The sequence below is a fragment of the Nocardioides pakistanensis genome, from assembly GCF_054781215.1.
The window spans coordinates 177,816-234,224 of sequence record NZ_BAAGUV010000004.1; the positions used below are offsets into that span (position 1 = coordinate 177,816).

Genomic DNA, 56,409 nt, shown 5'->3' on the forward strand with positions numbered 1-56,409 from the left:
CCTCGAGCTCGCCGGCGTTGTCGCTGTGGTCGAGGTCGAACACGCTCACCCGCAGCGGACCGTTCTTGGCCGCGGTGAACCGGGTCGTGTAGCTCGCCGAGCCAGAGCAGCCGCCCTTGCCGCCGCGCGGACGCCAGCGGACCGGCTGTCCGTCGACCCACACGTTGAGGGTGTCGGCGACCAACAGGTCGGGGATCGTGGGCAGCCAGCCGGACGCGGTCTTCACACAGGAAGCGTCGGCGCTCTGGCCACCGGAGGTGAACCGTCCGTTGACGATGATCTGGGCGCTCTGCCCCTTGCGGAGCCGGATCTTCGACACCTTGCCGCGGGCCACGTGGGAGTCCACCGAGAACACGTCGCGCTTGATCCGCCACTCGTCCTGGCGCGGCCGCGGGCGCTCCCGGTCGGCCGGCGTCGGGAAGGTCTCGACAGGGGTCACCCGCTGCACCAGCACCCGCAGCTCACCCGAGTTGTCGGAGACGCTGAGCGGGTCCCACAGGTCCAGCCGCATCCGGCTGCGCCGGTCGGCGACCACGTCGGCCACGTGCACGTTGCCCTCACAGCCGGCCGTGGCCGTCCCGTCGAACGGCCGTCCGTCGACGTACAGGTTGCCGTGGTCCTGGCCGGGCACCCGCGGGTCGATCGAGGCCGACTCGTACCAGGTGCCGCGCACCGACACGCACTGGCCGTTGGACCGCACGCCGCCGCCGAGCGTGACGACGCCGGAGACGGTCACCCGGTAGGTGGCGCCGGGCTCGAGGCTGCTGCGGGTGTACGTCGCGCCCGACCGGTTCGCCGGCAGGGTCACGGTCTCGGCGATCAGGCCGGGGCCCACCGCCGGGTTGGTGGAGTACGTCGGGGCCGGGGTCAGCGAGGGGTACTCCGGCAGCGCCGGGGCGACCCTCGCCTTGCGCCGGCCCACGACGAGGGTCAGCCGGCCGCGGGTCGAGGGGTGCTTGCCGAGGACCCGCACCTTGAGGGTCATGTCCCGCGGGGCGGTGTAGGCGGTGCGGTAGGTGTGGGAGGCGTTGCAGCTGTCGCCGAAGACGCGCTTGCCGTTCACCACGAGCGCCAGCGGCCCGAAGGTGCGGCGTACGGCCCGGCGCGGCGTCGCCGTCCACAGCTGCTCGCGCGCGGACCAGGTGCACACGGCGTCGGCGACCTGGTCCGGCCGGCCGAAGCTGTAGAGGCCGGCCGCGGTCAACGAGTAGGTGACCCCCTTGGCGAGCTTGAACTCGGTCTCGACGAGCTCGCCCGCCGCGGGGACGACCAGCCGGGTCATCGGCACCCGGCGCAGGTCGATCACGCCGTCACTCGTGCGCGGGGCGCGGTGGGCGGGGACCACCTTCGGCGCCGGCTTGGGCTTGGGCTTGGGTTGGGGCTTGGTCGCCGGACGCGGCTTGGGCTTCGGGGCCGGCTCGGGCGCGGGCCGCGGGGCAGGCTCCGGTCGCGGTGCCGGCGTCGGCGCGGGCTTGGCGACGGCGGGTCGCGGCGTGCGGTCGTACCAGCTGGTGCGGGCCCGGGCGCCGGCCCAGCTCAGCGAGATGTGCATGTGGTCGCGGTGCCGCAGCGTCACCGAGCAGCCGCGCAGCTTGTTGCAGGCGGAGTGCAGGTAGCGGCGCTTGCGGTAGCCCGAGGACGCCGACCAGATGTGGTCGTTCCAGATCACGTACATGATCCCCATCCGCCGGGCCAGGGCGTTGGCGTTGCCCGACCGGTCGGTGGCGCGCAGCCGCTCGATGAAGTCCTGGGCGTAGGCGCGGTCCCGGCTCGACGCGGCGCTCAGCTGCCAGTCGAACGCACGGCCCTCCTTGTGCTCCGAGGTGCCGGACGCGCCGCAGGAGCGGGAGATGCCCGACGAGCCGGAGCCCGGGTACTTCTTCATCAGGTGATCGGCCAGGATCACCGTGCCCGCCTTCGGCGACGGGGTGCACCGGCTCTGCGGCTGGTAGGTCGGGTAGCCCTCGATCGGGATCGCCTGGGCCGGGGTGGAGGCCGGGATGCCGCTCAGGCTGACCGCGATGGCCAGGAGGGCGACCACCGTGCGGAGGGCATGCGGGACCGAGATGGGCATGACTCATTTCCAGAAGGTGAGGCTCGTCGCTGCGTCGTGCGACCGCTGTGGGACCGACAGACGGCGGCACCCTCTGGGTGGGATGTCCGATCCGTCCCGAGGAGCATAGGTCGGCGCTCGGCGTGTTGTTCACGGTTTTCACAACTTCATCTGGTAGCGCAGCAACCCCTCTGCACCCGCCCGTCACAGCCGGCTGCCGTCGGTGACGCTCAGGCGGCGCTGGTGCCGAAGCCGAACACGGCCAGCGTCCGGGTCTCCTCGTCCTCGGTCCACCACAGCTCCGCGGCCCGCGCCATCGAGGTCACCGGCAGCCACGGCGCGAGGTCCCGCCGGAGCACCTCGACGTCCTCGCCGCGGCCGAGCGGCACCTCCAGGTGCGGCGCCGCCTCGCCGATCTCCCGTGGGCGCGGCAGCTCGGGGAAGAGCCGCAGCAGCCGCTGGCTGAGCCGACGGAACGGCGCGGCGGGCTCGGGCACCAGGTACGTCGAGCCGCCGGGGAACTGGGTCAGCGCGTCGAGCGTGACCTCGAACGGCACCACGTCGGCGAAGAAGGTCCGCAGCTCGCCGAGCACGCCCGCGTCCGGCTCGGCGGTGGCGGTGAACGGGGAGACCAGCGTGACGTGCGGGGTGACCGGCCCCCGGGCGAGGGCGGGTACGACGGACAGCAGACCCGGCAGGGGGACCACCAGAAGGGAGTGTCCGCTCACCGGGCCAACGTAGCGTGCGAGAGCGGCGTCTACGCTGGGCCGTCATGGGTGCGGGACACGGACACGGCGCGCTCGGCCACGGCCATGCCGAGGGGCGTGCCGCCGACCGGGCCCGGCTGCGCCTGGTGCTCCTGGTCACCGTCTCGGTGATCGTGATCCAGGTGGTCGGTGCGGTGCTGAGCGGTTCGCTGGCGCTGCTCGCCGATGCCGGGCACATGGTCACCGACGCGGCCGCGGTCGGCCTGGCGCTGTCGGCGTCCTACGTGGCGACCCTCCCGGCGAGCCCGAGGCGGACCTTCGGCTTCCATCGGGCCGAGATCCTGGCGGCGTTGGTCAACGCCGTGCTGCTGCTCGTGGTGTGCACCTATCTCGTGTGGACCGGGGTGAACCGGCTCCTCGACCCCGAGACCGTCGACGGCGGGCTGATGCTCTGGTTCGCCCTGGTCGGACTCCTGGCCAATGCGGTCTCGCTGGGCATCCTGACCCGGCGCCGGGACTCCTCGCTCAACATGCGTGGCGCCTACCTCGAGGTGCTCGGCGACCTGCTCGGCTCCGTCGCCGTCGTGGCGGCCGCGGTCGTGGTCGTGGCCACCGGGTTCATGGCCGCCGACGCGATCGCCTCGCTGCTGATCGCTGCGCTGATCCTGCCCCGGTCGTTCTCGCTGCTGCGGGAGGCGCTCGACGTGCTGCTCGAGGCGGTGCCCCGCCACGTCGACCTCGACGAGGTGCGCGACCACCTGACCGCCGTACCGGGGGTGGTCGACGTGCACGACCTGCACGCCTGGACGATCACCAGCGGCATGCCGGTGCTGTCCGTGCACGTGACGGTGACCGACCAGGTGGTGGAGGAGCGAGGCGTGTGCCAGCTGCTCGACGACCTCAGCGGCTGCGTGGCGGACCACTTCGACGTGGACCATGCGACGTTCCAGATCGAGCCCGAGTCGCACCGCGGCCACGAGCACCTCGGCGCGGTCGCGCACGACTGAGGGCGGCGGCCTCAGGAGCCGGCCGCGGCGTCGCGGGCCCGCTGGGTGTCGCGGCGGATCCGGCTGACCTTGCGGCCGACCGCGTCGATCCGGGCCGCCAGGGGAGCGTGCTCGTCGACGAGGTCACGGTGGATCTCGGACAGCGGCGCGAGCAGGGCGGTGGGGTCGTCCTCGGTCAGGGACGACGCGAGCGCCTTCGCCCGACGGCGGGCGGCCGTGCCGAGCCCGGTGACCGCGCTGGCCTGGCCGGCCATCTGTCGCAGCTCGGAGGCGTTGGCCCGTGCCCATGCGGCAACGGCACGGTCGCCGGCCCGTTCGTCGCGCGCGGCCTGCACCCGCTCCTCACGAGTCATGCCGGTGTCGCCGGCAGCCGGACGCAGGCGCAGGTAGCGGCGTTCGGCAGCCTGCCGGCTGGTCACGCCGAGGGCAGGTGCGAGGCGTGCCCAGGAGACGCCGTCGTCCCGGGCGGCCTCGATGAGCACGGGCTCCCACGCCAGCAGCTGGTCGCGCAGCTCGTGAAGTGCGGTGAGGGCGGCGAGTGCATCCTCGCCACTGCAGCGCGAGCCGGTGGCCGTCGTACCGCTGACCGCGGTCAGCACCTGGTCGAGGCAGTCACGGGGCTCGCTCACAGACGTCATCGTCACATTGACGGGGATACTTGTCAACGGAATGACGACGTGCTACATCTTGTTACGTGCATTGACATGGATGGAACCGACCAGGAGGTGAAACAACGATGTTGATGCGCACCGACCCGTTCCGTGAGTTCGACCGGCTCGCCTCGCAGCTCCTCGGCGGCGGCACCGCGGGCACGTGGTCCCGGCCCAGTGCCATGGCGATGGACGCCTACCGCGCGGGCGACGAGTTCGTCGTGATGTTCGACCTGCCGGGTGTCACCCCCGACGCGATCGAGGTCGACGTCGAGCGCAACGTCCTCACGGTGAAGGCGGAGCGGCGTCCGACCGTGCACGACGGCGAGGTCGAGATGCAGATCGCCGAGCGTCCGCTGGGCGTGTTCTCACGCCAGCTGTTCCTCGGCGACAACCTTGACACCGACAACATCCACGCGGAGTACGAGTCCGGCGTGCTCAGCCTGCGCATCCCCGTCGCGGAGCAGGCCAAGCCGCGCAAGATCCAGGTCAAGGCCGGCGCCGCCGGCAAGGAGGCCAAGGAGATCAGCGCCTGATCCGGGGGAGGTGACTCCCATGCGATCCCGGGCTCCGACGGGCGCCGCCCCGACGCAGGTGGCGCCCGCCCGCGACCCGGCCCGGGTCGACGACGAGCTGCTCGACCTGCTCTGCGCCGACCCGGCCTGGGTCGACGAGACGTTCTGGGAGATCGTCGCGGCGGACCGGGCCGACCCACCCGGCGGCGACCCGCCGGCGCTGTCGGCCCGGCCGCGGCGCTCCTCCCGGAGGCAGCGGGCCACCACCCGTCGTCCGGGCGTCGGGCGGAGCCAGTGGGCTGCGCACCCGCGCGGCCGCCAGCGGTCTCCGCCCGGGGCTCCGGCGCGAACCCGGGTGCCGACGGGCTCGACCATCCGGTCTCGACAGGCTCGACCACCGGGTGCCGGCGGGCTCGACCACCGGTGGCGCGTCAGCGCGGGTCGGCGACCCGCCCGATGAACAGCGGGGTCGCCGTCGCCACGTCGTGGACCACGAACAGGAACGGCCGGTCCGCGGTCACCTCGCGGGGTGGCTCGACCGGGGCGGACGTGACGCCCATGACCACGGCGGTGGCGGCGGCGGCCTCCGTGCCCTTCTCGTCCACGGTGATCGTCGCCTCGTGCAGCACGTGGCTGATGTGCAGCCGCTCGTCCGAGGTCATCGCGGTGAAGTCGGCGGCCTCGGGGTCGAACGCAGTCGGCATCCCCAGCTCGCTCAGCGCCTCACGGACGCTCAACCTGCTGCGGAAGTCCCAGCGCGGCATGGTCACCCGCACCCCGCCCTCGGCCCTGGCGAACCCGCCGAGCAGCTCGCCGAGCCAGGCGGCGTCCAGGCCCTCCTCCACCGCACCGAGGTCCTCGGGTACGACGAGCGCCATCGCGAGCTCGCCGCCGACATACGGCATCCGGGCTGCGACCCAGCCGGAGCCCTCGGCGTACTCCGCCTGCATGAGGAGCTGGGTGACCAGGTCCACCTTGACCTGCTCGCCGTCGCCGAGGGTGAACCGAGCCCCGTTCCGTTCGTCCTCGAACGGCTCCAGCCAGGGCGCCTTGAAGTGGATGGCGTTGACCAGCGCCAACCGGGTCAGCGCGTCGAAGACCCCCTCGGGGACCAGCTCGGTGATCTTGTCGCGCGTGTGCTCGGCGGTCCACTCGTTGACCAGCTCGCGCGCCCGCTCGGCGTCTGCGACGTAGTCGACCAGCTGCATCCCAGCGCCGTACTCGCGCGCCAGCGTGTCCAGGAACTCCTGCTCCCAGGCCAGGTCGTGCTGGCCCCACAGCGAGCTGGCCACCGAGAGCGCCACCTCCGCCTTGCCGCCCTCGGGGAGCTCGTGGCTGCGCGAGCGCGACTCCAGCCGCGCCGACAGCTCGTTCATCCCGCCGTGCAGCCGGTCGCCCGGCGGCGCGTGAAGCACGCTGTCCATCTCCGACGCGGTCCTGCCCGCAGCGCCGGCGCGGGTCATCGCGAGCGCGACGGCGACCGAGTACGGCGAGAGCACCAGGTTGCCGCGGGTGCCGGCGGCGGCCAGCCGGTACAGGTCCCCGGTGAACGCCTGCACCTCCGCCACGACGTCGGGGAGCGCGTCGCTGTTGCCGGGTGACCGCCGTACGCCGGACGCCGCGAGGCCGATCCCGGCGCCACCTCCTCCGGACTCGGCAGACTCGCCGCACCCGGTGAGCGCGGACAACCCGGAGCCGGCCACGGCCATCAGCAGGGCCGCTCGGAGCGCGTCACGTCTGGTCAGCATGTCGATCGGACGCACCGGCGCGCGGGCGGGTTCCGTCCCCGTCGGACACCGGAGTCAGAGCACCAGGAACGCGCCGAAGACGGGAGGCAGCGCGCCGAGCAGCAGCCACGGCGACAGCGGTGAGCGCTGGTGGATCATCAGCCCGACGGCGACCGCGATCGCGCCGAACGCCCCGGAGATCACCAGCAGGCCGACCTGCCGGTCCAGCCCGTCGACGTACATCGCCGCGAGCACCAGCCCCGCGGCGAGGTGCAGGATCGTGCTGACCGCCAGCGTGGACATCACCCAGCGCTGGACCTGGGTCAGGCTCATCGACTCCGGCCGCTGCGGTCGCGGCTGGCCCGGGACCATGAGGTGCTTGCGGGGGCGCGGCTGCCGGGTGGGTACTGCCGGCGTGAGCTCGGGCATGGTGCCTCTTCAATCGGGTCGCGCGGGCGGCGACCCCCTCGATTCTAGGCCGCGGCCCTGGCACAAGCGGCTGCGGTCGTGACCTTTGCCCCTGACCGGCTGCCGGTGACGTGGCTAGCGTGGTTCACGGGTCTCGCGAAGGGAGTCCCGGATGACACTCCCAGCAACCCGCAAGCCTCGCCCGTCGGTGGCCGCACGGCGCACCGGGTACGTGATCGCGGCGCTGGTCAACGCAGTCCTGCTGTACCTGGTCAACGTGTGGCCCGGGTGGGAGGAGCTGCCGTTCCTCACGTCGGAGACCACCGAGGTGCTCGGCTGGGTGAACGCCTCGATGATCGCCGGGATCATCACCAACCTGGTCTACGTCGGCCGCGACACCAACCGGGTGCGCGCCGCCGGTGACCTGGTCACGACCGGGATCGGACTGGTGGCGATGGTCCGGATGTGGCAGGTGTTCCCGTTCGACTTCGACCTGTCCGGCCTGGACTGGGCGATCGTGGCCCGCGTGTTCTTGGTGATCGGCATCGTCGGCAGCGCAATCGCGATGGTGGTGCGGCTGGTGTCCCTCCTGTCGGACACGGGCTCGCGACGCTGACAGTTCCACTGTGAGAATGCGCGGCATGACTGACGCGTACGCACTCGGACAGGGAACCGGCCCGCTCAAGGGCATCAGGGTCGTCGAGCTCGCCGGCATCGGCCCCGGCCCGCACGCCGCGATGCTGCTCGCCGACCTCGGCGCCGACGTGGTCCGAGTCGAGAAGCCCGGGGGTGCTGCCAGCGCCGGTTCGCGCGACACCGACCTGCTCACCCGGGGCCGACCGAGCGTCGCGATGAACCTCAAGGACCCGGCCGCGGTGGCCGCCGTGCTCGACCTCGTCGAGACCGCCGACGTCCTGATCGAGGGAATGCGTCCCGGTGCGGCCGAGCGGCTCGGGCTCGGGCCCGAGGAGTGCCATGCCCGCAACCCGCGGCTGGTCTACGGCCGGATGACCGGCTGGGGGCAGGACGGGCCGCTGGCGCACACCGCCGGGCACGACATGAACTACATCGGCATCTCCGGCTCGTTGCACGGCCTCGGCCAGAGCGCGGAGCGGCCGATGTTCCCGTCGAACCTGCTCGGCGACTTCGGAGGCGGATCGACGTACCTGGTCATCGGGGTGCTCGCCGCGCTCCTCGAGGCCCGCACCAGTGGGCAGGGCCAGGTCGTCGACGCGGCGATCGTCGACGGCTCGGCGCACCTCAACGCGATGCTCGCCAGCATGATCGCCGGCGGCGGCTGGCGTGAGGAGCGTGCGAAGAACCTGCTCGACGGCGGCATGCCGTTCTACGACATCTACGAGACCGCCGACGGCCGCCACATGGCGGTGGGGTCGCTGGAGCCGCAGTTCTACGACGAGCTGGTGGCCGGCCTGGGCCTGGCCGACGCGCTTCCCGACCGGTACGACTTCGCCCGGCACGACGAGCTGCGCAGTGCGATCGCCGCGCGGTTCAAGGAGCGCACGCAGGCGGAGTGGGCCGAGGTGTTCGACGGCACCGACGCCTGCTGCACGCCGATCCTGCCGCTGACCGAGGCCGCCGAGCACCCGCACCTGAAGGCGCGGGAGACGTACGTGACCCGCAACGGGATCCTCCAGCCCGCCCCCGCGCCGCGGTTCTCGCGCACCCAGGCGTCGCTGAGCACCGGCCCGAGCGTCCCGGGTGGCGGCACCCGTGCCGCGCTGGAGGCGTGGGGGGTCAAGGACGTCGACGCGCTGCTCGAGTCGGGCGCGGCCGTCCAAGCCTGACCCTGGGGGATTTGGAGAGCTCACTCGCAACGTTCTGCACCGTTTTCGGCGCAAGAACGGTGCATTTCGTTGCAAGTGCGAGGCCCGGGCCGGGGGTCTCGAGACGCTCGCTGCGCTCCCTCCTCGACCACCGGCAGCGCTTCCTCGTCAAGCGACACAGATCACACGTCCGGGCCTGTTGGACGTTGACAGTGATGGTGTCACAATCAGGTATCTCCGTCGGCCCCGTCGCGGGCCGGCCTTTCCGGTCATCGAGACGTTGGGACGAACCATGAGCCAGGCCGACGTGCCACAAGCATTCGTGTACGACGCCCTCCGCACGCCGCGGGGCAAGGGCAAGAAGAACGGGTCGCTTCACGAGGTGAAGCCGATCGACCTGGTCGTGGGCCTGCTCGACGCCGTGCAGGAGCGCAACCCGGGCCTGGACCCCGAGCGCGTCGACGACGTGGTGCTCGGTGTGGTCAGCCCGATCGGTGACCAGGGTGCCGACATCGCCAAGACCGCGGCGCTGAAGGCCGGCTACCCCGACACCGTCGCCGGTGTGCAGCTCAACCGGTTCTGCGCGTCGGGCCTGGAGGCGGTCAACCAGGCCGCAGCCCGCGTCCGCTCCGGCTTCGAGGACCTGATCCTCGCCGGCGGCGTCGAGTCGATGTCGCGGGTGCCGATGGGCTCCGACGGCGGTGCGTGGGCGTCGGACCCGGCGACCGCGTTCGACACGGCGTTCGTCCCGCAGGGCATCGGCGCCGACCTGATCGCGACCATCGAGGGCTTCAAGCGCGAGGACGTCGACGCGTTCGCCGCGGAGTCGCAGGCCCGGGCCGCCAAGGCGCAGGCCAACGGGTACTTCGACAAGTCGCTCGTGCCGGTCAAGGACATCAACGGGATCACCGTCCTCGACCACGACGAGTTCATCCGCCCCGGCACGACCGTCGAGTCGCTGGCCGGCCTCAAGCCGTCGTTCGCCGACATCGGTGAGCAGGGCGGCTTCGACGCCGTGGCGCTGGAGAAGTACCACTGGGTCGAGAAGATCGACCACGTCCACCACGCCGGCAACTCCTCGGGCATCGTCGACGGCGCGGCCCTGATGTTGCTGGGCACCGAGCAGGTCGGCAAGGACCTCGGCCTGACCCCGCGGGCGCGGATCGTGTCCGCCGCGGTCTCCGGCGCGGACCCGACGATCATGCTCACCGGCCCCGCGCCGGCCTCGCGCAAGGCGCTGGCCAAGGCCGGGATGACACCTGCGGACATCGACCTCTTCGAGATCAACGAGGCCTTCGCTGCGGTGGCGCTGCGCTTCATGCGCGACCTGGACCTGCCGGCGGAGAAGGTCAACGTCAACGGTGGCGCGATCGCGATGGGCCACCCGCTCGGCGCGACCGGGGCGATGATCCTCGGCACGCTCATCGACGAGCTCGAGCGCCGCGACCAGCGCTTCGGTCTGGCCACGCTCTGCGTCGGCGGTGGCATGGGTATCGCCACCATCGTCGAGCGCCTCTGACCCTCCGCACCGACACCGTCGACCAAGACCTCCTCCTCAAGGACACAGACACACATGACTGAGACCGCCCAGCAGAGCGCCGTCCGGTACGACAAGGACAGCGACGGGATCGTCGTACTCACCCTCGACGACCCCACTCAGAGTGCCAACACGATGAACGACCTCTACAAGGACTCGATGGCCGCCGCCGTCGAACGCCTGGAGGCCGAGAAGGACGACATCACCGGCGTGGTGATCACCAGCGCGAAGAAGACCTTCTTCGCCGGCGGTGACCTGAAGAACATGATCAAGGCCGGCCCCGAGGACGCCCCGCAGATCTTCGCGATGGCCGAGTCGATCAAGGCCCAGCTGCGCCGGCTGGAGACGCTCGGCAAGCCCGTCGTCGCCGCGATCAACGGTGCCGCGCTCGGTGGCGGCCTGGAGATCACCCTCGCCTGCCACCACCGGATCGCCGTGGACGGCCGCTACGAGCTCGGCCTGCCCGAGGTCTCCCTGGGCCTGCTGCCCGGTGGCGGCGGGGTGACCCGGATGGTGCGGATGTTCGGCCTGTACGACGCGCTGATGGGCTACCTGCTCACCGGCACCAAGCTCAAGCCCGCCGCCGCGAAGGAGAAGGGACTCGTCGACGAGGTCGTCGCGACCCAGGACGAGCTCGTCCCCGCGGCCAAGAAGTGGATCCTGGCCCACAAGGACGACGCCGAGGCCGCCAGCCAGCCGTGGGACCGTCCCGGCTACAAGATGCCCGGCGGCATCCCGTCGAACCCGAAGCTGGCCTCGGTGCTGCCGGCGTTCCCGGCCAACCTGCGCAAGCAGGCCAAGGGCGCTGACTACCCGGCACCGAAGGCGATCATGTCCGCGGCCGTCGAGGGCGCGCAGGTCGACTTCGACACCGCCTCGCGGATCGAGTCGAGGTACCTGACCAAGCTGATCACCGGCCCGGTGTCGAAGAACATGATCCAGGCGTTCTTCTTCGATCTGTCCGCGATCAACTCCGGCTCCCTGCGGCCCGAGGGCGTCGAGAAGTTCAAGGCCACCAAGGTCGGTGTCCTCGGCGCCGGGATGATGGGCGCGGGCATCGCCTACTCGTGTGCCCGCTCCGGCATGGAGGTCGTGCTCAAGGACGTCAGCGCCGAGAACGCCGAGAAGGGCAAGGGCTACTCGGTCAAGCTCCTCGACAAGGCCGTCGACCGCGGCAAGATGACCCGTGAAGCCGCCGACGAGGTGCTCGCCCGGATCACCCCGACCGCCGACCCCGGTGACCTCAAGGGCTGCGACCTGGTGATCGAGGCTGTCTTCGAGGACCCGAGCCTGAAGAACAAGGTGTTCGCCGAGATCCTCGACGTGGTGAACCCCGACGCGCTGCTGTGCTCCAACACCTCGACGCTGCCGATCACCGGCCTCGCCGAGGGTGTCGACCGGCCTGAGGACTTCATCGGCCTGCACTTCTTCTCACCCGTGGACAAGATGCCGCTCGTCGAGATCATCCGCGGCGCGAAGACCTCCGACAAGGCCGTGGCCCAGGCCATCGACGTCGTGCAGCAGATCAAGAAGACCCCGATCGTGGTCAACGACAGCCGCGGCTTCTACACCTCGCGGGTGATCGGCGTACAGATCAACGAGGGCCTGGCCATGCTCGGCGAGGGCGTGCACCCGATGACCGTCGAGCGCGCAGCCACCCAGGCCGGCTACCCGGTCGGCCCGCTGCAGATCACCGACGAGCTCAACATGGAGCTGATGGTCAAGATCCGCAACGCCACCAGGGCCGGCGTCGAGGCCGAGGGCGGCACCTACACGCCGCACCCGGCGGAGGCCGTGATCGACAAGATGATCGAGCTCGGTCGCTCCAGCAAGCTGAAGGGTGCCGGCTTCTACGAGTACGACGAGTCCGGCCGGCGTGCCGGGTTGTGGGCGGGACTGGCCGAGACCTTCCCGGTCGCCGAGCAGCAGCCCGACTTCGACGAGCTCAAGGACCGGATGCTGTTCATCGAGTCGATCGAGACCGCCCGCTGCTTCGAGGAGGGCGTCATCGAGTCGGCCGCCGCGGCCAACATCGGCTCGATCTTCGGGATCGGCTTCCCGGCCAACACCGGCGGTGCGGTGCAGTTCATGCACGGCTACCCGGGTGGTCTGCCGGCGTTCGTCGCCCGGGCGCGCGAGCTCGCCGCGAAGCACGGTGCCCGGTTCGAGCCGCCGGCGTACCTGGTGAACCTCGCCGAGAAGGGCGAGCGCTTCCCGGCCTGACGGGGCCCCGGCCCTTGGGCGGATTACCAAGTGAACATGGGAAAGCGCCACTTAACACGGTGAACGTGCCGTGCCAAGTGGCGCTTTTCCGTGCCAAGTGCGTCGGGGACTCAGCCTGCCGCGCGGCATCCGGGTGCGCGCCGGCCCGGGATGCTGGTGAGCACCCTGGTCCGTCCCTATCGTTCAGCTGAACGGTTGTGACGGCTTCTCCGGCGACTCCGACGTCACATCAGCTCAGCTGAACGATTGTGACGTTGCGGTAGGCCGACGACCGGCGATGCTCGCGATCACACCGGCCGGCCCGCCGCGGAAGATCCGAGTAACCCCCACGCGTGGGCGCGAACTCTTGAGAACCTTGTCCGTGTGACCAACCTCGTCGACGTCTCCGCCCTGTGGGTGCGGTTCGGCCTGGTCGACGCCGTCCGCGGGGTCGACCTCCGGGTCGCCGCAGGGGGGTCGGTCGCGTTGCTCGGCCGCAACGGCGCGGGCAAGTCGACGACGATGCGCGTCCTGGCCGGCGTCGTGCCGCCCACCGCCGGCACCGTCGAGGTCGGTGGGTACGACGTGCACGCCGACCCGCTGGCGGTACGACGGCTCACCGGCTACTGCCCCGACGTCGGCGGTCTCGTGCCACGCGCGACACCGTGGGAGCACCTCCAGCTCGCCGCCCGGCTGCGCCGGATGCCCGCGGGATGGGAGAGCCGGGCGCAGGACCTGCTCGAGCGGTTCGAGCTCGGCGCCGCCGCACACCGGGTCACCGCTGGGTTCAGCCACGGCATGGGCCGCCGGATGTCGGTGCTGCTCGCGGTATTCCACGAACCCGACGTGCTGCTGCTCGACGAGCCGTTCGACGGGGTCGACCCGCTCGGCGTCGAGGCGACGATGGAGGTGGTCGCCGACGCCCGGGCAAGGGGCGCCGCGGTGCTCGTCTCGACGCACCTGCGGGAGCTCGCCGTGCAGGCCTGCGAGCAGGCGGTCGTCCTCCGGGGTGGGACGGCGGTCGCCGCGGTGCCCGCGCACGAGATGAGTGGTGAGGACGGGGCCGGTGCCTACCGGGCGCTTCTCGACTGACCGGCCCGGACGCCAGCCCGGACGCCGGCCCGGACGCCGGCTCGGACGCCGGTCGGGTCCGCGGTCCGGCGCGCTGCTACGCGAGGCGGCGCGGGCGGTCGCCGACGTGCCGGCCCTGGTGCGCTTCCGCGCCGCGGCCGTGCGAGGACGGTCGCGGCGGCTGGTCGTCATGGCGTTCGCCCTGCTCGTCGTACTCACCGTCGCCGCCGGCTGGGCCCCGGCGCACCTGCCCGGCGCCGGGGGATCTCCGCTTCCCGGCGGCGCGCCGAGCCGGCTGAGCTCGTTCGAGATCGCGCTGCTGCTGCCCAGCCTCTACCTCGGCGCCCTGGCGATCGCGGTCATCGCCGCCGCGTCCGCGGGAGGGGGCCGTGAGCTGCTGCCGCGCGAGCTCGGGGTCGCCTACCCGGTCAGCCCGACCACCGACCACCTCGGGGCGCTGTTGATGGCGCCGCTGAACATCGCCTGGCTGCTGCAGGCCTGGCTCGCGCTGGCCGCGACCGCCTTCGCGCTCGGGCCGGACAACCTGCTCGCGGTCCAGCTGCCGGTGCTGTTGTGGCTGGCGGTGGCGACCGCCGCTGCGCAGCTGATCGGCTGGGCGATCGAGTGGCTGCGCCGCGGACCGCACGGCCTGTGGCTGGTGCGTGGCCTCGGCGCCTTGCTCGCCGTCGGCGGCGGGTGGCTGATCGCGACCGACAGGTTCGTCCCGGCGCTCGACCGCTCACCGACGCTCGAGGTGCTGCTCGTCGCGCTCGACGGCGCCCAGGGGCACTGGGCGGACTGGGCCAAGGGCCTGGGGACGCTGGCCTTCGGCGGTCTCGTGGTGATCGTCGCCGGCGCGTTCGTTGCCCACGCCCTGGCCCGTCGGCCGGTCCTGGAGGAGACCCGGATGGAGTCCTGGGTCCGCGAACGGCGGCCCGACCCGACCTCCGACCTCGCGGCGCTGATCCGCGTCGACCGGGCCGGGGTGTGGCGTGCGGTGCCGCTGCGGCGAGGGTTCGCCGTGCTCGCGCTCCTGCCCGGGCTGGTCGCACTGGCCAGCCGGCTGGAGTGGCACATGCTCACGATCCTGCCTGGGCTGGTCGCCTCGGGCGCCACCCTGTTGTTCGGGGTCAACGCCTGGGCGTTGGACGCCCGTGGCGCGCTGTGGCGCGAGACGCTGCCGGTGCCGCCCCGGCTGGTGTTCGCCTCGCGGGCGCTGGTGCTCACCGAGGTGCTCGCGGCCGCCACCGGCCTCACCCTGGTCATGGCGTCGCTGCGGACCGCCGCGCCGCCGACTGCCGCGGAGCTGGTGGCCGTGCTCTGCGCCACCGTCGTCGTGATCCTCCAGGTCGTGTCCGGCTCGATGCGCTGGTCGGTGTCGCGGCCGTTCACGGTCGACCTGCGCAGCGCGCGGGCCACCCCGGCTCCGCCGCTGACCATGGTGGGCTACTCCACCCGCCTGGCCCTGGTCACGACGCTCACGGCGGTGCTGTTCGCCGCCACGGCGCAGATGTCGTGGCAGCTGTCGCTGGTGCTCGCCGTACCCTTCTTGCTGGTCTCCGGCCTCCGGCTCGCCCGCACCGCGGCCGCCTGGTCGACACCGCAGACCCGCTCCCGGGTGGTCACGACCGTCGCCGCCTGACCTGTGGAGAACCGGTCCCGAGGCCCGAGTTCTGTCCGTGCCCGCTGCCGTTCGGCTATGGCTCCGACCTCGCCCGCGCCGAGCTGCTCTACACCAGCCTGCTGCTCCAGGCCGGCACCGGGCTGCAGCGCACCTCCGCCCCGCCCGGGGAGAGCCTCGCCGCCTACCGTCGCTCCTGGCTCGCCGGATTCACCTCCGCGGTGGTCCGCCGGCTGACCGAGGCCGAGGAGCGCGCGCGTGCGACGGCGTCGGCGGCCGCCGGATCGGAGTCCGGCCCGTCTGTCGCGCTGGTGCTCGCCGACCGGTCTGTGCAGGTGCGCGACGCGATGCAGAGCGAGTACCCCCACCTCCGCAAGGCCCAGCCACGCTCGCTGTCGGGCAGCGGCGGCTGGTCCGGCTACGCCGCCGGACAGCGTGCCGACCTCGGCGGGACCCGGGTCGGCGCCGGAGCACGCCGAGCCCTGGGGTGACCTGCCTCGGCCGGTCGTCGCGCCGGCACGTGGCCCTGCACGACGCCCTGCACGCAACTCAGCACGAGTCCCGGCACGCTCGCCGGGGTGCGGTGCGCCGCGGCCGCCCGGCGCACTAAGACAGCGCGTCAAGCCAACGTGCGGCTCTCCGCGGGGAGCAGTCGTAGCCACCGGTAGCCGTAGCCGTCCAGGGTCAGCTCCACCGACCCGTCGTCGCCCAGCTCCGTGCTCCCGTCCTGCAGCAGGTCGACCAGCCGGCAGTCCGGGTCGCAGTCCTCCAACCGGAGCGGCACGGTGCGCGGCTCCGGGGACAGGTTGTGCACGGTGACCAGTCGGCGCTCCTGCCACCGGCTCTCGTGCGCGATCACGCCGCGGTGCGGCTGGTCCAGCAGGTTCACGTCCGACCAGCCGAGCTCGGGACACTCGCGGTAGCGACGGACCAACAGCGTGAGGAAGCTGAGCAGCGAGTCTCGGTCGGAGCGCTGGTCGGCCACGTTCACGTGCTCGGGTCCGAACGCGCCGTCCACCACGGGGCGGGGCAGCCGTGCCGGGCGGGCGGTGGAGAACCCTCCGTTGCGGCCGTCGGTCCACTGCATCGGCGTGCGCACCGCCAGCCGGCCGTCGATGTCGAGGTTCTCGCCCATGCCGATCTCCTCGCCGTAGAACAGCGCCGGCGTGCCGGGCATCGCGAACATCAGGCTGTAGGTCATCCGGATCCGTCGCGGGTCGCCGGCCAGCATCGGCGGCAGCCGCCGGCGCAGGCCTCGCCCGAAGATCTGCATCTGCGGGTCGGGTCCGAAGGCCGCGAAGACCTCCTGCCGCTCGCTCTCGCTGAGCTTGTCGAGGGTCAGCTCGTCGTGGTTGCGCGCGAAGGAGACCCACTGCGAGTCGGGGGAGACGTCGGGCCGCCGCTTGAGCGTGCGCACCAGCGGGCGCGCGTCGTGCCGGGCAAGCGCGAGGTACATGTTCTGCATGCCGACGAAGTCGAACATCATCGTGAGCTCGTCGCCGTCACGGCCGCCGAAGAACTTCTTCTGCTCGGCGTAGGGCAGGTTCACCTCGCCGAGGAGGATCCCGTCACCGGTGCGCCGGCCGAGGAACGAGCGCAGCGCGGCCAGGTAGTCGTGCGGGTCGGCGAAGTCGGCGGCCTCCTTCGGCGCGACCCCGGTGAGGCCGAGGAAGAACGGCACGGCGTCCACCCGGAACCCCGAGATGCCCAGCTCCAGCCAGAAGCCCATCATCTTCGCGATCTCGTCGCGCACCCGCGGGTTTGCGATGTTGAGGTCCGGCTGGTGCTTGTAGAACTGGTGCAGGTAGTACTCCCCGGTGCGCTCGTCGAGCTCCCAGATGCTGTCCTCCTGGTCGGGGAAGACCACCTGGTCGGAGGTGTCCTGCTCCGGCGGCTCGCTGCGCCAGACGTAGAAGTCGCGGTACGGCGAGTCTTTGCTCGACCGCGCGGCCTTGAACCACGGGTGCCGGTCGGAGGTGTGGTTGACCACCAGGTCGACGATCACGCGCATCCCGCGGTCGCGTGCGGTGCGGATCAGCTCGACCAGGTCGCCGTGCGTGCCGAGCCGGCTGTCGACGCCGTAGAAGTCGGTGATGTCGTAGCCGTCGTCGCGGTCCGCGGTCGGGTAGAACGGCATCAGCCACAGGCAGGTCACGCCGAGCTCGGCGAGGTAGTCGATCCTCTCGGTGACCCCGGCGAAGTCACCGCACCCGTCGCCGTTCCAGTCCAGGAACGTCTGCACGTCGAGGCAGTAGATGACCGCGGTCTTCCACCACAGGTCCGCGGTATCGCTGGTGCGCACGGTGTCCTCCCTTGTACGTCGCTCGCCCGGTCGCCCTTCGCCGGCCGTCCTTCGCCGGCCGGCCCTCACCCGCTATCCGCCCGATCTCTCACCGGCCGGCGCCCCCGCCTCTCACCGGCCGAGGAGCTGCGGCAGCACCCGCTCCCCGAACGCCTCCTGGAACCGGGCCTGCTCCTGCCCCACGTGGTGCAGGTACAGCTCGTCGAAGCCGAGGTCGAGGAACTCCGCGAGCCAGGCGGCGTGCTGCCCGAGGTCCTCCGACACCAGCACCACCTCGCGGACCTGCTCGATCGGCACGTGCTCGGAGGCGAGGTCGAACACCTCGACGGAGTCGATGTCCCACGACGCCGGCGGAGGGAAGGTGTTGGAGCGCCACTGGTCGTGCGCGATCGCCTCCGCCTCCTCGCGGGTCGGCGCCCAGGACAGGTGCACCTGCAGCCGCAGTGGTCCGCGCCCGCCGGCACCGCGGTAGGCCTCGACCATCCGGCGCAGCTTGTCGTGCGGTTGGTTGACCGTGACCAGCCCGTCGGCCCAGGCGCCGACCCGGCCGGCGGTCTCCACGCTGACTGCGGGCCCGACCAGCTCGGGGACCGGGTCGGGCAGCGACCACAACCGCGCCCCGTGCACGGTGACCAGGCCGTCGTGGGTGACCTCCTCGCCGGCGAGCAGCCGCCGGATCACCGTCACGCACTCCTCGAGCCGGGCGTCGCGGACCTCCTTGGGCGGCCAGGGGGCACCGGTGATCCGCTCGTTGGAGGCCTCACCCGAACCGAGCGCGGCCCAGATCCGCCCGGGGAACATCGCCCCGAGCGTGCCGAGCGCCTGCGCCACGATCGCCGGGTGGTACCGCTGTCCCGGCGCGTTCACCACCCCGAACGGCAGGTCCGTGGACGCGAGCGCGGCGCCCAGCCATGACCAGGCGAACCCGGAGTGGCCCTGCCTGCTGCTCCACGGCACGAAGTGGTCCGACGACATCGCGGCGGTGAAGCCGACCTGCTCGGCGCGGCGTACGTCCTCCAGCAGCGCCCGCGGGTGGATCTGCTCGTGGGAGCAGTGGAAGCCGATCACCGCCATGTCAGCGGTCGCTCGAGCGGGCCCGGTTCTCCGCGAGGTAGGCCAGCCGCTTGAGTGCCTCGATGTTGCGCGGGTGCAGCATCAGGTCCTGCGCGGGGGCGGGCAGCAGCTTCGCCGGGCCGTTCACCGCGCGCTCCTCCATCACGACCTCGGTCTGGCCTCGGCCCAGGTCGGTGCAGGTCAGCCGCACCCGCCCCTCGCCGGTGGGCCATGCCTTCACCCGCAGCTGGAGCAGCCGCGGGGGGTCGACCTCCTCGACCTCGGTGTGGTCGCTGAGCAGCAGCGGCCACGCGCCGACCGAGTGGTGGATGCGGGAGCCGACGTGCGGCCAGTTCGGGTCGACGCCGCGGATCCGGGCGGCACCGACCACCCACATGCCGTAGGTCCACCCGTCCTCCAGCACGGCGAAGACGTCCTCAGGGGTGCAGCTCATGATGCGCGTGGTCCGGCTCATGAGCCAGTTCTACCCCCGCCCGTCGGGCTCATGCCATGGCCCAGAAGGTGCCCACCCCGGGTCGTGCGGTCCCGCGGGCGCCACGGCGTCCGCCCAGCCACACGAGCGACGCGCTCCACACGAGCGGCGCGTCCGGGCGCCTCAGTGCAGGATCCGGCGCACCTTCGCGTGCGCCAGCGCCGCGCGGGCGGCGTTGGAGCCGCAGGCGCCGTGCACGCCGCCACCCGGGTGCGCCGACGCGGAGCCGAGGTAGAGCCCCTTCACGGGGGTCTCGGCGCGCCCGAACCCGGGCACCGGGCGGAACACCAGCTGCTGGTGCAGCCCGGAGGTGCCGCCGTTGAGGGCACCGCCGACGAGGTTCTCGTCGCGGGCCTCGAGCTCGCGCGGACCGAGCACCCGACGGGACAGCACCCGGTCGCCGAACCCGGGGGCGTGCTCCTCGATCCGGGCCTGCATCCGGTCGGCCATCTGCTCCCGCTCGTCGTGGTCCCAGCGTCCGGTGATGCCGTCGGGTCCGGCGTCGCGGTGCACCTCCTGGGGCACGTGCGTGTAGGCCCACACCGACTCCTTGCCGGCCGGAGCGCGGGTGGGGTCGGCGGCCGCCATCTGCCCCATCAGCACGAACGGCCTGGCCGGCACGGTGTGACCGGCCATCTGCGCGCCGGCGGTGGCGAGCTCGTCGAGGGTCTCGCTGATGTGCACCGTGCCGGGCGCCGCCGCCGGTGCGGTCGCCCACGGCACCGGCCCGTCGAGCGCCCAGTCCACCTTCACCGTGCCCGGGTCCCACTCGAAGCGGTCCATCTTGCGCCGCAGCCGCGACGGGAGGTGGTCCCACGACACGAGTTCGCCGTACAGCGCCGGCGCGGAGACGTCGGCGACCACGGCCCGGGTCGCCTCGACCAGGTCCCCGCCCTCGGTGCGTACGGCGCTCGCCCGGCCGTCGCGCACGACCACCTCGACCACCCGCTCGCCGGTGCGGATCGTCCCGCCGCGGGACTCGAACCGGCGTGCCATCGCCGCGGCGAGCATGCCGGCGCCGCCGCGGGGGACCGGGTAGCCGAGGTGCTGGCCGACCATCGCGAGCAGCCACCCCATGACGCCCGAGCCGGGGGCGTCGACCGGGATGTCGGTGTGCGCGGCGTTCCCGGCGATCAGCATCTTCGCCTCGATCCCCCGGAACTGCCGATCGGCCAGCGACCGGGCGGGGGAGAGCAACATCTGGACGAACGACAGCCCACCGACGCCGGGCAGCTTCGCGAGCGCACCGAGCCCGTTGCGCACCGGCGGGAACGGTGAGAGCAGGGCCCCGACCACCTGGTCGCCGATGCGCTGCCAGCCTCGGCACAGCTCCAGCCACGCGTCCCCGTCGCCGGGGGCGAGCTCGTCGAGCGCCGCGGCGGTCGCCTCGGGGGTGCGGTGCATCAGCGCCCACCTTCCGTCCCGGAACGGCGTCGCCGCGACGGCCGGGGCGTGCGACCACTCCAGCCCGAACCGCTCGAGCTCCAGGCCCTGGATGGTCGGCGAGACCATCGCCAACGGGTAGAACGAGCTGAACGTGTCGTGCACGAAGCCGTCGTGCACGTCGCTGTCGCTCTGCACCGCGCCGCCGACGCGGTCCTGCGCCTCCAGGACGAGCACGTCCCACCCCGCGTCGGCGAGCAGGTTCGCGGCGACGAGCCCGTTGGGGCCGCTGCCGATGACGACGGCGTCGTGTGCGCTCATGCGTCAGTCCTACCCGCTGGTGCGGGGGCTACGCGGTGACCCCGGTCAGTTCTCCGGGATCTCCATGTTGCCGAGCGCGCACTTGGTCAGCGGCTCGATCAGCTCCTGGCCGGCGTCCTCGTCGCCGGAGAAGGTGCCCACCAACATGCCGCGGACCGAATCCTCGGTGAGGGCGTCCTCGAAGCACTGCTTCACCTCGGCGCTCTGGTCGCCCATCGAGGAGCTGAGCTCGTCGGCGATCGTGTCCATCACCTCGGTGCAGTCGAACATCGAGTCGACGAGCACCTCGGCGTCCTCCTTGGCCATCTCCGGGGTCTCGGCCTTCTCGTTGACGGTGCCGTCCTCGTTGAGGAAGCCGTATTCCTTGAGCTTCTCGACCCCGATCCCGTCGACCATGTCCTCGGAGATGCAGTCGGCGTCCTTCTTCTCCAGCTCGATCATCTGCTCCTCGGCCTGCTGCTGCATCAGGTAGTCCGAGATCGCCGACTTGGCCTCCTCGTCCTCGCCGCCACCGCCACAGGCGGTCAGGACCAGGAGAGAGGCGAGAGCGGCGGACAGGAGGGTGCGCTTCATGGGGGCTCCCGGGCTGGAGGTCAGATCACGGGGAGCATAGCGGTCGAGGACCGCCTGGGCCGCGTCGATATCGTTCACGGACATGGAGCCACGAGCAGTGCCCGGAGCCGGAGAGGTGCGCGCCGAGGACGCCTTCGACGTCGCGGCGGTGGCGGCCTGGCTCGCCGCCCAGGACCTCGAACCGGCGCTGGCCGCGGACCTGGCCGGGGTGCCCGACGTACGCCAGTTCTCCTCCGGGGCGTCCAACCTGACCTACCTGCTGCGGTACCCCGCGCGAGACCTGATCCTGCGCCGCCCGCCCGCGGGACAGAAGGCTCGCGGCGCCCACGACATGGCGCGTGAGTTCACGATCCAGGCCCGGCTGCGTCCGGTGTTCCGCTACGTCCCGCAGGTGGTCGCGCTGTGCGAGGACGAGGGCGTGATCGGCTCGGAGTTCTATGTGATGGAGCGGATCGAGGGCACGATCCTGGGCCGTGACCTGCCGCCCGGCACCGACCTGACGCAGTCGCAGGTGCGCCGGATGTGCACCGGCGTCCTGGACCGCCTGGTCGAGCTGCACTCGGTGGACGCGCAGGCCGCCGGGCTGGGCGACCTCGGCAAGGGCCGGGGGTACGTCGCTCGCCAGGTCGCCGGATGGTCGGAGCGGTACCGCCGTGCCCGCACCGAGGACGTGCCCGACTTCGAGCAGGTGATGGCCTGGCTCGACGAGCACCAGCCCGACGACGTCGGCTCCTGCGTGATCCACAACGACTACCGCTTCGACAACGTCGTCCTCGACGACGACCTCGAGGTGCGCGGCATCCTGGACTGGGAGATGGCCACCCTCGGCGACCCGCTGATGGACCTCGGCGGCGCGCTGGCCTACTGGGTGCAGGCCGACGACGACGAGGTGTTCGCGCAGTTCCGGCGCCAGCCCACCCACCTGCCCGGGATGCTCACCCGCGCCGAGGTGGTCGACTACTACGCCGAGCGGACCGGCCTGACCGTCACACCCGAGCAGTGGCGCTTCTACGAGGTGTTCGGGCTGTTCCGGCTCGCGGTGATCGCCCAGCAGATCTACTACCGCTACTTCCACAAGCAGACCACCAACGAGGCGTTCGCGATCATGGGCCTGGCCGTCGGCTACCTCGACCAGCGCTGCCGGGGGCTGCTGCGATGAGCCAGATCCTGCTGGTCCGGCACGGCCAGGCGTCCTGGGGCAGCGACGACTACGACGTGCTCTCCGAGCTCGGCGAACGGCAGGCGCGGGCGCTCGGCGAGTCCCTGGCCGCCCGCGGCATCCGCCCCGACCTCGTCGTCCGCGGGTCGATGCGCCGGCACCGGCAGACGACCGAGCACGCCCTGGCCGGCGCCGGCTGGGAGCCCGGCGAGGTGGTCGAGGACGCCGACTGGGACGAGTTCGACCACGAGCAGGTCTTCGCGATGCACCCCGCCGCCTACGGGGAGGGCGAGGAGCTCACCCGCGCCCAGTTCCAGGAGTGGTTCGACGGGGCGCTGCTGCGCTGGGCCGGGGGCGAGTACGACCACGACTACGACGAGTCGTTCACCGCCTTCGCCGACCGCGTCGAGTCCGCGCTGCGCCGCACCGCCGACCGCCTCGGCCGCAACGAGACCGCCGTGGTGTTCACCTCCGGCGGGACGATCTCGAGGGTCGTGGTCTCGCTGCTCGGCGGCACCCCGCACACCTGGGCCCAGCTCAACCCGGTCACCGTCAACGCCTCGGTCACCAAGGTCGTGGTCGGCCGCCGCGGGATGACCCTGATCTCCTTCAACGACCACAGCCACCTCGAGCAGGCCGGCGACGGCTTCATCACCTACCGCTAAGGACCCGCATGTCGACGCAGTTCCGCAAGACGATCCTGATCACCGGCGCGAGCTCCGGGCTCGGCGAGGAGATGGCTCGGCAGTTCGCCGCTCTCGACCACGACCTCGCGCTCTGCGCCCGTCGTACCGACCGGCTCGAGGCGCTCAAGGCCGAGCTCGCCGGCAAGCACCCCGGCGTGCGGGTGGAGGTGCGCGCGCTCGACGTCAACGACGACGAGCAGGTGTTCGCGGTGTTCCGCGCCTTCCGCGAGGACTTCGGCAGCATCGACCGGGTCGTGATCAACGCCGGGCTCGGCAAGGGCGCCCCGATCGGCACCGGCCGGTACGACGCCAACAAGCAGACCGCGATCACCAACTTCATCGGCGCGCTCGCACAGACCGAGGCCGCGATGGAGATCTTCCGCGACCAGGACGCCGGCCACCTGGTGATGATCTCGTCGATGTCGGCGATGCGCGGGATGCCCAAGACGGTCACGACGTACGCCGCGACCAAGGCCGGCGTCGCGCACCTGGCCGAGGGGCTGCGTGCGGAGCTGATGGGCAGCCCGATCCGGATCTCGGTGATCTACCCCGGCTACATCCGCTCGGAGATGAACGAACGGGTCAAGAACGCCCCGTTCATCGTCGGCACCGAGAAGGGCGTGCGTTCCATCGTCGAGGCGATCGAGAAGGAGAAGCCGTCCGCGCGAGTGCCGGCCTGGCCGTGGGTGCCGCTCGGTGCGGCGATGAAGCACCTGCCGCTGCCCGTCGTACGCCGCCTGCTGGGCTGAGCCGGCTCTTGTGCGGGTCCTGGCCCGGCTGACCGGCGCTTGTGCGGCCCTGACCCCGCGGACGACCGGGGCTCGTGCGGGGCCGACCCGGGTGGGCCATTGCAGCGGGTCGTCGCCTCGGAGCAGGCTGGGAGACGACCGAGTGTGCCGACTCGAGGAGCGTGGTGATGGCAGGCAAGGTTGTGCACTTCGAGATCCCCTACGACGACGGCGACCGGGCCCGCGGCTTCTACCGCGAGGCGTTCGGCTGGGAGCTGTCGACCTGGGGCGAGGGCGACTACACGCTGGTGTCCACCGGTCCGACCGGCGAGTCCGGCGCCACCGAGCCGGGGTTCATCAACGGCGGGATGATGCAGCGCGAGGCGCCCTACTCGACGCCGGTGATCGTGATCGAGGTCGACGACGTCGACGCCGCGCTGGCCACCATCGAGCGGCTGGGCGGGTCGACGGTGATGGCCAAGCAGCCCGTCGGCGACATGGGTTGGTCGGCGTACTTCAAGGACCCCGAGGGCAACCTGATGGGGCTGTTCCAGACCACCTGAGGCCCCGGGCTCAGCGCAGGTAGCGCCGCGCCCCGGCGTACTCCGCGCGGTAGCTCGGCGTCGAGGTCGGGATGATCCGCACCTGCTTGCCGGTGCCGGGCGCCTCGATCATCTGGCCGTCGCCGACGAACATCGTCACGTGGTGGACCAGGCCGTCGGTCGCGTAGAACAGCAGGTCGCCCTTGCGCAGCGGCCGGACCGGCATGCCGCTCTGCGACTGCGGGAGGGCGTCGCGCGGGATCCGGATGCCGTGCACGCGGTAGGTCAGCCAGGTCAGTCCCGAGCAGTCCAGGCCGAACCCGGTCAGGCCCGACCACAGGTAGTCCAGCCCGAGGAAGGACTTCGCGACCCGCACGATGCTGCGCCGGCTCGGTGCGATCGCCGGCTCGCCGGTGTCGTGCACCCGGACCACGCTGCGCGCGAGCCGGCGCACCTTCCCGGTCGGGTCGACGACCCGGACGAACCGCGGCCGCTCGGTGACTACCGGGAACCTCGTGCCGTAGCTGATCTTCAGCACACGTCGGCTGTCCTGCTGGTCGGTGCGCAGCCAGGCGGTGCGCTTCACGACGGTGGCCCGTCGCGCGGAGGCCGTCGGCTGCTGGGCGGTGAGCTGGCGGCGCGGGACCCAGCCGGGGTACCCACGGCGGTCCTTCTGGCTCGGCTGCGACGGCACGACCACCTTCGCCCAGCCCGGCCGGAGCCGCAGCACGCGGACCCGGTCGCCGAGCAGCGCCTGCGTGTCGGCGCGGCCGTTGAGCGCGCGGCGCTCCGCGGTCGACATGCCGCTGAGCCAGGCGTCGATCCGGGCCGGGCGTTCGAGTGCGGGCGCGTCGACCGCGCGCGGCGACTCGGGGGAGCGCCACAGGGTCGTCACCGAGACCGCGACCCACGCGTCCCTCCCGGCTCGGAGGCCGGGTGCTCGTCGGGTCCGGGCGGCCGGGGGCGTGGTGGTGCTCGGTGCCGCGGTGCTCGGGGTGGCGCTTGCTGCGGTGCTCGACGTGGCGGTCGCGTGCGACGCCGGCGGCGCTTCCGTCGTACCCGATGCGCACGCGGTCAGCACGAGCGCGGCCGACAGCGCGACCGTGAGGGCGGCGCGGAGCGCGAGGTGGATCCGGTGGGCGAGCGGGTGCGAGGGTGGCATGCCACCAGGGTGCCCCCTGCGAGGGTGCTCCGACAGTGCCTTTGGTCGGTCCAGCCGCCGGAGGGCCCGTCGCTGGTCGAGCTCCTGGCCGCCGCTCGGGCTCCTGGCCGCTGGTCGAGCTCCTGGCCGCTGGTCGAGCTTGTCGAGGCCCTTGCGTGGCTGTTCGCCGTTCACTTGCAACGTTCTGCACCATTCGGAGCCCGAAAGTGGTGCATTTCGTTGCAACTCAGGGTCCGCGCCGTACGACGATCCCTCAGCCGCCGAACGTCATCCGGAAGTCACCGAGCCGGAACGAGGCGACCGGCTGGCGTCCGTGCAGCCAGGCCAACGGCCCATCGGCGCCGAAGTCCCAGTGGCCCAGGACCGGCATGTTGCGCGAGGTCCCGGACACCGGCGTCACCACCGGCGTGCCGTCGTCGCGGGTCTGCGCGACGGTGAACCGGAACGGGGTGCGCAGCGACGGCACCCGCGCGGCGGTGAACCGGGCCGCGGCGATCGGGGACCCGTTGATGTTCGCGTCTCCTGACGCCCGGACCGCGGGCCCGATCTCCCGGGACGACACGTGCAGCTCGGCGAGGTCCTTGGGGATCGCCCACAGGGAACGGCCGCCGTCGCGGGAGGCCTCGGAGTCGACCCAGATGTCGGTGATGTGGACCCGCGGCACGGCCCCGTCGCGGACCAGCCGGGCAAGCAGCAGCTCGCGGTAGGTGAGCACGCTCGGCTCGGTGTAGTCGACGAACGCGGCGCCGTACAGACCTGCGGGACGGTCGCCCGTGCCGGCGCGCACCGCGAACAGCGACAACCACATGTGGCCCTGCATCGACCAGGGCGGCGACGGGAACGGCACGGAAGCACTCTAGACCGCACCGGCGGTGCGTATGGCAACCTGTTGCACCTCTCTTCGGAAGGTCGTTCACACATGAGTGCACGCGTCTGCATCATCGGCGCAGGGTCGTCGGGCATCGCCGCCGCCCAGGTCCTCCACGAACGCGGGATCGACTTCGACTGCTTCGAGATGGGCAGCGAGGTGGGCGGCAACTGGCGCTACGAGAACGACAACGGCATGTCCTCGGCGTACCGCTCGCTGCACATCAACACCTCCCGGCAGCTGATGGAGTACCGCTCCTTCCCGATGCCCGAGGACCTGCCCGACTACCCGAGCCACTGGCAGATCGCGGACTACTTCGACGCCTTCGTCGACCACTTCGGCTTCCGCGACAAGATCACCTTCCGCACCGAGGTGGTCAAGGTCGAGCCGGTGGGGCCCGGGCGGTACGACGTCACCGTCCGCGGGCGTGACGAGCAGGGCCGGCCCGCCGAGCCCGAGCTGCACCACTACGAGCGCGTGATCGTCGCGAACGGCCACCACTGGGACCCGCGCTGGCCCGAGCCGTCCTTCCCGGGGTCGGAGACCTTCCCGGGCGTGCAGATGCACGCGCACTACTACAAGACCCCGCACCTGTTCGAGGGCAAACGCGTGCTGGTGCTCGGGATCGGCAACTCCGCAACCGACATCGCAGTGGAGTCCTCCCGCGTCGCCGAGGAGACCTACCTCGCGATGCGCCGCGGCGCGCACATCCTCCCGAAGTTCATCTTCGGCGTGCCCACCGACCACCTGACCGACTCGGTCGTCGCGCGGACACCGCTGGTCGTGCAACAGACGTTGATGGCGGCGATGCTGCGGATCACCCGAGGGAAGGTCACCGACTACGGGCTGCCCGAGCCCGACCACACGGTGCTGCACGCCCACCCGACGGTCAGCGACGACCTGCTGACCCGGCTCGGCCACGGCGACATCACGGTCAAGCCGAACATCGACCGGTTCGAGGGCTCGAAGGTGTTCTTCGTCGACGGCTCCGCCGCGGAGGTCGACGTCGTCGTCTACTGCACCGGCTACAAGGTGACCTTCCCGTTCTTCGACGAGAAGGTGGTGCGGGCCCAGGACAACCACATCGACCTGTACCGCCGGGTGGTGGACCCCGAGCACCCGGGCCTGTACTTCATCGGACTGATCCAGCCGCTCGGCGCGATCATGCCGCTGGCCGAGATCCAGGCCGAGTGGGTCGGCGACCTCATCGCCGGCGAGGGCGAGCTGCCGTCGTACGACGAGATGCGCGCCCAGATCGAGGAGTACGACGAGCAGCTCCGCCGTCGCTACGTGGCGTCCAAGAGGCACACGATCCAGGTGGACTTCCACAAGTACCTCGCCGAGATCGAGCGCGAGCGCCGCGCGTCGCGGGCCCGGGCGCTGGGCCGACCGGTGACCCGCACCGACCAGCTGCGCTCGGGCCTGCGCGGCCTGCGCGGCCTTGCCGGCGACGTGGTCACCCGGACCCGGGCCGGGCGAGACGCCGCCAGACATGGAGCGAGCCCCACCCGGTAGATGGCCTGCCCGGGTGGGGCTCGTGGTCGAGAGGTGAGCCGCTTGGCGTAGCGGCTACTACTACGCGGTTGCGTACTCCCGCTCGACGACCGGTGCGGCAGCGGTGGCGACCTTGGGCTGCTTCGTGGCGACGAAGAGGCCTGCTGCCAGCAGGATCAGGGTCAGGCCCACACCACCGGCCATGAAGGAGACACCGAAGGCCAGGACCGAGGTGAACAGGGCACCGCGGAGCAGGGCGCCGTTCATGGCGGTCGGGCGGACGGGGTCCTCGCGGTCCATCTCGGCGTAGGTCTTGCCGCCGGTGGCCTCGAGGGCGTGGGTGTCGATCACGTCGGCCTGGGCCCACGCGGTGATCGGGCCGTCGACGACCTCGCCGGCGTACTTGCCGGGGTTCTCCTCGCTGTACGGCGAGACGGTCATGTTCTGGTCGGCGAGCTGACTGGAGACCATCGTCCAGGCGACCCCGCCACCGACGAGCATGACGGCGCCGATGACGCCGATGACGGCGGCGATGATCCTGGTGATGCGGGTGTTCGTAGCCATTGTGGTTCGTGTCCCTTCCGGACTGGTAGCCGTCGCGGTGTCCGGGATCTTCCGGTCCTTGCGCTTTTGACACTTAGATCCTCGGCGATCCAGCGGCCGAATCGGACCGGCAAAGGTCCCGTCCTGACAGGCCTTGGTCGGGTCCTTCGCGGGACCTTCACCGGGCCTGAGGTCCCGGCCCGACCGGGACCCTGTCGGGTCGGGGTGCTGCCGGCGGACGCCGAACCGGCGCTCGTGCGTCGGACCCGGCCGGCGGGCCGCCCGGGCAGCCGGGCCGGCACTCGTGCGGACGCGTGGCCCGGGCGCTCCGGCTAGCGCAGGTCGACGGCGTACTCGAGCTCGGTCGGATGCGGCGGCCACGGGGCCGCCTGTTGTTCGCCGGTCGCGCTCCAGCCGAGGTGTTCGTACAGCCCGCGGGCGCGGTGGTTCTCCGCCAGCACCCACAGCGTGGCGCGCTCTGCGCCTCCTGCAGCGATCGCCTCGAGGGCCTGGGTGATGGCCGTTCTTGCCAGGCCTTCGCCCCAGTGGTCGGGATGGACTGCCAGGTGGCGCAGCGTGCGGTCGTCGTACGCCGCATAGGCGCTGAGCCCGCCGGGTCGTTCCGTGACGAGCACCGTGGCCGAGGGATCCTCCAGGACCAGGCGCCAGCGCGACAGCACGGCGTCGAACGGGAACGGGAACCTCTCGGGTGGGAACACGTGGCCAAGTGCCTCGAGGTTGGCGTCGCGCTCGAGCTCGGCCAGCGGCAACAAGTCGGATTCGGTGGCGGCGCGGAACACGCGGCCATTCTGCCCCGGCCACTCAGCCGTACAGGCGGGCGCCGGCTACCGACCACGCCCGTCACAACCGTTCAGCTGAGCGGTTGTGACAGCCGCACGTCGGCGAAGCACCGTCACAACCGTTCAGCTGAGCGGTTGTGACAGCCGCACTCGGCGAAACCCCGTCACAACCGTTCAGCTGAACGATCATGGCAGCCGTGGGAGAGCTTGCCCGGGCCGCCTCCGGTCGCGGGCGCTTCCTCGAGGCAGGCCCAACTCAGAAAAAGTCAGGCTTGACTGTTTGTTGCCAGCCAGGCCAGGATGGCGCGCATGACCACGACCGCGGCGCGCGTGCCCCAGGAGGAGCGCACCCGCGCCATGCGTCACCGCCTGCTCGAGGCGACGGTGGAGCTGCTGGTCGAACGCGGCTGGAGCGGTACGACGACCACCCTGGTCTCGAAACGCGCAGGGGTGTCGCGGGGCGCGCAGCTGCACCACTTTCCGACGAAGAGCGCGCTGGTGCTCGCCGCCGTGGAACACCTCAGCGAGGTGCGTGGACGCGAGCTCGATGAGGCGGCCGGGAAGCTCCCCGGTGGCCGACGTCGCACCCGGGCCGTGCTGGAGATGCTCGCGGACCACTTCACCAGCCCGGTGTTCACCGCCGCCCTGGAGCTCTGGGTCGCTGCCCGCACCGACCCCGACCTCCTGGCCGCGGTCTCCCCGCTCGAGCGCAACATCGGTCGCGAGATCCACCGCCGGACCGTGGAGCTGCTCGACGTCGACGAGACCAGCCCCGGCACCCGCGAGCTGGTGCAGGCCACGCTGGACCTCGTCCGCGGCCTCGGCCTGGCCAACACGATCAGCGACGACACCGCCCGCCGCAAGCGGATCCTCGACGAGTGGGCGCGCACGCTCGACACGCGCCTGCGCCGCGACCAGAAGCAGGAGAAGCGATGACCGAGCAGCACACCGCTCCGACCGACGCGAGCCGGACCAAGCGCAAGCAGCTGTGCCGGGTGGTGACCGACCTGGCGGTCGAGGGCGACGTCCTCGACGGGATCGTCGCGCCGCTCGCCCCGGATGCCTGGCGCACGCCCACCCCTGCCGAGGGTTGGGACGTCGCCCACCAGATCGCGCATCTCGCGTGGACCGACGAGGTCGCGGTCAAGGCGGCCACCGACAAGGAGGCCTGGGACGCCGTGGTGCTGCAGGCGATCGAGGACCCGACCGGGTTCGTCGACACCGAGGCCGCGCGGCTTGCGGCCCTGGAACCGGGGGTGCTTCTCGCTCGCTGGCGCGAGGCCCGCGCCACCCTCGCGGAGACCCTGCTCGCGCTGCCCGAGGGCGCCAAGCTGCCCTGGTTCGGCCCGCCGATGAGCGCCACGTCGATGGCCACTGCGCGCTACATGGAGACCTGGGCGCACGGGCTCGACGTCGCCGAGGCTCTCGGCGTCGAGCTGCCGCCCACCGACCGGATCCGGCACCTCGTGCACCTCGGTGTGCGCACCCGCAACTTCGCCTTCTCCGTGCACGAGCTCGACGCCCCGGCCGAGGAGTTTCGGGTCGAGCTGACCTCCCCGAGCGGGGAGACGTGGGCTTACGGGCCCGAGGACGCCGCCCAGTCGGTTCGTGGATCGGCGTACGACTTCTGCCTGCTGGTCACCCAGCGCCGCCACCGCGACGACCTCGACCTGGTGGCGGACGGTCCCGACGCGGACCGGTGGCTCGACATCGCCCAGGCCTTCGCCGGCCCGCCGGGCACGGGCCGGGTCCCCACGAGCTCGACCGACGAGGTCTCGACCCTTCGGCAGGCTCAGGGCACCGCAGGCGGGGAGGGCGCATGAGTACGACCGGCGCGACCGGTGACGTGCTGCGGATCGGCAACTGCAGCGGGTTCTACGGCGACCGGCTCTCGGCGATGCGCGAGATGCTCGAAGGCGGCGAGCTCGACGTGCTCACCGGCGACTACCTGGCCGAGCTCACCATGCTGATCCTCGGCCGCGACAAGATGAAGGACCCCAACCTCGGCTACGCGCGCACGTTCGTGAAGCAGGCCGAGGACTGCATGGGCCTGGCGCTGGAGGGCGGCGTGAAGATCGTCTCCAACGCCGGCGGCCTGAACCCGGCCGGCCTCGCCGACCGGCTCCGCGAGATCGCGAAGGCACAGGGCCTCGACCCTCGGATCGCCTACGTACAAGGCGACGACCTGATGCCGCGGGTCGGCGAGCTGGGGATCCACAACGCCCTCACCGCCAACGCGTACCTCGGCGCGTTCGGCATCGCGGCAGCCCTCGACCGGGGCGCAGACATCGTCGTCACCGGACGGGTCACCGACGCCTCTGTGGTGGTCGGACCGGCAGCCTCGCACTTCGGCTGGAGCCCGGCGCAGTACGACGAGCTCGCCGGCGCGATGGTCGCGGGCCACATCATCGAGTGCGGCACCCAGGCCACCGGCGGCAACTTCTCCGGCTTCCGCTCCTTCAAGCCCGACACCCGGCCGCTCGGCTTCCCGATCGCCGAGGTGGCCGCCGACGGCAGCTCGGTGATCACCAAGCACCCCGGCACCGGTGGCGTCGTCACCACCGACACGGTGACCGCTCAGCTGGTCTACGAGATCGGCGAACCCACCTACCTCGGTCCCGACGTCTCCGCACGCCTGGACACGATCGAGCTCGCCGCCGACGGACCCGACCGAGTACGGGTCTCCGGGGTGCGTGGTGAGGCACCGCCATCGACGCTCAAGGTCTGCGTCAACGAGCTCGGCGGCTTCCGCAACAGCGTGGAGTTCGTGCTGGTCGGCCTGGACATCGACGCCAAGGCCGACTGGGTCCGCGCCCAGATGGAGGCGGCGCTGGCCGCGCACCCGCCGGCCGCCGTCCAGTGGACCCTCGCGCGCACCGACCGCGAGGACGCCTCGACCGAGGAGGCCGCGAGCTGCCGGCTGCGATGTTCGGTCAAGGACTCGGACCCGAACGTCGTCGGCAAGCGGTTCACCGCGGCCGCCGTCGAGCTCGGCCTGGCGTCCTACCCCGGCTTCACGCTGACCGCGCCGCCGGCACCCGCATCCCCCTACGGCGTCTACCGGGCGGAGTACGTCGACCGTGGCATCGTGCAGCACTCCGTGGTGCACGCCGACGGCACAGCCCAGCTCGTCGAGGGGCCCGCCGTGCTCGATGCCCCTCCCTCCGACACTCAGTCCGCTGGAAGCGCCGACTTCGCTGACGGGGCTGACGGGACTGGAGGCGTTGACGGTGCTGCCGCCGCTGCCACATCGGCGGACGGAGCCGCGCCGAGCGCCGCATCGGTCGAGCCCGAGCCCGCGAGCCGGCCGGAGTCGTCCCCGACGCAGGCACCGGACGACGTGGCCGCCGCGGTGGCCGAGCAGGCACCCCCGGACACCGTCACCCGCCGGCTCCCGCTGGGCACCTTCGTCCATGCCCGTTCCGGCGACAAGGGCGGCGACGCCAACGTCGGGTTGTGGGTCGACCGCAGCCGGCACACCGAGGAGCGCGTCGCCTGGCTGACCAAGCTGGTCACGCCGGAGAAGATCCGCGAGCTCGTGCCCGAGGCGGAGGACCTCCCGGTGGAGGTGTATCCACTGCCCAACCTGGGCGCGGTCAACGTCGTGATCCGCGGTCTGCTCGGTCAGGGCGTCGCGGCCTCGACCAGGTTCGACCCCCAGGCGAAGGCCCTGGGCGAGTGGCTGCGCTCGCGCCACGTGAGCATCACGGAGGACCTGCTGTGAGCATCACCCAGACCCCAACGGCGAGGTTCTTCACGCCGGAGCAGGAGGCGCTGCGCGACAGCGCGAGAGCCTTCGTGCGCAAGGAGGTCCTGCCGCACCTGCAGGTGTGGGAGGACGCCCGCCAGGTGCCCCGCGAGCTGCACACCAAGGCCGCCGCGCAGGGCTTCCTCGGGCTCGGCGTACCCGAGGAGAAGGGCGGCAGCGGCGGCACCTTCCTCGATGCTCTGGCGCTGACCGAGGCCATGGCGGAGGCCGGGGCCAGCTCGGGCCTGCTCGCGGCACTGTTCACCTCCGGGATCGCGCTTCCTCACATCGTGGCCGCTGGCACCGACAGTCTGGTCGACCGTTTCGTCCGGCCGACCCTGGCGGGAGAGACGATCGGGTCGCTGGCGATCACCGAGCCCGGTGGCGGCTCCGACGTCGCGAACATCCGCACGACCGCCGTACGCGACTCCGCGACCGGCGACTTCGTCGTCAACGGTGCGAAGACCTTCATCACCTCCGGCGTCCGCGCCGACTTCGTCACCACCGCCGTGCGCACCGGCGAGCCCGGCTGGAGTGGGATCAGCCTGCTCGTGATCGAGAAGGGCACACCCGGCTTCGAGGTCACCGGGTCGCTGTCCAAGATGGGCTGGCACTGCTCCGACACCGCCGAGCTGTCGTTCACCGACGTGCGGGTGCCGGCGGCGAACCTCGTCGGTGAGGAGAACGGCGGGTTCGTCCTGATCGCCCAGCAGTTCGTCACCGAGCGGCTGGCGCTGGCCGTCCACGGCTACGGCATCGCGACCCGCGCCCTGGAACTGACCGTCGACTACGCCAAGCAGCGCGAGACGTTCGGCAAGCCGCTGGCCGCACGCCAGGTCGTGCAGCACAAACTCGTCGAGATGCACCGCAAGGTCGACGTCGCCCGCACCTACACCCGCGAGGTCGCCCGACGGTTCGTCAACGGTGAGGAACCACTCGCAGAAGCCTTGCAGGCAAAGGCCTTCGCGGTCGAGGCGTGCGAGTTCGTGGTCGACCAGGCCGTCCAGATCCACGGCGGCACCGGATACATGCACGGGATCGAGGTGGAGCGGGCCTACCGCGACGCCAGGATCCTCGGAATCGGAGGAGGAGCCACCGAAGTGCTCAACGACCTGACCGCCCGACTGCTGGGGTACACCGCATGAGCGCCGACACCGACACCGCGCCGGGGACCGAGCCGGTCGAGACCGCGGCGCCGCCCACCCGGCGCGAGGCGATGCTCGAGAAGCTCGCCGCGCTGGACGCCGAGCACGCCAAGGCCGTCGCGGGCGGGGGCGAGAAGTACGTCGCCCGGCACCGCGAACGCGGCAAGCTGACCGCCCGCGAACGCGTCGAGCTGCTGCTCGACGAGGGCTCGGCGTTCCTCGAGCTCAACCCGCTGGCCGGCTGGGGCTCGGACTTCACGGTCGGTGCGAGCGTGGTCACCGGCATCGGCGTGATCGAGGGCGTCGAGTGCATGATCACCGCCAACGACCCCACGGTGCGCGGTGGCGCGAGCAACCCGTGGACGTTGAAGAAGCTGTTCCGGGCAGCGCAGATCGCCCGGGAGAACCGGCTGCCGCAGGTCAACCTCGTCGAGTCCGGTGGCGCCGACCTGCCGACGCAGAAGGAGATCTTCATCCCCGGCGGCGACCTGTTCCGGGGGCTGACCAAGGCGAGCGCTGCGAAGACGCCGACGATCGCGCTGGTCTTCGGCAACTCCACCGCCGGCGGTGCCTACGTGCCGGGCATGAGCGACTACGTGGTGATGGTCAAGGAGGGCGCGAAGGTCTTCCTCGCCGGGCCGCCGCTGGTCAAGATGGCCACCGGCGAGGAGTCCGACGACGAGTCGCTCGGCGGCGCGGAGATGCACGCGCGCCAGTCCGGCCTGGCCGACTACCTCGCGGTCGACGAGTACGACGCGATCCGGCTCGGCCGGCGGATCGTCGCGCGGCTGAACTGGCGCAAGGCGAGGCCGTTCGGCGGGGTCTCGACAGGCTCGACCACCGGCGCGGGCTCGACCACCGGGGTCTCGACAGGCTCGACCACCGGCGTGGGCTCGACCACCGGCGCGGGCTCGACCACCGGGGTCTCGACGGGCTCGGCCACCGGCGCGGGCTCGACCACCGGGGTCTCGACAGGCTCGACCAGCGGGGCCGGGTTCGCCGAGCCGGAGAAGGACGTCGAGGAGCTGCTCGACCTGATCCCGACCGACCTGAAGGAGCCGTTCGACCCCCGCGAGGTGATCGAGCGGGTCTGTGACGGCGTCAGCGAGACCAACAAGGTCGTCTTCGACGAGTTCAAGCCGCTCTACGGCCCCTCGCTGGTCACCGGCTGGGCGAAGATCCACGGCCGCCAGGTCGGCATCCTCGCCAACGCGCGTGGGGTGCTGTTCAGCGAGGAGTCGCAGAAGGCCGCGCAGTTCATCCAGCTGGCCAACCAGATCGACGTACCCCTGCTGTTCCTGCACAACACCACCGGCTACATGGTCGGCAAGGAGTACGAGCAGGGCGGGATCATCAAGCACGGCTCGATGATGATCAACGCGGTCAGCAACTCCACGGTCCCGCACATCTCGCTGATCATGGGCGCGTCCTACGGTGCTGGGAACTACGGCATGGCCGGTCGGGCGTACGACCCGCGGTTCCTGTTCACCTGGCCGTCGGCGAAGTCCGCGGTGATGGGCCCCCAGCAGCTCGCCGGTGTGCTCTCGATCGTCGCGCGGCAGGCCGCGGAGGCGAAGGGCAAGCCGTACGACGAGGAGGCCGATGCCGGACTGCGGGCCTACGTCGAGGAGCAGATCGAGAAGGAGTCGCTGCCCTACGTGCTGTCCGGGATGTTGTACGACGACGGCGTGATCGACCCGCGCGACACCCGCACCGTGCTCGGCATCGCCCTGTCCGTGATCGACAACGCCCCGTACGAGGGCACCGACCGCTTCGGCGTCTTCAGGATGTGATGAGGGATGTACGTGGTTTCGAGACGCTCGCAGGCTCGCCCCTCAACCACCGAGGGGGCGGCATGACCATCAACAGATTGCTCGTGGCGAACCGGGGGGAGATCGCCCGCCGGGTGTTCCGGACCTGTCGTGACCTCGGGATCGAGACGGTCGCGGTGCACTCGGACGCCGACGCCGACCTGCCGTTCGTCCGGGAGGCCGACGTCGCCGTTCGGCTGCCCGGGAACACCCCGGCGGAGACGTACCTGCGCGGCGACCTGGTCATCGAAGCCGCCCGCAAGGCCGGCGCCGATGCGATCCACCCCGGCTACGGGTTCCTGTCGGAGAACGCCGACTTCGCCCGCCAGGTGATCGCCGCCGGGCTGACCTGGGTCGGGCCGCACCCTGACTCCATCGACGCGATGGGGTCCAAGGTCGAGGCGAAGAAGCTGATGGAGGCAGCCGGTGTCCCGGTGCTGGGCGAGCTCGACCCGGGCTCGGTCACCGAGGCGGACCTTCCGTTGCTGGTCAAGGCGTCTGCCGGAGGCGGCGGTCGTGGGATGCGCGTCGTGCGCAGCCTCGACCAGGTGGCCGACCAGGTCGAGCTCGCGGCGAACGAGGCCGCCTCGGCGTTCGGTGACCCGACGGTGTTCTGCGAGCCCTACGTCGAGCGCGGCCGGCACGTCGAGGTGCAGGCCGTCGGCGACACCCACGGCACCGTCGTCGTCCTCGGTGAGCGGGACTGCTCGATCCAGCGCCGGCACCAGAAGGTGGTCGAGGAGACCCCGGCACCCGGGCTGGCCAAGGAGACCCGCACCGCGATGCACGACGCCGCCCGTGCGGCCGCGCACGCGATCGGCTACGTCGGCGCCGGGACCGTGGAGTTCCTGCTGTCGGGCGACCGGTTCTTCTTCCTGGAGATGAACACCCGGCTCCAGGTCGAGCACCCGGTCACCGAGCTGGTCACCGGCCACGACCTGGTCGCGATGCAGATCGCCGTCGCCGAGGGGCGGCCGCTGGACGCCACCGACGTCCCCCAGCCGCAGGGCCACGCGATCGAGGTGCGGCTCTACGCCGAGGACCCGGCCGCGAGCTGGCAGCCACAGAGCGGGATGCTCACCACCTTCGACCTCCCCGGGGTCGCCGCGGAGTTCGCGAACCCGACGTCGTACGGCATCCGCCTCGACTCCGGCTTCGAGGCCGGCTCGCTCGTGGGCACCCACTACGACGCGATGCTGGCCAAGGTGGTCGCCTGGGCGCCGACGCGCGACGAGGCCGCTCGCCGGCTCGCCGCCACGCTGCGGCGATCGAGGATCCACGGCCTGCGGACCAACCGCGACCTGCTGGTGGAGGTGCTCCGCGACGACGCGTTCCTCGGCGGCGACGTGCACACGCACTTCCTCGACGAGCGACCGCTCCCCGCGATGGAGGACCGCAGCCTGCCGGGCACCGCGACCGACCAGGCGCTGATGTTCTTCGCCGCCGCCGTGGCGGTCACCGAGCGCGCCGTCGAGCAACGTCCGGTGCAGCGCGGCATCCCGACCGGCTGGCGCAACGTGGTCTCCGCACCGCAGGTCACCGCCTTCGAGCACGACGGCACCGAGGTGCAGGTCGGCTGGTACGGCGGTCGCGACGGCTACCGTCTCGCCGACGTGCAGGACGAGGTGCAGGACGCGCGAGCCCTGTCGGTGTCTCGCACCGCGCGTGGCTACCGCGTGGTCGTCGAGCACGACGGGGTCAGCCACCCGTTCGACGTGTTCGTCGACGGGCCGCCCGACCGGGCCCGGGTCGACGTCGAGTCACCGCTGGGCCACCTGGCGCTCACCCGGGTGCCGCGGTTCACCGACCCGGCCGACCAGGTCGCCACCGGCTCGCTGCTCGCACCGATGCCGGGCAGCGTGATCAGCGTGGCCGTGGCACCCGGGGACGCGGTGTCCGCGGGCCAGGCCGTCCTCGTGCTCGAGGCGATGAAGATGCAGCACACCGTGACCGCACCCCACGACGGGGTCGTGTCCGACGTACCGGTGTCCGTCGGGGAGCAGGTCGCAGCGGGGGCCGTGCTGGCCGTCGTACAGGAGTCAACCGCCGAAGGAGACAGCAATGACTGAGATCGCCTACACCGAGCCCACCGAGCGGCTCGACCTGCGCAAGGAGGTCGCCAAGCTCGCGGCGGGCTACGGGCGCGAGTACTTCGTCAAGCAGGCCCGCGGCGGCGGCAAGACCAAGGACCTGTGGCTCGACATGGGCAAGCACGGCTACCTCGGCGTCGCGGTCCCCGAGGAGTACGGCGGGGGCGGCGGCGGGATCGGCGACCTCGCTGCGGTGTGCGAGGAGCTCGCCGCGATGGGCTGCCCGCTGCTGATGATGGTGGTCAGCCCAGCGATCTGCGGCACGATCATCGCCCGGTTCGGCACCGAGGAGCAGAAGCAGAGGTGGCTGCCGGGGATCGCCGACGGCACGCTGACCATGGCGTTCGCGATCACCGAGCCCGACGCCGGGTCGAACAGCCACAACATCACCACCACCGCCCGCCGCGACCCTTCGACGGGCTCAGGGACCGACGAGTGGATCCTCAAGGGCCGCAAGATCTACATCTCCGGCGTCGACGAGGCCGACGCGGTGCTGGTCGTCGCGCGCACCGAGGACGCCAAGACCGGCAAGCTGAAGCCGGCGCTGTTCGTGGTGCCGACCGACGCGCCGGGCTTCGAGTACCAGCCGATCGACATGGAGATCGTCAGCCCCGAGAAGCAGTTCACGCTGTTCATCGACGACGTGCGGCTGCCGGCCGACGCGCTGGTCGGTGACGAGAACGCCGGGATCATGCAGCTGTTCGCGGGGCTCAACCCCGAACGGATCATGGCCGCCGCGTTCGCGACGGGGATGGCGCGGTTCGCGCTCGACAAGGCGACCGAGTACGTCAAGGGCCGTGAGGTGTGGGGCAGCCCGATCGCCACTCACCAGGCGATCAGCCACCCGCTCGCGCAGACCCACATCGAGATCGAGCTCGCCCGGCTGATGACCCAGAAGGCGGCCGCGCTCTACGACGCCGGGGACGACTTCGGTGCCGGTGAGGCGGCGAACATGGCGAAGTACGCCGCGGGTGAGGCGGCCTGTGCCGCGGCCGACCGGGCCGTGCAGGCCCACGGCGGCAACGGGATCACCAGCGAGTACGGTGTCGCCGGCCTGCTCGTCGCCTCCCGGGTCACCCGGATCGCCCCGGTGTCGCGCGAGATGATCCTGAACTTCGTCGGCTCGCACAGCCTCGGCCTGCCGAAGTCCTACTGACCCCGCCGCCCGCCCCCCCAACCCATGTAACGCGGGGTTATGGACGCTGAACACGTGTCACACCGCGTGGGAACCGTCCACAGCCCTGAGGAGGAAGGTCCCCCGATGTCCGAAGCGCCCGCCGAGCTGGTCCACTACGCCGTCGCCGACGAGGTCGCGACGCTGACCCTCGACTCCCAGCACAACCGCAACGCGCTGTCCAAGCAGCTCGTCGGCGAGCTGTTCGAGCGGCTCGCGCGCGCTGAGGACGACCCGGACGTGAAGGTGGTGCTGATCCGCGCCGAGGGCCGGACGTTCTGCTCGGGCGCGGACCTGTCGGAGGCCAGCGGCGAGGGGATGGAGAAGGCGGCCGGTGTGCTCGTGGACCTGCAGCGCCGGATCGCCACCCTGGCCAAGCCGGTCGTGACCCGCCTGCACGGCAACGTCCGTGCGGGCGGGATCGGCATCGTCGCGGCCTCCGACGTCGCGATCAGCGCCGCCGATGCGACGTACGCCTTCACCGAGGTCCGCCTCGGGCTCACTCCGGCGGCGATCTCGCTGACCGTGCTGCCGCGGATGAACGACCGCGCGGCGGCGCTGACGTTCCTGACCGGCGAAGTCTTCGACGGTACGGCGGCCGCCGGGATGGGCCTGGTGACCAAGGCGGTGTCGGAGGACCAGCTGGACGCCGAGGTCGCAGCCGTGTGCACCGCGCTGGCCAAGGGCAACCGGCAGGGCCTGCGGGAGACCAAGCAGCTGCTCGCCCAGCCGTTGGTCGAGCGGATCGACCGGCACGGCGAGGACCTGGCCCGGCTCTCGGCGCGGCTCTTCGGGTCCGAGGAGGCCAAGAACGCGATGCTGGCTTTCCTGTCCCGCAAGAAGTAGGACACTCGGGGCAACCTTCCCGTAGGCCCACCGCCGACTGGAGAACTCGGCAGATCCGGCAAAGCAACCGGCGAAGTGGGCAATGGTTGCACTTTTCGGCCGCGCGGACGCGCAACCGTTGCCAACTTGGTGAGCACAGGAGTGAGGGCAGCGCGAGCGAAGGGTTCGATCCGGGCTGCGAAAACCGACCGACCACCGGCGGCCACCGGGGTAGAGTTGATGATTCGGTTTTTCGACACCGAGCGCACCCGACGTCGAGGAGCGGTGGATCCACGTTGTCCCCAGACATCGCTGAGCAGGAGCAGGCACACGAGCAGGAGTTCGTGGACCGCGTCTACCTCCAGCTCGAGCAGTCCGCGAAGAACGCCCAGGAGCTCGCCAAGGAGGGGTACGGCCGCGCCCGGCTCGGCCACGAGGGCGGTCTCGTCGAGCGGGACGCGATGGTGTTCCAGGCCGCGAAGCGTCTGGCCACGCTCAACGCCGCGCACGAGGGCCTGGTGTTCGGCCGGCTCGACCTCGGCGCGGAGGGCGAGGACCCCCGCTACATCGGGCGGATCGGGCTGCGCGACGAGAACCGCGACTCGCTGCTGATCGACTGGCGCGCCCCGGCCGCCGCGGTGTTCTACCAGGCCACCGCCGCCGACCCGCAGGGCGTCGTCCGGCGCCGGGTGCTGCGCTGCCAGGGTCAGAAGGTGGTCGCGATCGAGGACGACCTGCTCGACGCCGAGCACCCGCTCGCCGAGCAGCTGCCGATCGTCGGCGAGGGCGCCCTGATGGCACAGCTCTCGCGGGCGCGCGACCGCTCGATGCACTCGATCGTCGCAACGATCCAGGCCGAGCAGGACAAGGCGATCCGCGCGCCGGGCAAGGGCGTCACGCTGATCACCGGCGGTCCCGGCACGGGCAAGACCGTGGTCGCGCTGCACCGCGCGGCGTACCTGCTCTACAGCGACCGCCGCCGCTACGAGACCGGCGGTGTGCTGATCATCGGCCCGTCCGGGGTCTTCATGCGCTACATCGAGCGGGTGCTGCCCTCCCTCGGCGAGACCGCCGTGGCGCTGCGCTCGCTGGGCGAGGTGGTCGACGGGGTCAAGGCCGTGCGCCACGACGACCCGGCGGTCGCGGAAGTGAAGGGCACCGCTCGGATGGCCGAGCTGCTGCGCCGGCTCGCCCGGCAGGCGGTGCCGAGTGCGCCGCGGGAGTTCCGGATCTTCTACCGCGACGAGAACATCGTGCTCGGCTCTCGCGAGCTCGGAGGGGTACGACGCCAGCTGCTGTCGCAGGGCAAGCGGAACCGCGTGCTGCCCAAGGTCCCCCACGCGCTGCTCGACGTGATGTGGCGGCAGGTCCGTGGCGAGCGGGGCCGCGAGCGCGGGCGTGACGACTTCAACCGCGAGATGCTCGACAACGGTGCCTTCCTCGACTTCGTGCGGGCCTGGTGGCCGCCGCTCGACGCGACCGAGGTGCTGCGCTGGGCAGCCGACCCCGAGCTGCTCACCCGCGTCGGCGAGGGCGTGCTGTCGCAGGAGGACACCGCACTGCTGGCGAAGTCGTGGACCTCCGGCGCCACCGGCTGGTCGGTGGAGGACGTGCCGCTGCTCGACGAGCTGCGCTACGCCCTCGGTGACCTGCCGGAGAAGAGCGAGGACGACGAGGAGGACCCGCTGGCCCACCTCACCGACGAGCTCACCCGCGAGGTCACCACGGTCGCCGACCGCGGCTGGTCGCCGACGGAGGCTCGGACCACGACCCGGCTCGAGGACGACACCTACGCCCACGTCCTGGTCGACGAGGCGCAGGACCTCTCCCCGATGCAGTGGCGGATGGTCGGCCGACGCGGTCGCACCGCGAGCTGGACGGTCGTCGGCGATCCGGCGCAGTCGTCGTGGCCGGTGCCGGCGGAGGCGTCCCGCGCTCGGGACGAGGCGTTCGGCGACAAGCCGCGGCACGAGTTTCACCTGTCGACGAACTACCGCAACAGCAAGGAGATCTACGACTTCGCCGCGGCCTACGCCGAGCGGGTCGGGCTCGACGCCGACCTGCCCAACGCAGTGCGGTCGACCGGCGTCGCGCCCGAGGAGCGCTCTGTCGACGATCTCGAGTCGGGAGTGCGTACGGCGGTCGGCGAGCTGGCTCAGGCCGTCGAGGGAACCGTCGGGATCGTCGTGCCTGCTGCTCGCCGTACCTCCGTGCAGGGCTGGCTGGACCGCTGGGACGAGCTCGGCGAGGACCGTGCTGGCGGGGCAGACGCCCGGATCGCGGTGCTCACCGGACTGGACACCAAGGGCCTGGAGTTCGACGGGATCGTCGTGGTCGAGCCAGGCGAGATCGAGGCGGAGTCGGCCACCGGCCGGGCGACGCTGTACGTCGTGCTCACCCGCGCCACACAGCGGATGGTCACCGTCTCCACGGCCTGAGGAGCGACCTCAAGTGAGCACGCGGAGCGGCTGCCCGTCGAGGAAGGCCACGATGTCCTCGACGACGTCGCCGTAGAAGACCTGGTAGCCCTCGCGCGTCACGTAGCCCAGGTGAGGGGTCACCAGGCTCCGTGGCGTCGAGCGCAACGGGTGGTCCGGCGGCAGCGGTTCCGTGTCGAACACGTCGACCGCGGCGCCGGCGATCGACCCGCTCTCGAGTGCCTCGACCAGGGCGGAGGTGTCCACGATCGGGCCCCGGGAGGTGTTGACCAGCAACGCGGACCGCTTCATGAGGCCGAGCTCGCGTGATCCGATCAGGTGGCGGGTCCGCTCGCTGAGGACCAGGTGCACGGTCACGACGTCGGAGGTGCTGAGGAGCTCGTCGAACGGCAGGAGTCGCGCTCCTGCTGCCTCGGCTCGCTCGGACGTGAGGTTGGCGCTCCAGGCGACGATCTCCATCCCGAAGGCGCGGCCGATGCCCGCGACGGCAGACCCGAGCCGGCCCAGTCCGACGACGCCGAGGCGCTTCCCGGCAAGGCCGGTGCCGAGCGTGGTCTGCCAGCCGCCGCTGCGGATGTTCGCTGCCTCGGCCTCGAGGTTGCGGCACAGACCGAGGATCAGCGCCCAGGTGTGCTCGACGGTCGCGCTCGCGCTGCTGCGGGTGCCGCAGACGGTGATGCCGAGCCGCTGGGCGGCCGACAGGTCGATGGCCGCGTTGCGGCCGCCGGTGGTGACGAGGAGCCGGAGATCAGGCAGGCACTCGAGCACCGAGCCCGGGAAGGGGGTCCGTTCGCGCATCGCGACCACGACGTCGTACCCGGCGAGGCGCTGCACGTGCTCGTCCGGAGCGGCGAGGTGCTCGGTGAACACCTCGACGTGGGCCCGCTCCCGGACACGGCTCCAGTCGGCGACCTCGAGCGCCGCCCGTTGGTAGTCGTCGAGGATCGCGACCCGCGTCATGCCTGCGGCCCGGCGAGCAGCTGGCGCAGCAGGGAGTCGAGCTGCCGGCGCTTGGCCGGCGAGAGCGGTGAGAGCAACTCGTCCTGGGTGGCGAGCCCCGCGCCGACCGCCTCGTCGATGAGCTCACGGCCCTTGTCAGTGAGGGAGACGAGCTGACCTCGCCGGTCGGACGGGTCGGGGGAACGGCGCACGAGCCCGGCCTTCTCGAGCCGGTCGATCCGGCCGGTGACCCCGCCGGAGGTGAGCATCAGGCTCGCGGTGAGCGCGGAGGGTGAGAGTTGGTACGGCGCCCCCGCACGCCTCAACGTCGCGAGCACGTCGAAGTCGGCTCGGGTGATCCCGAACCTGGCGTAGGCCTCCGTGGCCAGGTCACCGGCCGCCTTGGCGACCCGGTAGAGCCGTCCCACGACTCCCATCGCCTCTGTCTCCAGGTCGGGCCGCTCGCGTGCCCACTGCTCGAGGATCCGGTCCACACCGTCACGTGCCATGCCTCCAGTCTCTCATGAGTGACCATCTTGCATTTTTCTTAGTGCTAAGTATCTTACTACTAAGACAACTCGAGTGCGGTCCGGGCGCTCTCGATCCATGAGAGGGATGGCCCATGAGTGACAACCGGCTGCGCCTCACTGCCTTCACCGCCCTCGCACCGGCCGCATGGGGCACCACCTACCTCGTCGCGACCGAGCTGCTCCCACCGAACAGGCCCCTGCTGGCGGCGACGATCCGCGCTCTGCCGATCGGCCTTCTGATGGTCGCGCTGGGCCGGCAGCTGCCACGCGGGTCGTGGTGGTGGAAGGCGTCCACGCTCGGTGCGCTGAACATCGGCGCGTTCTTCGCACTGCTGTTCGTGGCCGCCTATCGCCTGCCCGGGGGAGTCGCGGCGACGCTCGGGGCGGTGCAGCCGCTGATCGTCGCCGCGTTGGCCGTGCCCCTGCTCGGGCAGCGCCTGACCGGCAGGACGCTGCTGTTCGGCGTTGCCGGAGTGCTGGGCGTCGGCCTGCTGGTGCTGCGCGGCGACGCCGCCCTCGACGTACCCGGAATCCTCGCCGGTGTCGCGGCCACCGCGTCGATGGCCGGCGGGGTGGTGCTCACCAAGCGGTGGGGCCGACCGGTGCCGCTGTTCGCGTTCACCGGCTGGCTGCTCGCCTCAGGCGGGCTGCTCCTGCTGCCGCTCGCGCTGCTGGTGGAAGGTCTGCCTCCGACCGTCACCGGGCGCAACCTCGTCGGCTTCGGGTACCTGGCGGTGATCACCACCGGCCTTGGCTATGCCGTGTGGCTGCGCGGGATCGAGCGGCTGCCGGCCACGAACGTCTCGTTCCTCGGCCTGATGAGCCCGGTGGTCGCCACCGTCGCCGGCTGGGTGGCGCTCGAGCAGGGCCTGACCGGCTGGCAGCTCGTCGGGATGTTCCTCGCTCTCGGGAGCCTCGTGCTCGCCCAGCTGCCGACTCGCCGGCCGACTCCGGTCACCCGACCCGGACCAGCCGCCCGCGAGCTGCCCGAGGCCGCCACCGCCTGCTGAGCCCGTCGCGCGCGGACCGAAACGCGCACCCAACCCACGCATCGAAGGAGAACCACCATGCACGTCTTCCTGACCGGCGGCACCGGGCTGATCGGCTCCGGGGTGCTCGCCGCGCTCCTCGCCCGAGGGCACAGCGTCTCGGCGCTCGCCCGCAGCGAATCCTCCGCCGCCGCGCTCGCAGCCGCCGGCGCCCGTGTCGTGCGCGGCGACCTCGTCGACCTCGGCATCCTCGCCGCAGGGGCCCGGTCCGCTGACGCGGTCATCCACACCGCCCTGCCGGGTGACCACACCAACGCCCAGGTCGACCAGGACGTCGTCGAGACGGTCCTGCGCGTGCTCGCCGGCTCCGGGAAGGCGTTCGTGCACACCAGCGGCATCTGACCTACGGCAGCGGGGTGCTCGACGAGCAGAGCCCGTTCGCCTGGTCCGGACCGACCTCCTGGCGGCTCCCGCTCGACGCTCGGGTGCGAGCATCGGCGGCCGACGGCGTCCGCGGTGTGGTGATCGCACCCGGCATCGTCTACGGCACCGGCGGCGGCCTCCCGGCTCTGCTGCGTTCCGGCCCGCGAGCCGACGACGGTGCGCTGTGCATCCCCGGCAGCGGCGAGCAGCGCTGGACGACCGTGCACACCGCCGACCTCGGGCGCCTCTACGTGGCGGCCCTCGAGCAGGCGGCACCGGCGGCCTACTACCTCGGGGTCAGCGGCGACAACCCGACCGTGCGGGAGATCGGCATCGCCGCCGATCTCGGAGCCGGAGGACCGGGAGGCGTGCGTCCGAGCGTCGGGGAGGAGGCCGAAGCGCTGTTCGGGTGGCTGGCCGATCCGTTCGTCCAGGACCAGCGTGCCTTCGGCGAGAAGGCGAGGGCCGAGCTCGGATGGAAGCCGACCGAGCCGCCACTCGTCGAGGACCTCGCGCACGGGTCCTACGCGACCACGCCGGTGGGGGTCTAGTCCGCGCCGCAGACCGCCTCGTGGTGCTCGTTGAGCGCCTCGGTCTGCTGCGGCAGGAGTGCGACCCGGTCGGTCAACCCGTCGGCGGTGCGCACCTGCAGCCGGACACTGCGCACGGTCCCGGGTCGGATCGCGCAGTCGGGCTGCGCCTCGAACACGACATGGGCCCAGCTGTGCGGTCGGACGGCGGTGGGGGTGACGTGTCCGAGCGGCGGCATCCAGCCCGGCAGCGCGGCGACGGTCGCGGTGAGCTCCTCGTCGCCCCCGTTGTAGACCGCGAGCAGGAAGGCGCTGTCGGCGTGCGGTCCCAGCTTCGTGATGGCACCCACCGCCACCTCGGCGACTGCGGGCGCGGACTCGTCGGTGGGGCCTGGCGAGGAGGCCGGGCTGTCGTCGGGGTCGTTCCGCGCGTCGAGGGACAGCCCGAGTGCGATGCCGGCGGCGAGGCCGACCAGACCGCCGACGAGCAGGGGAGGGGTACGGCGGGGCGGCCGGTCACCGCCGTACGCCAGCACGTCCTGGCTCTCGTCGGGCCCCAACGGCGTCATCACCCCAGGCTAGGGCGATCGGAGTGAGACGGGACAGGTTCGACGTCGCCGGGTCCACCCGGCAGGACACCCGGATCTGCAGGGGCCACGCGTTGTAGCGTTGCGGCACCATGAGCACTCCCACCTCACCCTCGGCAGCGCAGGCGCTCGACGCACTGGTGCGGCACGAGGCGTGGGCGGCGATCCGGCTCCGCGACTCCGCGACGGTCACCCTGGTCGGCGGCACGCGCAGCGAGGTCGACAGCCTCATGGACATCCCGCTCGAGCAGGGCCCCGCCCCCGAGGGCAGGCGGTTCGACCGGCTGGTCGCGGTGCCGTTCCGCCAGGTCGCCGAGCGCGGGTTCGAGGCCCATGACGACGGCACCCCGCTGACCGTCGTACACCTCGACACCGAGACCGAGGTGCCGCTGGCCGACCTGCTCGCGGCGCTGCCCGACGAGCCGATCGAGTTCGAGGACCGCGGCGGGTTCGAGACCAGCGACGACGAGTACGGCGCCGTGGTGGACCGGATCATCAACGACGAGATCGGCAACGGCGAGGGCGCGAACCTCGTGATCGGCCGGCACTACCGCGCGAAGGTCGCCGGCTGGGGACCGGCGAAGGCGCTGACGGTGTTCCGCCGGCTGCTGGAGAAGGAGCGCGGCGCCTACTGGACCTACTGCTTCTTCACCGGCGACCGCTACCTGGTCGGGGCGAGCCCCGAGCGGCACGTCAGCGTGCACGGCGGGGACGTGCGGATGAACCCGATCAGCGGCACCTTCCGGCTCAAGGGTCACGACGACCCGGCCGAGCGGAAGCGGGCGCTGCTGGAGTTCCTCGCCGACGAGAAGGAGATCTACGAGCTCTTCATGGTCGTAGACGAAGAGCTGAAGATGATGTGCGACGTGTGCAACGAGGGCGGCCAGGTGCTCGGGCCGTTCCTCAAGCCGATGACGCACCTGGTGCACACCGAGTACCTCCTCGCCGGCCGCAGCACCCGCGACGTGCGCGAGGTGCTGCGCGACACGATGTACGCCGCCACCGTCACCGGCTCGCCGGTGGAGAACGCCTGCCGGCTGATCAAGACCTACGAGACCGAAGGTCGCGGCTACTACGGCGCCGCACTCGCCCTGCTCGGCCGCGACCGGCAGGGGCAGCCCACCGCCGACTCACCGATCGTGATCCGCACCGCCGACGTCACCCCCGACGGACAGCTCAAGGTCACCGCTGGCGCCACGCTGGTGCGCGACTCGGTCGCGGCCTACGAGGTCGCCGAGACCCACGCCAAGGCCGGCGGGATCCTCACCGCGTTCGGCCTGGTCGAGGGCAGCACGAGCGCCCCCGAGGGAGTGCAGGAGCTGACCCAGGACGAGGACGTGCTGATCGCGCTGAACTCCCGCAACCAGCGGCTCAGCAAGTTCTGGCTCACCGACCAGGGCGGCTCCCCGCCGGACCCGTCGCTGAAGGGCCGCAGCGCGGTCATCCTCGACGGCGAGGACGACTTCGTGAACATGCTGCGCCACGTGCTCGCGGTGATGGGCATGACCAGCGAGGTCGTGCGCTACGACGACTACCGGCCCGGCGCGCTCGACGGCTTCGACCTGGTCATCGTCGGCCCCGGACCCGGTGACCCGCGCGACGGGGAGCATCCGAAGATCCAGGCGTTCCGCGCGGCGGTCGACGAGCTGCTCGCCTCGCAGCAGCCGTTTCTCTCGGTGTGCCTGGGGCACCAGGTGCTGTGCAGCCGGCTCGGGATCCCCCTTGCCTACAAGGACATCGTCTTCCAGGGGACGCAGTCGCGGGTCGCACTGCCAGGGCGCGAGGAGAACGTCGGCTTCTACAACACCTTCGTCGGCCGGCTCGGCTCGTCCGCTGCACCCGATGGGGTCGACGTGGTCGCCGACCGCGAGAGCGGGGACATCCACATGGTCTCCGGCCCGCACTACCGCGGGGTGCAGTTCCACGCCGAGTCGATCCTCACCGAGCACGGCTACGAGCTGATCCACGACCTGGTGCTGGAGCTGCTCAGCCGGCCCGTCGCGGGGACCACCTGAGATGACGCCGCGGGTTGTGGTGGTCGACCACCACGACTCCTACACCTACAACCTCGTCCATCTCATCGCGGTCGTCAGCGGCAGTCTGCCCGAGGTCGTCGAGCACGACGAGGTCGACGCAGACGCCTTGCTGGCAAGGGGATTCAGCCACATCGTGCTGTCGCCCGGGCCGGGCAACCCCGACGACGAGCGCGACTTCTCGGTCGGCCGGGTGGTGCTCCGTGAGGCCACCGTGCCGGTGCTCGGCGTGTGCCTGGGCATGCAGGGCCTGGTCAGCGTGTACGGCGGTCAGGTCCGCCAGATCGCACCGGCGCACGGCGAGGTGGCTGCCGTGCGGCACGACGGCACCGGGATCTTCGCCGGGGTGCCGAGCCCGTTCGACGCGGTGCGGTACCACTCCCTCGCCGCAGTCGCCCTGCCCCCGACGCTGAGCGCCGCTGCCTGGTGCGACACCAACGCCGGACCGGTCGTGATGGGGGTCGCGCACCGCGAGAAACCCTTGTGGGGCGTGCAGTTCCACCCCGAGTCGATCCTCACCGAGCACGGTGAGCAGATGGTCGCGAACTTCTTGGAGCTGTCGTGACCTGGACCGACCCGGTTGCGGCCTTCCGCGACATGGCCCGGCGGCACGAGCGGATGTTCTGGCTCGACGGCGGTGGGTCACGTCCGTGGTCGGGACACCGCTCGATCCTCGGCTGGCTCGAGCCCGAGGACGTCTCGCTGACCTACGACGCGGCCCGTCGCGAGGTGTGGCGGGTGTCCCACGGGGGGCGCACCCTGGTCGGCGACGACATCTTCGCCGTGCTCGCCGAGGAGGTCGCGCGCGACGGGGGCGACGCGTCGGTGAGCTGGGTCGGCTGGTTCGGCTACGCCTGCCGGCCCGACCTGCCGGCGCAGGTTGCCCCGGCGCACGAGCCGGTGACCGCCGTACCGGACGCGGTGTGGATGCGCTTCCCGCGGCAGCTGGTCTTCGAGCATCCCCCGAGCCCCGGTCGTGTGGCTGAGCGGGCGCCAGAGCGCACGGTGAACCACACGACCGGAGCGGGGGTGAGCCGGGAGGCCTACGACCGCTGGTTCGCGCGCGTGCAGGAGCAGCTGCATCTCGGCAACACCTACGAGGTGAACCTGACCTACCGGGAGACCCTCGCGAGCAGCGCCGACCCGGTCGAAACCTACCTGCGGCTGCGCGACATCAACCCCGCGCCGTACGCCGCCTACCTCCGGCACCACGACACCCACGTGCTGAGCGCGAGCCCGGAACGGTTTGCCACGATCGACCGCAGACGCTGGGTCGAGACCAAGCCGATCAAGGGCACCACGCCTCGCGGCGCGACGGCCGAGGACGACGAGGCACAGGCCGACTCGTTGCGCAGCGACCCGCGTTACCGCGCCGAGAACCTGATGATCGTCGACCTGCTGCGCAACGACCTCTCGATGGTCTGCGAGCCGGGCACGGTCAGCGTCCCGGTGCTGATGGACGTCGAGTCCTACCCGTCGGTGCACCAGCTCGTCTCGACCGTGCGCGGTCGGCTGCGCGACGGGATCGGGACGGTCGAGGCGCTGCGCGCGCTGTTCCCGGCCGGCTCGATGACCGGCGCCCCGAAGCTGCGCACCATGCAGGTGATCGCCGACGTCGAGACCAGTCCGCGGGGTGTGTACGCCGGTGCCCTGGGCTGGATCAGCGGCGACGGCCGGGCCGACCTCGGCGTCGTGATCCGCACGCTCGTGCATCACGACGGCCGCTACACCTGGGGCACCGGCGGCGGGATCACCGTGCGGTCGGACCCGGCGAGCGAGTGGGACGAGACCCGCTGGAAGGTCGCCCGCCTGCTCGCCGCGCTGGAGCGGATCACGTGAACGTGCGCGCGGGCGCCTGACCGGCCCCAACGCGCGCAACATCCCCAGCGCTGTGGACGCGTCCCTAGGCGTATGCCGCGTGTGGAGCGTCCATAACCCCGCGTTGCTGGGCTTTCACGCGTGACTGCGCCGGCCCGCGGAGAGGGGGGCCGCGGGCCGGCGCTGTGAGGGGGAAGCGTCAGGAGGCGGGGTCGCCCTCGTCACTGTCCAGGGTCGCCTCGAGCGTGCGCTCCTTGTCGTCGCGTACGACGGTCAGGGTGACCGTGTCTCCGGGACGGTGCCCGCGGATCGTCGCGACGAGGGAGGTCGCGTCCGTGATCGGCTGGTCGTCGACTGCTGTCACCACGTCACCGGGCTCCAGGCCTGCCTCGTCGGCGGCCGAACCGGGGCTGACGTCGCTGATCCCGGCGCCGCTGAGGAGACCGTCCTGGCTCGAGGCGTCGGTCACCGAGACACCCAGCCGGGCGTGGGTGGGCGCCTCGCCGTTGCGGAGCTGGTCGACGATCGGGACCACCTCGTCGAGCGGGATCGCGAAACCGAGCCCGATCGAGCCGCCCTCGCCGGCGGAGCTGGAGGTGCGGATCGAGGAGTTGATGCCGACGACCTCGCCGTTCATGTTCACCAGCGGGCCACCGGAGTTGCCCGGGTTGATCGCGGCATCGGTCTGGATCGCGGGATAGGCGGTGTTCATGGCGCTGCCCTGGCCGCTGACCGACACCGGCCGGTGCAGCGCCGAGACGATGCCGCTGGTGACCGTGGCGTCCAGGCCGAACGGCGACCCGATCGCGACGACCTGCTCGCCGACGTCGAGGTTGCCGGACTGGCCGAGCTTGGCGGGGGTCAGCCCGGAGACGTCCTGGGCCTTGATCACGGCGAGGTCGGTCAGCGGGTCGGTGCCGATGACCTCCGCCGGCGCGGTGGAGCCGTCGTTGAACCCCACCGAGACGGTGCCGCCGCCCTGCTCGGCGACCTCCACGACGTGGTAGTTGGTGAGGATCTCTCCGTCCTCGCTGAGGATCACCCCCGAGCCGGAGCCGGCGCCCTGCATGCCGCGGACGTTGATCTTCACCACCGAGGGCAGCACGGAGTTGGCCACGTCCTCGACCGACCCGGCCGGAGCGGGGGTGTCGTTGCGCTCCACCACGGACGTGGCGGTGTTGGCGTTGCCGGAGGAGGAGCCCGACGACTCCTGGTCGACGAGGTCGTAGGTGGCTGCTCCGCCGAGACCGGCCAGCCCGCCGACGACCAGGGCGCCGATCAGCACGGCGGCGGTCAGGCCCCCGTTGCGGCCGGACCGGCCCCGGGAGCTCGACGGCTGCTCCGGCCCGGTCGGGCCCCCGAAGAACGAGGACCCGCCGTTGCCCCAGCTGCTCGTGTCGTACCGGGCGGTGTCGTGCGCCGGCTGGTAGCGGTGCTGGTGCCCCGGGCCCTCGTGACCGGCGGGCCCGCCGGTGGGGGTGCCGGGGCGCTCGGGAGACGAGGAGACCGGACCGGCCGGTCCGGACGCGGAAGCCGGGCCGGGGTGGTTCTCACCCGGCATCCCGCCGGCGGCCTCGGGCCGGCTCGCACCGGCCTGCCCGCCGGCTGCACCTGGCCGGCCGGGCTGTGCGCCGCCCGGCCAGCCGGTGCCGGAGGGAGCCGCGCCGGAGCGGGAGGGGTCGGCTCCTGAGGGGGTCGCGCCGGAACCAGCGGCGGAGGCGGCGGAGGGGGCGGCGCCGGGGGTGCCGGTCGAGCCGGCACCGGCCGAGGGGAAGGGGCGGGTGTCGTCATGCTGGCGGTCGAACTCGTTCATGTCTCCACTGTGCCCAGCCCTCCTGAGACGACTCTGAGAGCCAGCCAGGACCTGCTTGTGAGCTCCCTGCCCCCGTCGGTCGCGCCACTTGCAACGTTCTGCACCAGTTCAGGCTCCGAAGTGGTGCATTACGTTGCGAGTGGGCCGCGGGCAGGTGGGGGCGCGAGCGCGACCGGCCAGAACGGCGCCGGGCGCGACCGCGCGGGACTCGCCGGCGCGCGCGGAGATCAGGCGAGCGTCTCCTGGAGCGCCTCGCCGCGCCGCTCGGGCAGCCCGAAGGTCGCGGCCGCGGCGATCAGGAAGAACCCGGCGAACACCGCGAACAGCAGGGCCTCCTCGCCGCCGCCGAGGTCGAGCAGCCACGGCACCGACAGGGGCGCGAGCACGGACGCGATCCGGCCGAAGCCCGCCGCCCAGCCGGAGCCGGTGCCGCGCAGCGAGGTGGGGTAGACCTCGGGGCTGAGGGCGTACAGGGCGCCCCACGCGCCGAGGTTGAAGAACGACAACGCCATGCCCGAGACGATGATCGCGGTCGCGCTCTCGGCGTTGCCGAAGAACAGCGCTGACCCGGCCGAGCCGGCGAGGAACAGCGACAGCGTCGGGCGGCGGCCCCAGAGCTCGACGAGCAGCGCCGCGGCGGCGTACCCGGGCAGCTGCGCGATCGTGATGATCAGCGTGTAGCCGAACGACTTCACCAGGTCCATGCCCGACGCCGCGAGCAGGGTGGGGATCCAGATGAACGCGCCGTAGTAGGAGAAGTTCACCCCGAACCACACCACCCACAGCGACGCCGTACGCCCGCGCAGGCCGGGGGCCCACAGCGCGCCGGGGCCGGGCGTCTCGCCGGCCACGGGCTCGCCGGCAGAAGGAGAGGGTGGGGTGTCGGTGACGACGAGTCCGGCGGAGTCCTCGAAGCGGCGTACGACGGTCTCCGCCTCGGCGTACCGGCCCCGCCGCTCCAGGAAGCGCACCGACTCGGGCAGGCCGTAGCGGACGACCACCGCGTACACCGCCGGCACCGCGCCGATGGCCAGCGCCCAGCGCCAGCCGTCGTCGGAGGCGGGCACCACGAAGTAGCCGATCAGCGCGGCGATCAGCCAGCCGACGGCCCAGAACGACTCGAGCAGGACGACGACGCGGCCGCGGATCCGGGCGGGCGCGAACTCGCTGACCAGCGTCGCCGCGACCGGAAGCTCCGCGCCGAGGCCGATCCCGATCAGGAACCGGAAGACCAGCAGTGCACCGACCGACCAGGACAGCGCGGCGGCGCCGGTCGCGATGCCGTACACCAGCAGGGTCAGCGCGAAGACCTGGCGGCGGCCGATCCGGTCGGCGAGCAGCCCGCCGACGCTGGCGCCGATCGCCATCCCGATGAACCCGACCGAGGCGATCCACGACAGCTCGGTGGTGCTCAGCTTCCACTGAGCGCTGAGCGCGGCCATCACGAAGCTGATCAGCCCGACGTCCATCGCGTCGAGCGCCCAGCCGGTGCCCGACCCGACCACGAGCTTGCGGTGCTGCGCGGTGAACGGCAGCCGGTCGAGGCGCTCGCTGCGGGTCAGCGGCGCGGGGAGGTGTCCGGCTGCTCGGCCGTGCTGCCCCTGGGGAATCTCCATGCGGACTGTTCTACCGTGTCGGGTTCGCCGGACGTCGGGCGCGGGGTGTCGACCGACGAGACCGCGGGCTCTGCTGCACCGGGCATGCTGAACCAGAATGCTGCGCCACCGGCCTCCGAACGCCCCGCGCGCACCGAGCCGCCGTGGCGTTCGGCCACCTGGCGCACGATCGCCAGGCCGAGCCCGGAGCCGGGCATGGTCCGCGACTCGGCGGCCCGGTAGAACCGGTCGAACACGTGCGGCAGGTCCTCCTCGGCGATGCCCTCGCCCTCGTCGGCGACCAGCAGCGTGCCGTCGCGGAGCTCGACGGTGACCTTGCCCAGCGGCGGGCTCCACTTGGCGGCGTTGTCGAGGAGGTTGGTGACGGCGCGCTCCAGGGCGGCGGACTCACCGGTGACCCACCACGGCGAGGTGCGTACGTCGAACTCCAGGCCGGGTGCGCGCCGGCGTACTCGTTCCACGGCGTGGTCGACGATCTCGACGAGGTCGACCGGCTCCACGGTGACCCGGAGCGGCTCGTCGCGAGCCAGCTCGGTGAGGTCGCCGATCAGCGTGGTGAGCTCCTCGATCTGGAACTTCACGTCGGCCAGCAGCTCGGCACGCGCGGACTCCGACAGCCCGCCACGATGGTCGGCCTGGACCAGCAGGTCGAGGTTCGTGCGCAGCGAGGTCAGCGGTGTGCGCAGCTCGTGGCCGGCGTCCGCCACCAGCTGGCGCTGCCGGTCGCGGGAGGCCGACAGTGCGGCGAGCATCGCGTTGAACGCCGAGGCGAGCCGGGAGATCTCGTCGTTGCCCTCCACCTCGATCGGGTCGAGCTTCTCGGTGCGGGCGATGTCCTCGGCCGCCTCGGTCAGCCGTCGGACCGGCCGCAGCCCGTTGCGGGCCACCGCCCAGCCGGCGAACGTCGCGCCGAGCACGCCGAGCAGCCCGAAGATCGTGAGCACGATGCCGAGCCGTTCGAGGGTCTCCTCGGTGGGCAGCAGGGACTGGGCGAGGACGAGTGCCGCGCCGCCGTCGCGGGTGGGTACGGCGACCTGGCGGAACCGTCCCGCGTCGGTGGTGACCGTGCGCACGGAGTACCCGCTGCGTCCCTGCGCGACGTCGAGCTCGGGCTGCCCCAGCGACAGCGCGGTGACCCGGTCCAGCGAGGTGATCTGGCCCTCGGCGCTGAGGAAGGCGATCCGCACGTCGGCCGCGCCGAGCGTCCAGGCGGGCACCCGCTCGCGGGTCAGCGCGCTCAGGTTGTCCACCTGCGCGGCGGCCGAGGCCCGGTCGAGCAGCGACTGGTCCAGCGAGCTGTACATCTGCATCCGCACCGTCGCGAAGCCGGCCAGCGCGACGATCGCCACCGACAGGCCGACGGCCATCCCGGCCAGCAGGGTGACCCGGCTGGCCAGCGAACGGCGGTAGTGCAGCGAGTTCACCGGGGGCACATCAGGCTTCCTTCAGCACGTAGCCCACCCCGCGCACGGTCTGGATCAGGCGCGGCTCGCCGTCGGCCTCGGTCTTGCGGCGCAGGTAGCCGACGTAGACCTCCAGCGAGTTCGCCGTGGTGGGGAAGTCGTAGCCCCAGACCTCCTCGAGGATGAACGAGCGGTCCAGCACCCGGCGCGGCCGGCGCAGGAACATCTCCAGCAGGCTGAACTCCGTGCGGGTGAGGTCGATCGCGCGCCCTGCCCGTCGTACCTCCCGGGTCACGGGGTTGAGCGAGAGGTCGGCGAAGGTGAGCGTCTCGGAGTCGGTGTCGTCCGCGTCGGCCGGCGTGGCGGGGACCCGGCGGAGCAGCGCGCGCAGCCGGGCGAGCAGCTCCTCGAGCGCGAACGGCTTGGTGAGGTAGTCGTCGGCACCCGCGTCGAGACCCTCGACCCGGTCGCCGACGGAGTCGCGTGCGGTGAGCACCAGGATCGGGAGGTCGTTGCCGGCCGCGCGCAGGGCGCGGGTGGTCTCCAGGCCGTCGAGTCGCGGCATCATCACGTCGATCACCAGCGCGTCGGGGGCGGCCTGGCCGATCGCGGCCAGGGCCTCGGCGCCGTCGTGGGCCAGGGCGACGCTGTAGCCGTTGAACTCCAGCGAGCGGCGCAGCGAGTCGCGCACGGACTGGTCGTCGTCGACGACGAGGACGCGGTGCTGGGGGCTCGGGTCGGGTGCGGCGCTCACGGGTCCCAGCCTGCCACCTGTACCTGAGGCCCGGCTGAGGGAACGCTGCACACCACCGAAGGTCAAATCCTGCGGATATCGCTCGATGTGTCCGATTCGTGCCCCTAGAGTGCCTGGTAGCCCCGCAGCGCCGGCACACCCGTCATCCCCCCCGACGCGTGTACTCCCAGAGCCGGCCGCGGGTGTCAGGTGGGGGCGGCTCCCACCCCCCGAGCCGCCCCCCACCGCCTCTCCTCCCTCTCGCTCGGCCGCAACCGCGACAGCCGGTGATTTGTCCGTTTTGCCCCTCAAGTGGCGCGGGACACACTCCGATACCCGAGTGACAAAACTCGGGGGCAGGGCCGACACAGGGGA

Annotated in this window: 50 protein-coding genes; 29 read left to right on the forward strand and 21 right to left on the reverse strand. The window is 71.8% G+C overall.

From position 1 onward, the window contains the following. Positions 1 to 2,074, reverse strand: a 2,074-nt coding sequence (locus tag ACYVIH_RS02270; RefSeq protein ID WP_460865496.1) for a hypothetical protein, incomplete at its 3' end; no start/stop codon positions are given. 209 nt (positions 2,075 to 2,283) lie between these two features. Further along, positions 2,284 to 2,781: a 2'-5' RNA ligase family protein gene (locus ACYVIH_RS02275; protein ID WP_460865498.1), complete on the reverse strand. Its 498-nt coding sequence runs from the start codon at positions 2,779 to 2,781 to the stop codon at positions 2,284 to 2,286. Positions 2,782 to 2,825: 44 nt separating this feature from the next. On the opposite strand from ACYVIH_RS02275, the gene ACYVIH_RS02280 reads away from it, so the two are divergent. Further along, positions 2,826 to 3,767: a cation diffusion facilitator family transporter gene (locus tag ACYVIH_RS02280; RefSeq protein ID WP_460865500.1), complete on the forward strand. Its 942-nt coding sequence runs from the start codon at positions 2,826 to 2,828 to the stop codon at positions 3,765 to 3,767. 11 nt (positions 3,768 to 3,778) lie between these two features. Here ACYVIH_RS02280 and ACYVIH_RS02285 read toward each other — a convergent pair whose 3' ends face one another. Continuing rightward, positions 3,779 to 4,396, reverse strand: a complete 618-nt coding sequence (locus tag ACYVIH_RS02285) for a hypothetical protein (protein ID WP_460865502.1) — start codon at positions 4,394 to 4,396, stop codon at positions 3,779 to 3,781. Positions 4,397 to 4,503: 107 nt separating this feature from the next. Here ACYVIH_RS02285 and ACYVIH_RS02290 point away from each other — a divergent pair, with 107 nt between their 5' ends. Then, entirely contained in the window at positions 4,504 to 4,953 is a 450-nt protein-coding gene (locus tag ACYVIH_RS02290; protein WP_460865505.1) for an Hsp20/alpha crystallin family protein, read from the forward strand. Between the two features lie 19 nt (positions 4,954 to 4,972). After that, entirely contained in the window at positions 4,973 to 5,392 is a 420-nt protein-coding gene (locus ACYVIH_RS02295) for a hypothetical protein (RefSeq protein WP_460865507.1), read from the forward strand. On the opposite strand, the gene ACYVIH_RS02300 is transcribed toward ACYVIH_RS02295, so the two are convergent. Beyond that, entirely contained in the window at positions 5,364 to 6,680 is a 1,317-nt protein-coding gene (locus tag ACYVIH_RS02300; protein ID WP_460865509.1) for a serpin family protein, read from the reverse strand. The two genes, ACYVIH_RS02295 and ACYVIH_RS02300, sit on opposite strands and share 29 nt — an antisense overlap. Positions 6,681 to 6,734: 54 nt before the next feature. Next, positions 6,735 to 7,088, reverse strand: a complete 354-nt coding sequence (locus tag ACYVIH_RS02305) for a hypothetical protein (protein WP_460865511.1) — start codon at positions 7,086 to 7,088, stop codon at positions 6,735 to 6,737. Positions 7,089 to 7,239: 151 nt separating this feature from the next. Here ACYVIH_RS02305 and ACYVIH_RS02310 point away from each other — a divergent pair, with 151 nt between their 5' ends. The 6 genes from ACYVIH_RS02310 to ACYVIH_RS02335 all read left to right on the forward strand — a co-directional run bounded on the left by ACYVIH_RS02310 (position 7,240) and on the right by ACYVIH_RS02335 (position 15,303). Beyond that, a complete protein-coding gene (locus ACYVIH_RS02310) occupies positions 7,240 to 7,683 on the forward strand; it encodes a hypothetical protein (protein WP_460865514.1) in 444 nt (147 codons plus the stop codon). Positions 7,684 to 7,708: 25 nt separating this feature from the next. Next, positions 7,709 to 8,872 carry a CaiB/BaiF CoA transferase family protein gene (locus ACYVIH_RS02315; protein ID WP_460865516.1) on the forward strand — a complete coding sequence of 388 codons (1,164 nt, stop codon included), beginning with the start codon at positions 7,709 to 7,711 and terminating at the stop codon, positions 8,870 to 8,872. A 286-nt stretch (positions 8,873 to 9,158) separates the two neighbouring features. Continuing rightward, positions 9,159 to 10,370 (forward strand): acetyl-CoA C-acetyltransferase, encoded by a 1,212-nt coding sequence (locus ACYVIH_RS02320; protein ID WP_460865743.1) that lies wholly within the window; start codon positions 9,159 to 9,161, stop codon positions 10,368 to 10,370. Positions 10,371 to 10,424: 54 nt separating this feature from the next. Next, positions 10,425 to 12,611 carry a 3-hydroxyacyl-CoA dehydrogenase NAD-binding domain-containing protein gene (locus ACYVIH_RS02325; RefSeq protein ID WP_460865519.1) on the forward strand — a complete coding sequence of 729 codons (2,187 nt, stop codon included), beginning with the start codon at positions 10,425 to 10,427 and terminating at the stop codon, positions 12,609 to 12,611. Between the two features lie 363 nt (positions 12,612 to 12,974). Next, the gene (locus tag ACYVIH_RS02330; RefSeq protein ID WP_460865522.1) at positions 12,975 to 13,682 is read left to right on the forward strand and encodes an ABC transporter ATP-binding protein; all 708 of its coding nucleotides are present in this window, start codon (positions 12,975 to 12,977) and stop codon (positions 13,680 to 13,682) included. Further along, positions 13,657 to 15,303 carry a hypothetical protein gene (locus ACYVIH_RS02335; protein WP_460865524.1) on the forward strand — a complete coding sequence of 549 codons (1,647 nt, stop codon included), beginning with the start codon at positions 13,657 to 13,659 and terminating at the stop codon, positions 15,301 to 15,303. The genes ACYVIH_RS02330 and ACYVIH_RS02335 overlap by 26 nt, the downstream gene beginning before the upstream one ends. A gap of 598 nt (positions 15,304 to 15,901) precedes the next feature. Here the strand turns inward: ACYVIH_RS02335 and ACYVIH_RS02340 are convergent. The 5 genes from ACYVIH_RS02340 to ACYVIH_RS02360 all read right to left on the reverse strand — a co-directional run bounded on the left by ACYVIH_RS02340 (position 15,902) and on the right by ACYVIH_RS02360 (position 21,407). Continuing rightward, complete coding sequence (locus ACYVIH_RS02340) at positions 15,902 to 17,584, reverse strand: alpha-amylase family protein (protein ID WP_460865526.1); 1,683 nt, start codon at positions 17,582 to 17,584, stop codon at positions 15,902 to 15,904. A 111-nt stretch (positions 17,585 to 17,695) separates the two neighbouring features. Continuing rightward, entirely contained in the window at positions 17,696 to 18,658 is a 963-nt protein-coding gene (locus ACYVIH_RS02345; protein ID WP_460865528.1) for a TIGR03885 family FMN-dependent LLM class oxidoreductase, read from the reverse strand. A 1-nt stretch (position 18,659) separates the two neighbouring features. Beyond that, on the reverse strand, positions 18,660 to 19,112 hold the full coding sequence (locus ACYVIH_RS02350; protein WP_460865529.1) for an SRPBCC family protein: 453 nt from the start codon (positions 19,110 to 19,112) through the stop codon (positions 18,660 to 18,662). 141 nt (positions 19,113 to 19,253) lie between these two features. Further along, positions 19,254 to 20,834, reverse strand: coding sequence for a phytoene desaturase family protein (locus tag ACYVIH_RS02355; protein ID WP_460865531.1), 1,581 nt, complete (start codon positions 20,832 to 20,834; stop codon positions 19,254 to 19,256). 45 nt (positions 20,835 to 20,879) lie between these two features. Further along, positions 20,880 to 21,407: a hypothetical protein gene (locus ACYVIH_RS02360; protein ID WP_460865533.1), complete on the reverse strand. Its 528-nt coding sequence runs from the start codon at positions 21,405 to 21,407 to the stop codon at positions 20,880 to 20,882. An 82-nt stretch (positions 21,408 to 21,489) separates the two neighbouring features. Here ACYVIH_RS02360 and ACYVIH_RS02365 point away from each other — a divergent pair, with 82 nt between their 5' ends. From ACYVIH_RS02365 to ACYVIH_RS02380, 4 genes are all read left to right on the forward strand, one after another. Next, positions 21,490 to 22,566, forward strand: coding sequence for a phosphotransferase family protein (locus tag ACYVIH_RS02365; RefSeq protein ID WP_460865535.1), 1,077 nt, complete (start codon positions 21,490 to 21,492; stop codon positions 22,564 to 22,566). Then, complete coding sequence (locus ACYVIH_RS02370) at positions 22,563 to 23,231, forward strand: histidine phosphatase family protein (RefSeq protein WP_460865537.1); 669 nt, start codon at positions 22,563 to 22,565, stop codon at positions 23,229 to 23,231. Before ACYVIH_RS02365 ends, ACYVIH_RS02370 begins: the two co-directional genes overlap by 4 nt. 8 nt (positions 23,232 to 23,239) lie before the next feature. Further along, entirely contained in the window at positions 23,240 to 24,001 is a 762-nt protein-coding gene (locus ACYVIH_RS02375) for an SDR family oxidoreductase (protein ID WP_460865540.1), read from the forward strand. Positions 24,002 to 24,168: 167 nt separating this feature from the next. Next, positions 24,169 to 24,543, forward strand: a complete 375-nt coding sequence (locus tag ACYVIH_RS02380) for a VOC family protein (RefSeq protein ID WP_460865542.1) — start codon at positions 24,169 to 24,171, stop codon at positions 24,541 to 24,543. 10 nt (positions 24,544 to 24,553) lie between these two features. Here ACYVIH_RS02380 and ACYVIH_RS02385 read toward each other — a convergent pair whose 3' ends face one another. Further along, positions 24,554 to 25,684 carry a C40 family peptidase gene (locus ACYVIH_RS02385; protein ID WP_460865544.1) on the reverse strand — a complete coding sequence of 377 codons (1,131 nt, stop codon included), beginning with the start codon at positions 25,682 to 25,684 and terminating at the stop codon, positions 24,554 to 24,556. Between the two features lie 253 nt (positions 25,685 to 25,937). Further along, entirely contained in the window at positions 25,938 to 26,531 is a 594-nt protein-coding gene (locus ACYVIH_RS02390; RefSeq protein WP_460865546.1) for an acetoacetate decarboxylase family protein, read from the reverse strand. 72 nt (positions 26,532 to 26,603) lie between these two features. Here ACYVIH_RS02390 and ACYVIH_RS02395 point away from each other — a divergent pair, with 72 nt between their 5' ends. Further along, on the forward strand, positions 26,604 to 28,067 hold the full coding sequence (locus tag ACYVIH_RS02395) for a flavin-containing monooxygenase (RefSeq protein ID WP_460865548.1): 1,464 nt from the start codon (positions 26,604 to 26,606) through the stop codon (positions 28,065 to 28,067). 60 nt (positions 28,068 to 28,127) lie between these two features. Here ACYVIH_RS02395 and ACYVIH_RS02400 read toward each other — a convergent pair whose 3' ends face one another. Further along, entirely contained in the window at positions 28,128 to 28,610 is a 483-nt protein-coding gene (locus ACYVIH_RS02400) for an aromatic ring-opening dioxygenase LigA (RefSeq protein WP_460865550.1), read from the reverse strand. Positions 28,611 to 28,921: 311 nt separating this feature from the next. Then, positions 28,922 to 29,389: a GNAT family N-acetyltransferase gene (locus ACYVIH_RS02405; protein WP_460865552.1), complete on the reverse strand. Its 468-nt coding sequence runs from the start codon at positions 29,387 to 29,389 to the stop codon at positions 28,922 to 28,924. A gap of 309 nt (positions 29,390 to 29,698) precedes the next feature. Between ACYVIH_RS02405 and ACYVIH_RS02410 the strand changes: the two genes are divergently transcribed. The 9 genes from ACYVIH_RS02410 (at position 29,699) to ACYVIH_RS02450 (ending at position 42,620) form a co-directional block, all read left to right on the forward strand. After that, positions 29,699 to 30,325: a TetR/AcrR family transcriptional regulator gene (locus tag ACYVIH_RS02410; protein ID WP_460865554.1), complete on the forward strand. Its 627-nt coding sequence runs from the start codon at positions 29,699 to 29,701 to the stop codon at positions 30,323 to 30,325. Further along, positions 30,322 to 31,212, forward strand: coding sequence for a TIGR03084 family metal-binding protein (locus ACYVIH_RS02415; RefSeq protein ID WP_460865556.1), 891 nt, complete (start codon positions 30,322 to 30,324; stop codon positions 31,210 to 31,212). The genes ACYVIH_RS02410 and ACYVIH_RS02415 overlap by 4 nt, the downstream gene beginning before the upstream one ends. Beyond that, entirely contained in the window at positions 31,209 to 33,113 is a 1,905-nt protein-coding gene (locus tag ACYVIH_RS02420; protein WP_460865559.1) for an acyclic terpene utilization AtuA family protein, read from the forward strand. Before ACYVIH_RS02415 ends, ACYVIH_RS02420 begins: the two co-directional genes overlap by 4 nt. After that, entirely contained in the window at positions 33,110 to 34,282 is a 1,173-nt protein-coding gene (locus tag ACYVIH_RS02425) for an acyl-CoA dehydrogenase family protein (RefSeq protein ID WP_460865563.1), read from the forward strand. The genes ACYVIH_RS02420 and ACYVIH_RS02425 overlap by 4 nt, the downstream gene beginning before the upstream one ends. A 71-nt stretch (positions 34,283 to 34,353) precedes the next feature. Further along, the gene (locus ACYVIH_RS02430; RefSeq protein WP_460865746.1) at positions 34,354 to 36,075 is read left to right on the forward strand and encodes an acyl-CoA carboxylase subunit beta; all 1,722 of its coding nucleotides are present in this window, start codon (positions 34,354 to 34,356) and stop codon (positions 36,073 to 36,075) included. A gap of 62 nt (positions 36,076 to 36,137) precedes the next feature. Continuing rightward, positions 36,138 to 38,162 (forward strand): acetyl/propionyl/methylcrotonyl-CoA carboxylase subunit alpha, encoded by a 2,025-nt coding sequence (locus tag ACYVIH_RS02435; protein WP_460865565.1) that lies wholly within the window; start codon positions 36,138 to 36,140, stop codon positions 38,160 to 38,162. Continuing rightward, complete coding sequence (locus ACYVIH_RS02440; RefSeq protein ID WP_460865567.1) at positions 38,155 to 39,339, forward strand: acyl-CoA dehydrogenase family protein; 1,185 nt, start codon at positions 38,155 to 38,157, stop codon at positions 39,337 to 39,339. The genes ACYVIH_RS02435 and ACYVIH_RS02440 overlap by 8 nt, the downstream gene beginning before the upstream one ends. Positions 39,340 to 39,444: 105 nt before the next feature. Then, positions 39,445 to 40,203 (forward strand): enoyl-CoA hydratase-related protein, encoded by a 759-nt coding sequence (locus ACYVIH_RS02445; protein ID WP_460865569.1) that lies wholly within the window; start codon positions 39,445 to 39,447, stop codon positions 40,201 to 40,203. A 275-nt stretch (positions 40,204 to 40,478) separates the two neighbouring features. Then, entirely contained in the window at positions 40,479 to 42,620 is a 2,142-nt protein-coding gene (locus ACYVIH_RS02450) for a HelD family protein (protein WP_460865571.1), read from the forward strand. Positions 42,621 to 42,629: 9 nt separating this feature from the next. Here ACYVIH_RS02450 and ACYVIH_RS02455 read toward each other — a convergent pair whose 3' ends face one another. Both ACYVIH_RS02455 and ACYVIH_RS02460 read right to left on the reverse strand, forming a co-directional pair. Next, complete coding sequence (locus ACYVIH_RS02455; protein WP_460865573.1) at positions 42,630 to 43,580, reverse strand: D-2-hydroxyacid dehydrogenase family protein; 951 nt, start codon at positions 43,578 to 43,580, stop codon at positions 42,630 to 42,632. After that, positions 43,577 to 44,068: a MarR family winged helix-turn-helix transcriptional regulator gene (locus tag ACYVIH_RS02460; RefSeq protein ID WP_460865575.1), complete on the reverse strand. Its 492-nt coding sequence runs from the start codon at positions 44,066 to 44,068 to the stop codon at positions 43,577 to 43,579. The genes ACYVIH_RS02455 and ACYVIH_RS02460 overlap by 4 nt, the downstream gene beginning before the upstream one ends. A 113-nt stretch (positions 44,069 to 44,181) precedes the next feature. Here ACYVIH_RS02460 and ACYVIH_RS02465 point away from each other — a divergent pair, with 113 nt between their 5' ends. The 3 genes from ACYVIH_RS02465 to ACYVIH_RS02475 are packed head-to-tail and all read left to right on the forward strand — an operon-like array spanning position 44,182 to position 46,052. Continuing rightward, positions 44,182 to 45,099, forward strand: a complete 918-nt coding sequence (locus ACYVIH_RS02465) for an EamA family transporter (RefSeq protein ID WP_460865577.1) — start codon at positions 44,182 to 44,184, stop codon at positions 45,097 to 45,099. A gap of 57 nt (positions 45,100 to 45,156) precedes the next feature. Further along, positions 45,157 to 45,480 (forward strand): NAD-dependent epimerase/dehydratase family protein, encoded by a 324-nt coding sequence (locus tag ACYVIH_RS02470; RefSeq protein WP_460865580.1) that lies wholly within the window; start codon positions 45,157 to 45,159, stop codon positions 45,478 to 45,480. A 14-nt stretch (positions 45,481 to 45,494) separates the two neighbouring features. Continuing rightward, positions 45,495 to 46,052 (forward strand): Rossmann-fold NAD(P)-binding domain-containing protein, encoded by a 558-nt coding sequence (locus ACYVIH_RS02475; protein WP_460865582.1) that lies wholly within the window; start codon positions 45,495 to 45,497, stop codon positions 46,050 to 46,052. Here the strand turns inward: ACYVIH_RS02475 and ACYVIH_RS02480 are convergent. Further along, on the reverse strand, positions 46,049 to 46,600 hold the full coding sequence (locus tag ACYVIH_RS02480) for a hypothetical protein (RefSeq protein WP_460865584.1): 552 nt from the start codon (positions 46,598 to 46,600) through the stop codon (positions 46,049 to 46,051). The two genes, ACYVIH_RS02475 and ACYVIH_RS02480, sit on opposite strands and share 4 nt — an antisense overlap. Before the next feature lie 110 nt (positions 46,601 to 46,710). Between ACYVIH_RS02480 and ACYVIH_RS02485 the strand changes: the two genes are divergently transcribed. The 3 genes from ACYVIH_RS02485 to pabB are packed head-to-tail and all read left to right on the forward strand — an operon-like array spanning position 46,711 to position 50,490. Beyond that, entirely contained in the window at positions 46,711 to 48,633 is a 1,923-nt protein-coding gene (locus tag ACYVIH_RS02485) for an anthranilate synthase family protein (RefSeq protein ID WP_460865586.1), read from the forward strand. 1 nt (position 48,634) lies between these two features. Continuing rightward, positions 48,635 to 49,216 carry an anthranilate synthase component II gene (locus tag ACYVIH_RS02490; protein ID WP_460865589.1) on the forward strand — a complete coding sequence of 194 codons (582 nt, stop codon included), beginning with the start codon at positions 48,635 to 48,637 and terminating at the stop codon, positions 49,214 to 49,216. Continuing rightward, the gene (gene pabB / locus ACYVIH_RS02495) at positions 49,213 to 50,490 is read left to right on the forward strand and encodes an aminodeoxychorismate synthase component I (protein ID WP_460865591.1); all 1,278 of its coding nucleotides are present in this window, start codon (positions 49,213 to 49,215) and stop codon (positions 50,488 to 50,490) included. The genes ACYVIH_RS02490 and pabB overlap by 4 nt, the downstream gene beginning before the upstream one ends. Before the next feature lie 178 nt (positions 50,491 to 50,668). Here pabB and ACYVIH_RS02500 read toward each other — a convergent pair whose 3' ends face one another. The 4 genes from ACYVIH_RS02500 to ACYVIH_RS02515 form a co-directional block, all read right to left on the reverse strand. Beyond that, on the reverse strand, positions 50,669 to 52,282 hold the full coding sequence (locus tag ACYVIH_RS02500) for a S1C family serine protease (RefSeq protein WP_460865593.1): 1,614 nt from the start codon (positions 52,280 to 52,282) through the stop codon (positions 50,669 to 50,671). Between the two features lie 227 nt (positions 52,283 to 52,509). Next, the gene (locus ACYVIH_RS02505) at positions 52,510 to 53,898 is read right to left on the reverse strand and encodes an MFS transporter (RefSeq protein WP_460865596.1); all 1,389 of its coding nucleotides are present in this window, start codon (positions 53,896 to 53,898) and stop codon (positions 52,510 to 52,512) included. After that, positions 53,841 to 55,322 (reverse strand): sensor histidine kinase, encoded by a 1,482-nt coding sequence (locus tag ACYVIH_RS02510; RefSeq protein WP_460865598.1) that lies wholly within the window; start codon positions 55,320 to 55,322, stop codon positions 53,841 to 53,843. The genes ACYVIH_RS02505 and ACYVIH_RS02510 overlap by 58 nt, the downstream gene beginning before the upstream one ends. Positions 55,323 to 55,332: 10 nt before the next feature. Beyond that, the gene (locus ACYVIH_RS02515; RefSeq protein ID WP_460865601.1) at positions 55,333 to 56,055 is read right to left on the reverse strand and encodes a response regulator transcription factor; all 723 of its coding nucleotides are present in this window, start codon (positions 56,053 to 56,055) and stop codon (positions 55,333 to 55,335) included. Between the last annotated feature and the right edge of the window lie 354 nt (positions 56,056 to 56,409).

Excerpts from the sequence above, each read along its gene's own strand:
- ACYVIH_RS02280 (WP_460865500.1), top strand. The coding sequence starts at position 2,826 with ATGGGTGCGGGACACGGACACGGCGCGCTCGGCCACGGCCATGCCGAG.
- ACYVIH_RS02290 (WP_460865505.1), top strand. The coding sequence starts at position 4,504 with ATGTTGATGCGCACCGACCCGTTCCGTGAGTTCGACCGGCTCGCCTCG.
- ACYVIH_RS02295 (WP_460865507.1), top strand. The coding sequence starts at position 4,973 with ATGCGATCCCGGGCTCCGACGGGCGCCGCCCCGACGCAGGTGGCGCCC.
- ACYVIH_RS02300 (WP_460865509.1), bottom strand. The coding sequence starts at position 6,680 with ATGCTGACCAGACGTGACGCGCTCCGAGCGGCCCTGCTGATGGCCGTG.
- ACYVIH_RS02305 (WP_460865511.1), bottom strand. The coding sequence starts at position 7,088 with ATGCCCGAGCTCACGCCGGCAGTACCCACCCGGCAGCCGCGCCCCCGC.
- ACYVIH_RS02310 (WP_460865514.1), top strand. The coding sequence starts at position 7,240 with ATGACACTCCCAGCAACCCGCAAGCCTCGCCCGTCGGTGGCCGCACGG.
- ACYVIH_RS02315 (WP_460865516.1), top strand. The coding sequence starts at position 7,709 with ATGACTGACGCGTACGCACTCGGACAGGGAACCGGCCCGCTCAAGGGC.
- ACYVIH_RS02325 (WP_460865519.1), top strand. The coding sequence starts at position 10,425 with ATGACTGAGACCGCCCAGCAGAGCGCCGTCCGGTACGACAAGGACAGC.
- ACYVIH_RS02345 (WP_460865528.1), bottom strand. The coding sequence starts at position 18,658 with ATGGCGGTGATCGGCTTCCACTGCTCCCACGAGCAGATCCACCCGCGG.
- ACYVIH_RS02350 (WP_460865529.1), bottom strand. The coding sequence starts at position 19,112 with ATGAGCCGGACCACGCGCATCATGAGCTGCACCCCTGAGGACGTCTTC.
- ACYVIH_RS02355 (WP_460865531.1), bottom strand. The coding sequence starts at position 20,834 with ATGAGCGCACACGACGCCGTCGTCATCGGCAGCGGCCCCAACGGGCTC.
- ACYVIH_RS02360 (WP_460865533.1), bottom strand. The coding sequence starts at position 21,407 with ATGAAGCGCACCCTCCTGTCCGCCGCTCTCGCCTCTCTCCTGGTCCTG.
- ACYVIH_RS02365 (WP_460865535.1), top strand. The coding sequence starts at position 21,490 with ATGGAGCCACGAGCAGTGCCCGGAGCCGGAGAGGTGCGCGCCGAGGAC.
- ACYVIH_RS02370 (WP_460865537.1), top strand. The coding sequence starts at position 22,563 with ATGAGCCAGATCCTGCTGGTCCGGCACGGCCAGGCGTCCTGGGGCAGC.
- ACYVIH_RS02375 (WP_460865540.1), top strand. The coding sequence starts at position 23,240 with ATGTCGACGCAGTTCCGCAAGACGATCCTGATCACCGGCGCGAGCTCC.
- ACYVIH_RS02380 (WP_460865542.1), top strand. The coding sequence starts at position 24,169 with ATGGCAGGCAAGGTTGTGCACTTCGAGATCCCCTACGACGACGGCGAC.
- ACYVIH_RS02385 (WP_460865544.1), bottom strand. The coding sequence starts at position 25,684 with ATGCCACCCTCGCACCCGCTCGCCCACCGGATCCACCTCGCGCTCCGC.
- ACYVIH_RS02395 (WP_460865548.1), top strand. The coding sequence starts at position 26,604 with ATGAGTGCACGCGTCTGCATCATCGGCGCAGGGTCGTCGGGCATCGCC.
- ACYVIH_RS02400 (WP_460865550.1), bottom strand. The coding sequence starts at position 28,610 with ATGGCTACGAACACCCGCATCACCAGGATCATCGCCGCCGTCATCGGC.
- ACYVIH_RS02410 (WP_460865554.1), top strand. The coding sequence starts at position 29,699 with ATGACCACGACCGCGGCGCGCGTGCCCCAGGAGGAGCGCACCCGCGCC.
- ACYVIH_RS02415 (WP_460865556.1), top strand. The coding sequence starts at position 30,322 with ATGACCGAGCAGCACACCGCTCCGACCGACGCGAGCCGGACCAAGCGC.
- ACYVIH_RS02420 (WP_460865559.1), top strand. The coding sequence starts at position 31,209 with ATGAGTACGACCGGCGCGACCGGTGACGTGCTGCGGATCGGCAACTGC.
- ACYVIH_RS02430 (WP_460865746.1), top strand. The coding sequence starts at position 34,354 with ATGCTCGAGAAGCTCGCCGCGCTGGACGCCGAGCACGCCAAGGCCGTC.
- ACYVIH_RS02435 (WP_460865565.1), top strand. The coding sequence starts at position 36,138 with ATGACCATCAACAGATTGCTCGTGGCGAACCGGGGGGAGATCGCCCGC.
- ACYVIH_RS02440 (WP_460865567.1), top strand. The coding sequence starts at position 38,155 with ATGACTGAGATCGCCTACACCGAGCCCACCGAGCGGCTCGACCTGCGC.
- ACYVIH_RS02445 (WP_460865569.1), top strand. The coding sequence starts at position 39,445 with ATGTCCGAAGCGCCCGCCGAGCTGGTCCACTACGCCGTCGCCGACGAG.
- ACYVIH_RS02455 (WP_460865573.1), bottom strand. The coding sequence starts at position 43,580 with ATGACGCGGGTCGCGATCCTCGACGACTACCAACGGGCGGCGCTCGAG.
- ACYVIH_RS02460 (WP_460865575.1), bottom strand. The coding sequence starts at position 44,068 with ATGGCACGTGACGGTGTGGACCGGATCCTCGAGCAGTGGGCACGCGAG.
- ACYVIH_RS02465 (WP_460865577.1), top strand. The coding sequence starts at position 44,182 with ATGAGTGACAACCGGCTGCGCCTCACTGCCTTCACCGCCCTCGCACCG.
- ACYVIH_RS02470 (WP_460865580.1), top strand. The coding sequence starts at position 45,157 with ATGCACGTCTTCCTGACCGGCGGCACCGGGCTGATCGGCTCCGGGGTG.
- ACYVIH_RS02480 (WP_460865584.1), bottom strand. The coding sequence starts at position 46,600 with ATGACGCCGTTGGGGCCCGACGAGAGCCAGGACGTGCTGGCGTACGGC.
- ACYVIH_RS02485 (WP_460865586.1), top strand. The coding sequence starts at position 46,711 with ATGAGCACTCCCACCTCACCCTCGGCAGCGCAGGCGCTCGACGCACTG.
- ACYVIH_RS02490 (WP_460865589.1), top strand. The coding sequence starts at position 48,635 with ATGACGCCGCGGGTTGTGGTGGTCGACCACCACGACTCCTACACCTAC.
- ACYVIH_RS02500 (WP_460865593.1), bottom strand. The coding sequence starts at position 52,282 with ATGAACGAGTTCGACCGCCAGCATGACGACACCCGCCCCTTCCCCTCG.
- ACYVIH_RS02505 (WP_460865596.1), bottom strand. The coding sequence starts at position 53,898 with ATGGAGATTCCCCAGGGGCAGCACGGCCGAGCAGCCGGACACCTCCCC.